Here is a 56,546-nt window from a genome sequence, read left to right on the forward strand (position 1 = left end):
CGGCACGGAGTTCGCGATCGAGGCCTACCGGCTGCTGATGGAGGTGCTCGGCGCGGCCGCCGTCGTCCGCGAAGGCTCGCCGGGCGCGCTGCTGGCCGGCCGGATCGAACGGCTGCACCGCTCGGCGCTCATCCTCACCTTCGGCGGCGGCACCAACGAAATCCAGCGGGACATGATCGCCGCCACCGCACTCGGCCTGCCCGTCACGCGCTAGGAGCGTCCATGGACTTCACCCCTTCCGAGGCGTCGGCCGACCTCGCCGCGCTGAGCCGGCGGATCCTCGCCGGCAAGACCACCCACGACCCGCACGGCACCGGCGGCTTCGACGCTCCACTGTGGACGGCCTTGGGACAGGCGGGCGTGCTCGACGCAGCCCTGCCGTCGTCGCTCGGCGGCGGCGGGTTCGGCCTGCTCGAACAGTGCGCGGTGCTCACCGAAATCGGCCGCGCGGTGGCGGCGGTCCCCTACCTGCCCTCGATCACGATGGCGGCGTCGGCGCTGGCCGAGTTCGGCACGCCCGAGCTGGTGGACCGCTGGGTGCTGCCGGTGCTGCGCGGCGAGCGCGTGCTGGCCGTGGCGCTGTCCGGCTTCACCGCCGTCGGTGGCCGGTTGTCCGGTGCACGGCCGGCCGTGGCTTTCGGCGCGTTCGCCCACGGGTTCCTGGTCGCCGCCGCGGACGAGGTCTTCCTGGTCGACGCGGCCGCGGCCGGGGTGTCGGTGCGGCCGCAGCGCACGACCGACCACGCGGACGCGTGCCTGCTGGAGCTGTCCGACGTCCAGGGGACTTCGCTGGGCGCCATCGCCGAGTGGCTGCGCCTGCGCGGGACGGCCGGCGTGTGCGCGCAGCAGCTCGGCGTCGTCGAGCGGGCCCTGGAGCTGACGGCGGCGTACGCGGGCGAGCGCAAGCAGTTCGACCACGTCATCGGCGGTTTTCAGGCGGTACGCCAGCGGCTCGCGGACGCGTACGTCGACGTCGAAGCGGTCCGCCTGACGACCCTGCAAGCCGCGTGGCGGCTGGCGTCGGACCTCCCCGCGACGGAAGCGGTGGCGACGGCGAAGTTCTGGGCCGCGGAGGCCGGTCATCGCGTGGCCCACACGACGGTCCACGTCCACGGCGGCGTCGGCATCGACGTCGACCACGTGGTGCACCGCTATTTCACGGCGGCGAAGCGGCTGGAGTTCGAGCTGGGTTCGGCGACACCGCAGCTGCTGGCGCTGGGTGACGCACTGGCCGGCTAAACGGCGTACGTCCAGAATTCGCGCATCAGCGGAGTGGGCTCGGGGCTGGTCAGCTCGACCTGGGTGAGCAGCACCGAAACCGTGCCGGTCGAGGGGACGATGTGCCAGGCGGTGCCGGCACCGCCGACCCAGCCGTAGCGGCCGGCCACCTCGCCGGGGTGCGTCGGCTCGACGTCGACCGAACCGCCGTAGCCCCAGCCCTGTCCGTGCAGGAAAACCCGGCCGGCTTCGCGCTGCTCGGGTGTCAGGTGGTCGGTCGTCATCGCGCGAACCGAGTGCGGGGAGAGCCGCCGGCCGGCCGTGCCTTCGGCCAGCAGGAAGCGGCCGAAGGCGAGCAGGTCGTCGACGGTCGAGACGAGCCCGCCCGACCCGGAGGAGAACGACGGCGGGGTGCTCCAGCGGCCTTCGGGCGAGTCGATCAGCCGCAGCCCGTCCTCGCCCCGGCGGTAAGCGCTGGTCAGCCGGCCCAGCGCGGCGGTCGGCACGGTGAACCCGGTATCGGCCATACCGAGCGGCTCGAACAGGTGCTCCGCCAGGAACTCCGGCAGCGGACGGCCGGTGACTCGCGAGATCAGCACGCCTTGGAGATCGGAGGCGGTGTCGTAGAGCCATGCCTCGCCGGGCTGGTGCAGCAGCGGCACTTGCGCGAGCGCGGCCAGCCACTCGTCGGGAGTGAGCCCGCGAGGAGGAGCGGCCGGGTGGCCGAGGACCTGGAGGAGCAGGTCGACGGCGGGCAGCGTCATGTCGGCGGCCAGGCCGTAGCCGCAGCGGAAGGTGAGCAGGTCTTCCACGGTGATCGGGCGGGTGGCGGGGACTACGTCGTCGACTGGGCCTTGTGGGGTGCGGACCACTAGTGGGGAGGCCAGTTCGGGGAGCCACGGCGCGATGGGGTCTTCGAGGGCGAGGTCGCCTTCGTCGACGAGGAGGAGCAGCGCCGCGGCGACGATCGGTTTGGTCAGGGAGGCGATGCGGAAGAGGGAGTCGCGCGCCATGGGGAGGGTGTGCTTGGCGTCGGCCGAGCCGATGGCTGCGGTTTCGACCTGGTCGCCGTGGGCGATGAGGGCTACCGCGCCGGGGAGGTCTGCGGCGTGCCGGGTCAGGAGGTCGGCGAGGGTGGTCGGGCCGGTCGCGGGGGCGCGGTTCGGGCCGGGTGTGGTGGTCGTGCCAGCCGACGCGGCGGAATCCGCCGGCTCGGTCGGGCCAGTCGGGGCGGCGGGATCGGCCTGGCCAGTCGGGGCAGCCGAATCAGGCGGCTCGGCCGGGCCAGCCGGCGCAGCAGACTCAGCCGCCGGGGCGGGGCCAGTCGGCACAGTCGAGGTGGCCGGGCCAGCCGGCGCAGCCGGACCGGGCGAGGTGGCCGAGCCGGGCGGCCCGGCCTGGCCGCCCGGTGCGGCGGAGTCAGCCCGCTCCGCCGGCTCGATCGGTGCAGCCCGGTCGGCCGGAGTGGCCCGGTCGGCCGGCGCAGCCGGACCGGGCGGCCTGACCTGGCCGGTCGATACCGCGGAGTCAGTCCGCTCCGTCGGCTCGATCGGTGCAGCCCGGTCAGCCGGAGTGGCCCGGTCGGCCCGGTCGGCCGGCGCAGCCGGCCCAGGCGACCCGGCCTGGCCACCCGGTGCGGCAGAGTCAGTCCACTCCGCCAGCTCGGTCGGTGCAGCCCGGTCGGCCGGATCGGCCCGGGTGGCCAAATCGGCCGGCGCAGCCGGCTCAGGCGACCCGGCCTGGCCGCCCGGTGCGGCAGAGTCAGCCCGCTCCGCCGGCTCGGTCGATGCAGCCGAGCCAGCCGGAATGGCCCGGGTGGCCGAGGCAGCCGGACCGAGCGAGGTGGCTGAGCCAGCCGGACCGGGCGGCATGGCCTGGCCGCCCGGTGCGGCAGAGTCAGCCCACTCCGCCGGCTCGGTCGATGCAGCCGAGCCAGCCGGAGCGGCCCGGGTGGCCGGGCTAGCCGAGCCGGTCGATCGCGGCGGCCGGTGTCGAAGGGGATCGGTCGGCATGGCCGAGTCAGTCGCGCGAGCCGGGTCGGGCGCCTGGGCCGGGTCGGGCGTTGTGGCCGGGTCAGCCGGGTCGGGTGAGTGTGGGGGCCGGTTGTGGGTGGGGTCTGGCGGCGTGGGCATGCTCAGTCCAGCGGGTTGATCGCGCGCAGGCGGCGGGGGCCCGTGTCGGGGCGGGTTGGGGGCAAGCCCAGGACCAGGCGGGCGTTGGCGACGAATGCGCCGTCCGGGGAGGCCAGGATCGGGTCCAGTACCAGTGAGCGGACCTCGGGGTTGTCCTCCGCCAAGGCTGCCACGCGCAGCACCATGTCCTGCAGCGCCGCCAGGTCGGCCGGCTCGTCGCCGCGGTAGCCCGTCAGCAGGGGGGCCGTTCGGGGCTCGCGCAGCAGCGTTGCCGCGTCGACGTCGGTGAGGGGGACCGCGCGGTAGGCGCGGTCGCCCAGCAGGGTGCTGACCAGGCCGGACAGCCCGAACGAGACCAGCGTGCCGAACGACGGGTCGTCCTGCAGGCCGATCACGCACGACAGGCCCTTCGGTGCCATCCGCTGGACGTACACCTCGTCGTCGCCGGAGATTTCGCGCAGGGTTTCGTACGCCGTGCGCACCGAGTCCGCGGAGGCCAGGTCGAGCCGGACGCCGGCCAGGTCGGGGCGGCCGCGCAGGCGTTCGTCGACCGCTTTGAGCGTCACCGGGAAGCCCAGCTCGGCCGCCGCCGCGATGGCTTCGTCCACTGTGGACACTATGCGGAACGGCACGACGTCGATGCCGTAGCAGCCCAGCAGCCGGACGACGTCGGTGTCGGACAGCAGCGTCGTCTTGCCGCTCTCGGCGTCCAGGAGTTCGCGGACCAGGCCCTGCGCCTGTTCCGTGTGGATCCCCTGCGGCCGCACGAGGGTGCCCTGCGGGCGCTGCCGCCACGCCGCGTAGCGGACGACCCTCGCGAGGGCGTTCACCGCGCGTTCCGGGCTCGGGTAGGACGGGATCGACCCGCGCGTCGGCACGCCGTCGTCGCTGAACACGGCCAGCTCGTCCGGTACGCCTTCCGCGGCGAGGAACGTCGAGACGATCGGCTTGCGCTGCCCCAGCTCGACCACGGTTTCCCGCAGGGCACGCGCGTACGCCGTGCCGGGAATTGCGATCGGCGGTGCGAACACGACGACCAGCGCGTCGGTCTCCGGCGACGTCAGCGCTTCGCCGACCGCCTTCGCGAAGTCCTCCGGGCTCGCCTGCGGGCCGACGTCCACCGGGTCCGAGGCGAGCCGCAGGCCCTGCATCCGCGCGGTGTCCGCGGCCAGCAGGCCGATCGCGCTCGAGTTGCCGACGATGGCGACCCGCGGGCCGGCGGGCAGCGGCTGGTGGGCGAACACGAGCGCCGTGTCGAACAGCTGCGCCAGTGACTCCACCCGCACCACGCCGGCCTGCTCGAACAGCGCCTGGACGCTGGCCTCGTCGATCTCCGTGGACGTCGCCGCGAGCTGCGGGCGGACCGCGTGCCGTCCCGACTTCACCGCGACGATCGGCTTCGTGCGCGCGAGCCGGCGGGCCAGCCGCGCGAACTTGCGCGGGTTGCCGAAGGACTCGAGGTACAGCAGCACGAGGTCGGTGTCCGGGTCGGTTTCCCAGTACTGCAACAGGTCGTTGCCCGAGACGTCGGCGCGGTTGCCCGCCGAGACGAACGTCGACAGCCCGAGGCCGCGCGCCTCAGCGTCGGCGAGGATCGCGGTCCCCAGCGCGCCGGACTGGCAGAAGAAGCCGGTGCGCCCGCGACCGGGCAGGCGCGGCGCGAGCGTGGCGTTCAACCGGATGCCGGGCGTCGTGTTGAGCACGCCGAGCGCGTTCGGGCCGACCACGCGCATGCCGTGCGCGCGTGCCTCGCCGACCAGCCGCAGCTCGGCGTGCAGGCCGTGCGGTCCGGCTTCGGCGAACCCGCTCGACAGGATCAGCAGCGTTTTGACGCCCTTGGCCAGGCAAGCGTCCAAAACGGACTCGACGGCCTCGGCGGGCACCGCGACGACGGCCAGGTCGACCGGGTCCGGGATGTCCAGCACGGACGGATAGGCGCGGACGCCGCGGATCGCGCGGTGCTCCGGGTTGACCGGGTAGACGGTGCCGGTGAACGCGGCGGCCAGCAGGTTCACGAAGGCGACGTGGCCGACCTTGCCCGGCTCGGCCGACGCGCCGATCACCGCGACCGACGACGGGTGCAGCAGGTTGTGCACGCTGCGGGCCTCGGCCGCCTGCTCCCGCGAGCGCGCGACCGCGAGCGACTCCTCGGTCGGGTCGATGTCGAACTCCAGGTGCAGCACGCCTTCCTCGATCTCGCGGCTGACCTGGTAGCCGGCGTCGCGGAAGACGCGCACCATGGCGGCGTTCTCGGCGAGCACCTCGGCGACGAACCGGCGCAGCCCGCATTCGGACGCGGCCGCGGCGAGGTGTTCGAGCAGGATCGAGCCGAGCCCGCGCCCCTGGTGCGCGTCGCTCACGACGAAGGCGACCTCCGCCGACGGCCCGCTGTCGAGCCGTTCGTACCGCCCGACGGCGACGATGTCGTCGCCCAGGAACGCGGCGAACGCGACCCGGTCGTGGTGGTCGACGGTGGAAAAGCGCTTGAGGTCCTTCTCCGGGATCCGCGGGTAGGCGCCGAAGTAGCGGAAGTACCGCGTGCGCTCGGACAGCTTGCCGTGGAAGGCGACCAGCCCGTCGGCGTCGGTGGGCACGATCGGGCGCAGGTGGACGGTGCCGCCGTCGGACAGCACGACGTCGGCTTCCCAGTCGCGGGGGTAGTCGAAGGGGTCCCGGCCGGCCATGATCAGTCCCTCGGATCGTCCGGGTCGAGGCCGTGCAGGGGGAAGACGGCGCGGCGGGTGTCCCGGACGGCGATGTCGACCGGGTCGTCTTCGCCGTCGCCCCACGGCTTGAACTCCGTGTCGCGGTCGTCGGTCATCGTGCTGGGGAGTTCGGCCTGCGGCGCGGCCTTGCCGACGGTGGTTTTCCAGCCGGGCGGCAGCGGCGTCGCCGGGTCGACGTCCCGGTTCAGGACGGTGGCGATCAGGTGCGTCCACGACCGCGGGACCACGCGGATCAGCTGGTAGCCCCCGCCCCCGACGGCGATCCACTTGCCGCCGGCGTAGGTCTCGGCGAGGTCGCGCAGGGTGGTGTAGATGGTGCGGTGCCCGTCGACGGACAGCGAGAGGTCGGCGAGCGGGTCTTCTTCGTGCGAGTCGACGCCGCACTGGGTGAACAGCAGCTGCGGTTCGAAGTCGGCGAGCAGCGACGGGACGACGGCGTTGAACGCCCGCAGCCACCCGGGATCCCGCGTCCGCGGCGGCAACGGGATGTTGACGGCCGTCCCGTCGGCCTTCCCGCGGCCGGTCTCGGCCGAGTAGCCGGTGCCCGGCCAGAGCGTGAAGGGGTGCTGGTGCAGCGAGATCGTGAGGACGCGCGGGTCGTCGTAGAAGGCGGTCTGGACGCCGTCGCCGTGGTGGACGTCGGTGTCGATGTAGGCGATCCGCTCGAAGCCGTGGTCGAGCAGCCAGGAGATGGCGACGGCGCAGTCGTTGTAGACGCAGAACCCGGCCGCCCGGTCGCGCATCGCGTGGTGCAGGCCGCCGGCGATGTTGACCGCGCGAGTGGCTTCGCCTTCGGCGATCTTGCGGGCGGCGAGCAGCGTGGACCCGACGACGAGCGCGGAGGCGTCGTGCATGTCCGGGAAGACGGGGTTGTCCGAGGTGCCGAGCCCGTGCCCGACGTCCCACCCGACGAGCGGTGCGTCCCGCACGGCGGCGAGGTATTCGGGCGCGTGGATCCGGAGGAGTTCTTCGTCGCCGGCGCCGGTCGGGACGAGGAGCGGGACGTCGTCGAGCACGCCGAGTTCGGTGGCCAGCCGGACGGTGAGCTCCAGCCGGACGGGGTTGAACGGGTGATCCGCACCCAGGTCATAACCGAGAAGGGCGGAGTCCCAAACGACGGCCGGCGACATAGTGTCCGACTGTAGTGCCGTTCGGGGGACTGTGTGGACCCGAAAGGGCCGGATGTGGGCCGCGCCGCGGTCGGTGGGTGGCCCGCGGGCAGCCACGTCCCGGCCCGGCCGGGCCGGGACGCGCTCGATCCCGGGTGCTCAGCCGGGCAGGGGGCCGGTCGCCGCGGGGCGGTCGGGGTTGCGGGACCAGTGCGACCACGAGCCCGCGTACAGGCCCGCGCCGGGGTGGCCGGCCAGTTCCAGGGCCAGTACCACCGAACTCGCCGTCACTCCTGAGCCGCAGTACGCGGCCACCGGCTCGCCCGGGCGCAGGCCCAGGTCCGTGAAGCGGGCGGCCAGGTCCGCCGGGGTGTGCCAGCGGCCGTCGGCCGCGATGTGGCCGGCGAACGGGGCGTTCACCGCGCCCGGGATGTGGCCCGCTCGGGGGTCGACCGGTTCCGTCTCGCCGGCGTAGCGCGGGGTGGCGCGGGCGTCGAGGAGGAGGCCGTCGCGGGCCAGGGCCGCTGCCTCGTCCGCGTCGAGGACCGGCATCGCGCCCGGGCGGACCGTGAGGTCGCCCGGTTCCGGGTGTGCCTCTTCGGTACTGACCGGGTGGTCCTCGGCCGACCACGCCGCGTAACCGCCGTCGAGGACCGCCACCTCTTCGTGGCCTGCCCAGCGCAGCAGCCACCACGCACGGGCCGCCACCGAGCCGTCCGCGTCGTCGTAGGCCACCACCGGGTGACCCGCCCGGACGCCGGCCGCGCGCAGGTCGCGCTGCAGGTCGGCGGGGGCCGGCAGCGGGTGGCGGCCGCCTTCGCCCGGCTCGGCGGCGAGGACCCGGTCGAGGTCGACGAACACCGCGCCGGGTACGTGGCCCGCCGCGTAGGACTCGGCGGCCGGCGGGCCGGCGAGGCGCCAGCGGACGTCGAGGACGACGGGCCGCCCGGCGGCCGGGCCCGCCAGCGCGGCGGCGAGGTCGGTGGTGCTGATCAGCGGACGCATGCTCCCATCTTGCAGCGGCCCGGCGCCCGGCCGCGCCGGGGTGCGGACATCTCCCCCAACCGGCGGGGTGGTGCCGATCCGGCCGGAAGCAGTCGGACACGGCCCGCCATCGATCCGCGCGAGCCGACGGTTTCCGCCATGACCGCGTCGGATCGGTAACCGACGGCACCGTATCCACCAGGCCCGCCGCCGCTGTCGGTGCCAACGACTACGATGAGCGACGCGGACGAAGGGGACAGCGTGAACGATCTCATCGACACCACCGAGATGTACTTGCGTACGATCTACGAGCTCGAAGAAGAGGGAGTCGTTCCGCTGCGCGCCCGCATCGCCGAGCGCTTGCAGCAGAGCGGCCCGACCGTCAGCCAGACCGTCGCCCGGATGGAGCGCGACGGGCTGGTCGTGGTCGCCGACGACCGGCACCTCCAGCTGACCGACCACGGCCGTGAACTGGCCATCGCCGTCATGCGCAAGCACCGCCTGGCCGAGCGCCTCCTCGTCGACGTGATCGGGCTCGAGTGGGAGCACGTGCACAACGAGGCGTGCCGGTGGGAGCACGTGATGAGCGAAGCCGTCGAGCGCAAGCTGGTCAAGCTGCTCGACCACCCGACCACCTCCCCCTACGGCAACCCGATCCCGGGCCTGGACAAGCTGGGCGACGGCGACCCCGCGCCGCCCGCGGAGGCCGACCTGGTCCGGCTCGACGAGTTCGCCCGCACCGGCGGCGGCCGCGTCGAGATCCGGCGCATCGCCGAGCACGTCCAGCTGGACGAGTCGCTGATGACCGAGCTCAAGTCCGTCGGCATCGTGCCGGGCGGCACGGTCACCATCGGCAAGACCAACGGCGGCACCATCGAGGTCACCGGCGGGGACACCACCGCCCAGGTCGCGACGTCCGCGCTGCACGCCGTCCTGGCCCAGGCCAGGTGAGCCCCGCTTCGGAGGCCGTGGCGGCGTTCCGCACGGTCCACGGCACCGTACCCACGGGCGTCTGGTCGGCGCCCGGCCGGGTCAACCTGATCGGCGAGCACACCGACTACAACGACGGCTTCGTGCTGCCGTTCGCGCTGCCGCACCGGCTGGCCGCGGCCGCGTCACCCCGGGAAGACGGCGTCCTGTCCGTGGCCACCCTCGGCGACGACGGCCAGATCCAGCGCTCGGGCGAGCTCAAGATCGCCGACCTGGCGCCGGGCACGGTCGACGGGTGGGCCGCGTACCCGGCCGGCGTCGCCTGGGTGCTGCGCGACCAGGGCTTCGCCGCCGGCGCCGACCTGGTCATCGCCGGGGACGTACCGTCCGGGGCGGGGCTGTCCTCCTCCCACGCGCTCGAGTGCGCGGTGTCGCTGGCGTTGCTGGGCCTGGCCGGCCTGGAGCTCGACGGCACCGGTGACGGCATCCCGACGCGGCCCCAGGTCGCGCGCTGGGTCCAGCGTTCGGAAAACGACTTCGTCGGCGCGCCGACCGGCCTGCTCGACCAGACGGCGTCCCTCTGCTGCACCGAGTCGCACGTGCTGTTCCTCGACGTGCGCTCGGGCGAGCAGGAGCAGGTGCCGTTCGGCCTGGCCGAGGCCGGGCTGCAGGTGCTGATCATCGACACCCGCACCAAGCACTCGCACGCCGAAGGCGGCTACGGCGAGCGCCGGCGCGGCACCGAGCGGGCGGCCGGGCTGCTTAGGGTCAAGGCGCTGCGCGACGTCACCGTCGAGGGCCTCGCCGAGGCGCTCGACCGGCTGCCCGACGACCTCGTGCCGCTGGTGCGCCACGTCGTCACCGAAAACCAGCGCGTGCTCGAGACCGTCGAGCTGCTGCGCGCCGGCCGGCTGGCCGAGATCGGGCCGTACCTGGACGCCTCGCACGTCAGCATGCGCGACGACTACCGGATCTCCACGGCCGAGCTGGACCTCGCGGTCGACTCGGCGCGGGAAGCCGGCGCCCTCGGCTCGCGGATGACCGGCGGCGGCTTCGGCGGTTCGGCGATCGCGCTGGTCCGCGACGCCGACCTGGACCGGGTCAAGGCGGCCGTCGAAACGGCGTACGAGAAGGCCGGCTACCGGCGCCCGCGCATGTTCACCGCGGTGCCCTCCCGGGGCGCCGGCCGCGACGAGGTCTGAGGCCGCGCGGGTCCGTCCGGGGCAACCCCCGGACGGACCCGCGCGTCGCCGAGGGGGAAGACTGAAGCGCATCATCACCCTCGGCAGAAAGGCCTGGACGTGTCGGAGCAGAGCAACGCCCTGAAGCTGGTCGTGACGGGCGGAGCGGGGTACGTCGGCAGTGTCTGCGCGGCCCGGCTGGTCGAGGCCGGGCACCAGGTCACCGTGGTCGACGACCTGTCCACCGGGCACGCCGACGCGGTCCACCCGGACGCGCGGTTCATCGAGGGCGACGCCGCCGAGGTGGCGGGCAGCCTGCTGCGCGAGGGCTTCGACGGCGTGCTGCACTTCGCGGCGAAGTCGCTGGTCGGCGAGTCGATGGCGGAGCCGGCGAAGTACTGGGAAGGCAACGTCGTCACGTCGCTGCGGCTGCTCGAGGCCATGCAGGAGCACGGCACGCCCCGGCTGGTGTTCTCCTCGACCGCGGCGACCTACGGCGAGCCGGAGCAGTCGCCGATCCCGGAGTCGGCGCCGACCCGGCCGACCAACACCTACGGCGCCACGAAGCTCGCCATCGACGCCGCGATCACCAGCTTCGCCACCGCGCACGGTCTGGCCGCGGTGAGCCTGCGCTACTTCAACGTCGCCGGCGCGTACGGCGCCTTCGGTGAGCGCCACGCCACGGAAACCCATCTCATCCCCCTCGTCCTGCAGGTCGCCACCGGCGACCGTGAGCACATCTCGATCTTCGGCGACGACTACCCGACGCCGGACCACACCGCGGTGCGCGACTACATCCACGTCGTCGACCTCGCGGACGCGCACCTGCTGGCGCTGAAGCACGCGACCGCCGGCGAGCACCGCATCTACAACCTGGGCAACGGCACCGGGTTCTCCGTCCTCGAGGTGATCGAGGCCTGCCGCGAGGTCACCGGCCACGCGGTGCCGGCCGTGGTGGCCCCGCGCCGCGCGGGCGACCCTTCGGTGCTCGTGGCGGCCAGCGACCGGGCCCGGGAAGAACTCGGGTGGAAGCCGGAACGGATCGAGCTGACCGGGATCGTGCGCGACGCCTGGGAGTTCACCCAGGCCCGGCGCGCCGCACAGGGCTGAGCCGGCCACTGTCCTTTCGCGACAGTCACGCCTCACCCGGGTCGGCTCGGTTCGGCGTCCGGCATGATCAGCCCGAAGCCGGCCGTTCCCCCGGGTCGGCGTGCTCTGCCAGGCCCAGCAGCTGTTCCGGGGGCATGCCGCGGCTCAGGACCCGCAGCAGCAGGTCCGCCAGGACGTGGCCAGGGTCCGCTTCCAGCGCGTTCTCCAGGGCCATGCCCGCGAAGGTGCCGTCGCCGCGCAGGTAGGCCGTGTAACCCAGGAGTGCCGCCGGTTGCGCGCGTTCCGGGGCCGGGAGCTCGCGGACCAGCGTGAGCCACAGGCGCTCCGCTTCCCGCGCCGCCGAGCTCTCGGGCGGCACGGCCATGCCGAGGCACTCGTCGCGGATCTCCGGGATCGTCAGTGCGTTCGCCAGCAGGACGGCTTCCTCGTCGCTCGGCGGTCCTTCGCCCCGGCGCAGGCGGCCGAACGCGGCCCGGATCTCCGACGCCGCGTCGAAGCCGCCGGGCTCGGGCAGCCGGGCCAGCAGCTCCGCGCGGCGGGCGATCGTCTCCGGGCACCGCGGGTCGAGCAGCGCCGCCATCTCGGCGCGGCTGTCGAACACCACCTGGCCGCGCTCGGTGGCGGCGGCCGCGACCACCGTCGCGCGGGGGTCCGGGAGCCGGCCGCCGCAGAGCTCGTCCTCCTCGTAACAGGCCCACCGTGCGTTCGTGGTGATGCCCGTCGTCCACATCGCGTGCAGGATCGGGAGGCCGTACTCGCCCAGCGCTTTCGCCAGGTGCTTGACGAGACCCGCGTGCGGCGGCGGGCTGCCGGATCTTCGCCGACCACCGACGATCGCCACGGTCACGCCGGTGTGGCAGCCCGCCGCGAGCAGCGGTGCGAGCGCCTGGGCTTGGCGGGCGCGGTCTTCCCGGCGCGGGATGCCGGCGCGCAGGATCAGGCCGGCGCGATCGCCCTCGGGGGCGCGGTGGCCGAGCAGGACGACGGACCTCGCGGGGCGGAAGCCGATCAGGTACGGGAGCGCGGCCAGCAGCAGCGCGGGGTCTCGGAGGTCGACCGGCAACCGGCCGGCCGTGGTGGCGGTGGTCATGCCTCCACCGTGGAGCAGGACGGGGCCGCTCGGGGCGCCGGCGGCAAATCTGTGGATGGCCGGGGCCGATGTGGACGGATCGGGCCCGAGGACGGCCGGACGGACCGTTCCTGTCGGTGGGGCGGGCTATGCTGCCCGGCCCCACCGACCGGCACGGGTCATCCGCAGTGCTCGAAGCCGCTTTCGTAGGTGTTGCTGCCGACCGAACCGCCCCACTTCACGCAGGTGGAGCCGGCCGTCTTCTTCACCGGCCCCGCGTAGTAGGTGAAGCTGCCGGAGTCGGTCGTCCGGGCCGAGCCCTGGACCTCGAGGAACGCCGAGACCGGGCTGGCCGTGCCGAGCGACGTCGCCTTCAGCGTCGTCACGCAGTTCGCCTTGGTGGAGGCGTTGTACAGCAGGTACGCCGTGCCCGAGGAGTTCGCCAGACCCTGCTTGTCGATGACCGAAAAGCCCGAGCCGCAGACCTCTTCGGCGGAGTACGGGTTGCCGCCGCAGCCGTTCTTGCTCGTGAAGTCGGTGTGCCCGTAGTACGGCACGGCGACGCCGTTCAGCTTCGCCTTCTGCACCACGCCGTCGAGCCGCTCTTCGAAGTGCAGGTGCGGCCCGGTGACCCCGCCGGTCGCGCCCGCCTTGCCGATCTCCTTGCCGCCGGCGACCGACTGCCCGACCGAGACCTCCTGGGCCGACAGGTGCGCGTACCGGGTCCGCCAGCCGCCGCCGTGGTCCAGCTCGATCCACTTGCCGTAGCTGGTGCTGCCCTCGTCCGCCACGCGCGTCACCGTGCCGCCGACCGACGCGAGCACCGGCATGCCGGTGATGCCCGACTTCTGGAAGTCGACGGAGTACGCCGGGCTGTGGCCGCTGAACGTCGCGGCGGTCACGGTGACCCCGCACTTGAACGGCACCTGGAAGTTCGGCGCGGCCGAGGCGGTCGCCTGGCCGGCGAGGGTGAGGCCGAGCGCGGGCAGCGCCGCGGCGGCGGCGAGCACGGCGAGCCGTCGCAACCTGGACATGGGGGAACCTCCTGACGAACGGGACGTTTGACCGCACCAAGGGAAGCCCGCGTCGGTACATTTTCCGTACAAGCACCCGCGGAGGACACCCGGCATGACGCCCCGACGAGTCACGTTCCCGTCGGCGCAGGGCTGGCTGCGCTGGGCACTCATCGCGGTGCCGATGGTCACCGCGATGCCCCGCGCGGACGCACTCGCCTGGGTGCTGATCGGGATCACCCTCGCCTTGTCGATCCCGATGCCGTGGGTCCAGGACCTCGGCGCCCGGACGCCGTCGGCGGTCCTCGCGCTCGCCGTGATCGCGTCCGCGGGCGCGCTCTGGGTGGTCCTGCCGGGCAGCTGGGCGTCGGTCGCGTTGTTCGGTACGACGTTCTTCGTGGTGCTGCGGCAGGCCCCGGTGCCGATCGTGCTGGCGGTCGTGCTGAACGCCGGGCTGATCACCACGGTCTGGGTGCTCCGCCAGGACCAATGGGAAAGCGCCCTGTCGACGTACGCGGTCCTCGCCGTGATCGTGCTGATGGGGCTGAACCGGCGCACCCGGCTGGCCCGCATCGAGCAGACCGAGCTGGCACTGGCCCGCGCGCAGACGGCCAACGAGGAGCACGCCCGCGCGGCCGCGCTGGCCGAACGCGCCCGCATCGCCCGCGAGCTGCACGACGTCCTCGCGCACTCGCTGGCCGGGCTCTCGCTCAACCTGCAGGGTGCGCGGCTGATGCTGGTGCGCGACGGGGCCAGCCCGGACGCCGTCGCGCAGCTCGAACGGGCCCAGCAGCTGGCGGCGGACGGGCTCGCCGAAGCGCGGCAGGCCGTGGCCGCGCTGCGCGAGGACGCCGTGCCGGTGGAACGCGCGATCGCGGACCTGCTGGCCGCGTACCGGCTGGACAGCGGGGCGCGCGCGGACCTCGAGGTCAGCGGTGAGCCGCGTGAGCTCGACCCGGCGGTCGGCGCCGCGCTGGTGCGCGCGGTGCAGGAGGCGCTGGCCAACACCCGCAAGCACGCCGCGTACGCCGACGTCGAGGTCAAGCTGGACTACGTGGCCGGTTCGGTGCGGCTGACGGTGGCCGACCGGCAGGGCAGGCGGCCGCCGGCCGCGCCCGCGGCAGGCTACGGTTTGCGCGGGATGAGCGAACGGGTCGCGCTGCTCGACGGGCACGTCGAGAGCGGGCCGGGGGAGGACGGATGGCGGATTCACCTGACGGTGCCGGCGTGACGCTGCGCGTCGTGCTGGCCGACGACCAGGCCGTGGTCCGGGAAGGCCTGGTCACGCTGCTCGGGCTGCTGCCCGGCGTCGAGGTGGTCGGCGCCGCCGCCGACGGGCTCGCCGCGCTCGACCTGGTCGCCGAGCACCACCCCGACGTCGTGCTGGTCGACCTGCGGATGCCGCGCTGCGACGGGGTGGAAACCACCGAACGGATCCGCGCCGAGCACCCCGGGACCGAGGTCGTCGTGCTCACCACGTACGCCGACGACGAGTCACTGCTGGCCGCGTTGCGCGCCGGCGCCCGCGGGTTCCTCACCAAGGACGCCGACGCCGAGGCCATCGCCAGGGCCCTGCGTTCGGCGGCCGCCGGGCAGTCCACAGTGGACGGCGAGCTGCAGCGGCGGCTCGTCGAAGCCGCCACTCGCGGTGCACCCCAGCGCGTCAAGGCGGTCGAAGGCCTGACCGCGCGCGAGATCGAGGTGCTGCGGCTGATCGCGGCCGGGCTGTCGAACACCGAGATCGCGCGCACCCTGGTGGTGAGCGAAGCGACCGTGAAGACCCACGTGAACCACTTGTTCGCCAAGGCGGGCCTGCGCGACCGCGCGCAGGCCGTCGCCTTCGCCTACCGGGCCGGGATCGCCGGCTGACTCACGTCGCGGGCGGGATGTTCGCGTTGTGGTGGAACACGTTGCGCGGGTCGTACCGCGCCTTGATCCGGGCGAGCCGCGCGTACTTCGCCGGCCCGTACGACGTCCGGACGCGGTCCTCTTCGTACTCGGCCATGAAGTTGACGTAGCCGGCCGGGTTGGACGAGTGCGGTACGAGCGCCGCCCAGAACTCGCGCACCCATGCGCGGTCCACGGCGAATGGCCCCGGTTCGGCCGCGAGCGAGTCGATGTTGATCAGGATGCTTTCCCGGCGCGGGCCACCGAAGGCGGTCGCGTCGGCGGCGACCTCGGTGAACGCCCCGCGCATCGAGAAGATCGGCATGATCGACATCGGCGACGCCTTGCGCGGCAGGAAGTCCGCGATCACCTCGATGACCTCCTCGGTGAACCCCTCGGCGTAGGCGGCCTTTTCGTAGCCGAGGATGCCCCACGGCGCGGCGTCGTCGAGCATCCGCTGCAGCTCGACGTACGGGATCGGCGAGACGAACTCGAACAGCGGCGCCGGCCCCGACCGCGCCGCCCGGATCGCCTCGGCGTGCTGCTCCTCCCCCGCGAACCCGGCGATCAGCAAGGCGTAGCCGGGGCGGAAGTGGTGGGCCTCGGGGACGAACGGCGCGGGTGGCGCGTTGAGCCCGGCGACTAGCGCGCCCATTTCCCCGGGCAGCGTTTCGAGCACCGCCCGGGCCTGCCGCAGTGCGGCGGTGCCGTCCTCGAGACCCCAGAAGAACAGGCCCAGGTGGACGATCGGGCCCACCGGGTGCAGCCGGAACTCGAACTCGGTGACGACGCCGAAGTTGCCGCCGCCCCCGCGCAGCGCCCAGAACAGGTCCGGGTGCTCGTCGGCGGACGCGCGCAAGACCTCGCCGTCGGCCGTGACGACTTCGGCCGAGAGCAGGTTGTCGCAGGAGAGCCCGTGCTTGCCGGTGAGCCAGCCGAAACCGCCGCCGAGGGTGAGGCCGCCGACACCGGTGTGGCTGATCGTGCCGCCGGGCACCGCGAGCGCGTGCTCCTGCGTCGCGGCGTCGAGCTGCGCCCACGTCGCCCCGCCGCCGACGCGGGCGGTCCGGGCGGCCGGGTCGACGGTGATCGCGTCGAGCGAGCTCAGGTCGAGGCAGAGGCCGCCGTCCACGACCGCGGCTCCCCCGTAGTTGTGCCCGCCGCCGCGCACCGAGACGTCGAGCGCCGCTTCGCCCGCGTACGCGAGCGCCGCCGCCACGTCCGCGGCCCCGGCGGGGCGCACCACGACCGCGGGCCGACGGTCGATCTCGCCGTTCCAGACCGAACGGGCGACGTCGTAGCCGGGTTCACCGTCGGTGAGCACCGTGCCGGACAGGCGGGCGCGCAAGCTCTCCAGGATGGGGTCGGCGGTCGAGGTCATGGCGGCTCCTCTCGCAGGTGCCCTTGAGTCGCCTGACCTGCGATGATCGTTACATTGAGTGATCACCGGGGCGGCGGAGGAGGCGCTGGGTGAACCCGGCTTCGGCCAGCCGGTCGGACGCCCGCTCGACGCCGGCCGGGACGTGCTGCGGGATCGCGAAGCCCCGCACGGCGTACTCGGTGACCCGCTGGGTCTCGCCGACGAGCATGCTGACCACGCGCTCGACGTCCTCTTCCCCGCTCACGTGGTCCTCGAACGAAGCCGCCTTCGACGCGCACACGAAGTCGACGCCCGGCCAGAGCCGCTTCGCCGTCGCGTAGGCCCGGCGCTGCTGGTACGGCCGCGTCACCAGCGTCACGGACCGGATTTCCCGCCCGGCCAGCAGCCGGCGGGTGAACGCGATGTTGTCGCCGGTGTTGCGGGCCTCGGGCTCCACCAGGATCACGTCGTCCGGGACGCCGAGTTCCCGCGCGATGTCGCGGTAGTGCACCGCTTCCCCGCGCGGGAAGCGCTCGATCGTCGTCGGCGCGTTCGCCCCGGTGAACACGACCAGCGGGAACCGGCCGGCGTGGAACAGCTCCGCCGTGTGCACGGCGACGCCGGGGTCCCGGCTGCCGAGCCCGACGCCGACGTCGGAGCGGCGCGGCTCGTGCCGCAGGTCGTGGTACGCCCACAGCGTCGCGACGTCGGCGCGGAGGTGCTCCGGCAGCATCAGCCGAACGCGGCTCGCAGCGCCGGCTTGCCGCCCGTCACCGGGAGCGTCACCGACGTCCTCGTCAGGTCGAGCGCCAGCCCCGCGCCCGGCTTCGGCCGCAGCGTGTAGTCGTGGTCGCTGGAGGCGAGCAGGAACTCGAGCCGGTGGCCGGCGGCGAGGACGTAGTCCTTCGGCATCAGCTCGACGCCGATCCGGTAGGTCTGCCCGGGCGTGATCGGCTCGGTGCGGGAAGGCGACGTGCGGTTCTGCGGGTCGGTCCAGCCGCGGCTGATCACGTGCGACGTGCCGTCGGGGGCGCGGTCGAGCAGGATCGCGGAGACGTTCGCCGCGGTCCGGTCGAAGGCCAGCGCGAGGTCGGCGCGGGCGGTGCCGGAGAGCCGTACGGACTGCTTCGCCGCCGAAGTCGCGTACAGCAGGCGGTTCCCGGACGAAGCCGCGCCGGCCAGCTGCTCGATCGTCTTCGAGGAGTCGTCGGCGAGGATTTCGACGGCCGCCTTGCCCGGCACCGGGTTGCGCGTGTCGATGGCGCCCTTCGACCGGCCGCCCGGCCACGGGTAGACGCGGACGTCGGCGGTGCCCGGCGCCGGCCAGTCGGCTTCGTCGGTCCACGAGAGGTCTTCGCGCTGGATGGTCGCCTTCGGCTCGTCCTGGATGCCGTTGCCGACGCCGTAGAGGTAGTGCGACATCCACTTGTTGAGCGTGGCGAGCCAGACGTCGCGCCGCAGCGAGTACGGGTCGGCGTGGCCGGACTGGTGCAGCCAGATCTTGTGCTCGACGCCGTGCGCCTTGAGCGCTTCGTACCACTCGGCGACCTGGTCGGTCTTGACGTTCCAGTCGTTGAGGCCGTGCACCGCGAGCACCGACGCGTGCACCTTCGCGACGTCGTTGCGGTAGTTGCGGACGTCCCAGAACGGCGTGTAGTCGCCGGTCAGGCGGTCCTGGTCGCGGGTCAGCGCGTCGATCACCGGGCGGCAGACCTGCCGGTCGGCGCGGGTGTGGACGTACTCGGCGAGCACGTCGGCGTCCTCGCCCTGGTAGCCGCCGGCCGCCACGACGGCGCCGTCGTTGCGGTAGTACTGGTACCAGCTGGAGATCGCGGCGATCGGGACGATCGTCTCCAGGCCTTCGACACCGGTGCTCGCGACGGCGTTGGGCAGCGTCCCGTTGTAGGACACGCCCATCATGCCGGTCTTGCCGGTGCTCCAGTCGGCCTTCGCCGCGGCGCCGTTCGCGTCCTTCGCGGCGGTGCGGCCGTTGAGCCAGTCGACGACCGAGCGCGCGCCGATCGTCTCGTTGACGTCGCCGGTGGTCGGGCAGCCGGTCGAGAGGCCGCTGCCGAGCGATTCGCCGTAGACGACGGCGAAGCCGCGCGCGGTGAAGTAGTCCTGGTAGCGCCAGGTGATCGGGGTGGCGGGGCCGACCCCGTGCGCGGCGACGCGCGGGCCTTCCGGACCGCGGGCGTACCCCGGCGCGTACAGCTCGACGTCGACGTTGTGGTTCGCGACGTCGTTGCCGCCGGCGTAGTACGGGCTGGCCTGGTAGACGACGGGGACCTTCATCCCCTGCTGCGTGGCGCGCGGCCGGACGACCTGGGCGTGCACGAGGTCGTCGGCGCCGTCGTGGTCGCTGTCGACCGGCGCGGTGACCCAGACGTCTTCGCGCACGACGTCGGCCGGGTTGAACACCGGTTGCGCCTGGCCGCCGGAGAACACCGGCGCGGGTGGATCGGCGGCTTCCGCGGCGACCGCGGTCAGCGGCAGTGCGAGGACGGCGGCGAGCACGACTGCGGCTTTCACACAAACCCCCAAGCCGGGCGAAGCGGACGAGGTCCGACACTTCCGTCCCGGCCTCCGGGGTGTCAAGAGACTAACGTCGGAGGCATGCCGACCGTGGAAGCTCCGATCGCCGCCGTGACCGTCCACCCGCAGCAGGCCCGCATCACCCGCCGGGGGAAAGCGCCGCTGGACGGCGGGCCGCGCCTGACGTTCGCGGGCCTGCCCCTGGCCCTCGACCCGGCTTCGGTGCGCGTCACCGGCACGGGCCCGGCGCTGATCACCGGGGTGGACGTGCGGACCGAGCGGCACGCGTCGCCGGCCGACGCGGCGTTGCGCGCGCTCGTCGAGCAGCGGCGCGCGGACCAGGCGACGCTCGACGGCGTCGTGGACGACGAAGCGGCCGAAGCGATGAAGGTGGATCTGCTGACTTCGCTGGCGAAGCGGAGCGGAGGCAGCTTCGCGAAGGCGCTGGCGGCCGGGACGGCGGAGCCCGCGCGGGTGGGCGAGGTGACGGACGCGCTGAGCTCGCGGCTGGCCGCGGCGCTGAAGTCCCGGCGGGTGCTGTCGGATCGGATCACCCGCCTGCGCGAGGACCTCGCGGCGTTGGACCGGCGGATCGGCGAGCACAGCGCACAGTCCGAAGAGGACAGTACTTCGGTGGTGGTGGAGCTGGAGATCTCGGATCCGGCCGGATCGGCGGAGCTGGAACTGTCCTATGTGGTCCCCGGGGCGAGCTGGGAGCCGGGGTACGACATCCGGGTGCGCGGGACCGGCGTGACCGTGGTGTCGTACGGGCTGGTCAGCCAGTACACGGGCGAGGACTGGCCGGAGTGCGAACTCGCTTTGTCGACCGCGCGGCCCGCGGTTTCGGTGGTGGTACCGGAGCTTTCGCCGTGGTACCTGGATCGGGTGCACCCGGCTCCGGCGGCTCCGGCGGCGGCGTACGGGGGTTCGGGCGGCGGGATTCCGGAAGGCGCGCGGATGGCCCGGTTCGCGATGGCTGCTCCCGCGATGGCACCGAAGCTGGCTTCGGTCGAGCAGGGGACGACGGCGGTGACGTACCGGCCTTCGCGTCCGGTGGCGGTGCCTTCGGGGGCCCAGGGGCACCGGACGACGTTAGCTTCGCTTTCGCTCACGGCCGTTTTGGGTTACGTGACCGCGCCGGTGCTGGCGGAGGAGGCTTATCTGCGGGCTGTGGTGGTCAATTCCTCTTCGCTTGCCCTGCGGCCCGGACGGGCTTCGGTGTTTCACGAGGCGGAGTTCGTGGGGACGACTGTGCTGGAACCGTGGGCTCCCGGGGAGGAGCTGGAATTGGCGCTGGGGGTCGACGACCGGATCCGGGTCGAACGGGAACTGGTGCGGCGTTCCGCGTCGAAGGCGGTCATGGGCGGGCAGAAGCGGCGTGAGGTGGAGTACCGGATTTCGGTGGGGAACCACGGGCCTCGGGAGGCCGTGGTGACGGTGCTGGACCAGGCACCGGTTTCCCGGGACGACGCGGTGACGGTGAAGGACGTGAAGACTTCGCCGGAGCCGGTGGAGACTTCGGCGCTGGGTGAGTTCACGTGGAAGCTGACGCTGGCGGCTGGGGAGACCGGTGAGGTGAAGCTGGCTTACCGGGTGGATGTGGCGAAGGGGGTGGAGTTGTCGGGGTGGCGGGAATGAACGTCCGAGTCGACTACGCACTCGAAAGGCAGATCGAGCAGACCGAACAACAAGCTCGGGGCGAAGACGTCAAAGCCGCGATTGCGGCCGCGCTGGGCTACCTGCGAAGTGGCAAACGAGGCAATCGACGCGGCGGGCAAAGACTGGTTCATCTGCTGGAAGTCGCTCGCCTTCGCGCAACAGAGGACGACGAGTGGCAGGTCGTCCGCCTTCTACAGGACGCATTGGACTACTGCGAAGGCCGGTCGTCCAAGCCGGAGTTCGAAGAACGCTTCCTCCTCTTCCAGGACGGTGCGCGCAAGAAGAGCAATCTGAACTTGTTCCGGGGCGTCATGCGGGCGACCTCCCAGTACGTGGAAGGATGCGGACGCGAAATCCTGGAAGGCCGGCCGGATATCACCGCGGACGAACTCCTCCGCGAACTCGTCTCCTTGGCCGCCGACGGTGCATTCGCCGAAGCTCCCGATGACCGGCCGGGCCGTTACCGGGTCGTCCGAGGGCGGGCCGAAATGGCGCTCTGGCTCGAGCAGGTGTTCCGCAACCGGATCGATGTCGAAGATCCGGCCGAAGCCGCACGGGCAGTGGCGACCTCGCCGGATGCCCTGGCCGTGCTCGCGGACGAGGATCACGCGCAGATGATTCTCCGTGCCGCGGAATTGAAGCGGCAAGCCGCCGGTCTCGACGAACTGCGCAGGATCGCCGAGGACCCCGCTGCCTCCGAAGCAGACTTGCACCTCCTCTTGCGGCAAAACATCTGGATCTTCGGCGGCCGATTCCTCGGCGAAGCCGCTGAACGCCGCCTGACCGCGGGCAACGAACTCGATATTCCCCTGATCAGGGCGGACGGTGCGCTTCATGTCGTCGAGCTGAAGCGTTCGATGCAAGTGCGTGCACTGGTGAAGCGCCACCGCAATGCGTGGGTTCCGACCGCGGAAGTACACGACGCCGTCGGTCAGGCGATCAACTACCTCGTGTCCCTCGACGAGGAACGGCACGAAATCCGGCGGAGGTTCGGGATCGAGACTCGTCGTGCCGACGCGCTGGTGCTGATCGGACACCCGAAGGTGCAGCCGGATGTCTCCGAAGAAGACATCAACGACACGCTGCGGACGCTGAACTCACACACCAACCGGGTCGAGGTTCTCACCTACAAAGACCTGATCGACAGCGCCGAGCGAGCACTGCTGGGCATGAAGTGAGCCGGCTCGCCCGCACGGGGCGAGCCGGACACCGACGTCAGCCCTGGGCGATGTAGTTCTGTAGCTGTTCCTGGCTCTGCTCCAGCTGCTCCATCCGGTTCTTCACCACGTCCCCGATGGACACGATCCCCGCCAGGTGGCCGTCCGCCAGGACCGGTACGTGGCGGATGCGGCGCTCCGTCATCAGGACCGACAGCTGGTCCACCGAGTCGTCCGGGGAGCAGCTCGCCACCAGCTTCGTCATGATCTCCGAAACCTGGCCGTCCAGCAGAGCCGGGCCTCGCTCGTTCAGGCGGCGGACCACGTCGCGCTCCGAGACGATGCCCGCGATCGAGCCGTCGGGGGCGACGACCACCATCGCGCCGACGTTGTGTTCGGCCAGGGCGGTCAGCAGTGTGGTCACCGTGGTTTCCGGGGTGACCGTCGCGACCGCGGTCCCCTTCGTGCGCAGCAGATCCGCAATCCGCATGGCGATCCTTCCCGTCGGTGAGCTGGATCACCACAGGGTAGGTGCCACCGGCACCGGGCGAAAGTCCGGCAAACGGGGCGTGTTCGTGGTATTCGAACCGATTCAGCCGAGGCGTTCGGCCAGGCCGTCCAGTGCCGAGCGGATTCCGGCCGCGTAATCGTCGTCGCAGAGGGCGTCGAGGCGGGCCCGGGCCAGGGCCAGCTGCTCGCGGGCGGCCGCGAGGTCACCCAGTTTGCGGTAGTCCTCGCCCAGGTTGAGGTGCAGCGACGGGTAGAACCCGCGCACCGCCAGGGACGCGTGGTACTCCTGGGCCCGCGAGTCGGTCAGGGAATCCGCCGCCGCCAGTGCGCGCAGGTCCCACTCGAGCTCTTCGGCCGGGTCGTCGCAGACGTCGGCCATGTGGTGCGCCAGTGCGACGCGGTGCAGCGGGTCGCCGTCCGGGCCGATCGAGTCCCACAACGCCGTGAACGTCGCGTACGCGCCCGCGCGGTCGCCGCCGATGTGCTGACGCAGACCGGCGTCGATCGCCACCATCACGTCGTCGGTCATGCCGCTCCCCCGTCCGCCAGTGCCCGCAGCCGGGCCAGTCCCGGCTCGATCCGCTCGGCCGCGACCGCACCGTAACCGAACACCAGCCCGTGCCGCCGCTCCCCCACCCCGAAGTCCCCCAACGAGTACAGCCGTACGCCGTGCCGCCGGGCCGCGCGGACCAGCGGACCGCAATCCGACGGCGCCACCGCGCTCAGGTGCAGGCCCGCCGACGACGGCAACGGCGTCAGGAAGTCCGCGAACGAAGCCAGCGACCGGGACAGCAGCTCGTGCCGCTCCCGGTACACCTTCCGCATCCGCCGGACGTGCCGGGCGAAGCCGCCTTCGGCCATGAACGCCGCCAGCGCCGCCTGTTCGACGTTCGGCGCGTGCCAGTCGGTCAGGTACCGGGCCTTGACCAACGCGGGCACGAGCGACGGCGGCGCGATGAGGAAACCCAGCCGCAGCGCGGGCGAAAGCACCTTCGAGAACGAGCCGACGTACACGACCCGGCCGCGGGAATCGAGGCTGTGCAACGGTTCCAGCGGCCGCCCGGTGTAGCGGAACTCGGTGTCGTAGTCGTCCTCGACGAGCACCGCGTCGTTCCGCTCGGCCCAGTCGAGCAGCTCGAGCCGCCGGTCCAGCGACATCGACAGCCCCAGCGGGTACTGGTGCGACGGCGTCACGTACACCAGCCGCGTCCCGGCCGGGATCGCGCCGACGACTATGCCGGACGCGTCCACCGGCACCGGCGCGACCCGGATCCCCCGCGCGGCGAGCACCAGCCGCGGCGGCGGGTAACCGGGGTCCTCGACGGCGGCGAGGTCACCGGTGCGCAGCAGCACGCGCGCGACCAGGTCGGTCGTCTGCTGCGCGCCCGCGGTCACGACGACCTGCGCCGCGCTCGCCCGTACGTCCCGCGACACCGCCACGTGCCGCGCGATCTCGGTGCGCAGCGACGCCAGCCCCTGCGGGTCGCCGTAGGTCATCAGGTCAGCTTGCCCGGCGCGCAGCCGCTGCGTGACCAGGCGGCGCCAGGTGTCGAACGGGAACCGGGTCAGGTCGGGGACGCCGGGCCGGAAGTCGAACTCCGGCGCCGGGGCGAACGGCGCCGGGGGCGGCGGAACGGCGTCCCACTCCGGCAGCGGCCGTACGCCGGACACCGGTGAGGGCTCCGGGCGCGCCGACGCGGACGCCGTGACGAACGTGCCGGCGCCGACGCGGCCGGCCAGGAAGCCCTCGGCGGTGAGCCGGTCGTAGGCCGCGCTGACCGTCGTCCGGGAGACCGCCAGCCGCTGAGCGAGCTCACGAGTCGGCGGCAGCGCCTCCCCCGGCCGGATCCGGCCGGCCAGGATCGCCGCGCGGAGCTGCCGGTAGATCGCGTCGCGGTGCCCGCGCGTGCCGGTCAGGTCGATGTGGATCTCCACCGGCGCCAGTCTAGATTGGCCCACCACAAGTGCCATGGATTTGGCACTGTCCGTGGTCCGCTGGCCCGCCTAGCGTGCGAGGCATGGATCTCCGCGAACTCGACCGCCGCGCCCTGCTCGTCCTCGACAAGATCGTCGCGACCGTGACGCCCGCCGACCTCGCCCGCGCCACGCCGTGCGCGGGCTGGACGCTGGCCGACCTGCTCCGCCACCAGGTCAGCGAGAACCACGCCTTCGCGACGGCCGCCCGCGAGGGCTCGGCGCCGGACTGGGATGCCGGCGAGCTCGGCGACGACGCCCAAGGCGCGTACGCGGCCTCCGTCGACGACTTCCTCGACGCCTTCGCCGACGACGCCGTGCTGGAGCGGCAGCTCACCATCAACCACTTCGGCACGTTCCCCGGCCCGGTCGCCGCCCACATGCACCTGGTCGACACCGTCGCGCACGGCTGGGACCTGGCCCGCACGCTCGGCCTGCCCTACGAGCCGGACGCCGAAGCCGTACACCTCGCCCTCGAGCTGGCCGAGCGGATCCCCGACGAAGGCCGCGAGAAGAACAACTCGTTCGCCCACAGCGTCGAGGTTCCCGCCGGCGCGAGCGAGCTCGACCGGTTCCTGGCCCTGCTCGGCCGCGATCCCGCGTGGGCGGTCAGCTGACCTCGGCGACCGGGGCGCTCCAGGTGTCGCACGCCTTCGTCGTCTTGCCGTCGTAACCCGCCTTCGCCCAGGAGAGCTGGTGCTTGCGGGAGCCGTGGGTGTCGCTGTCGTCGGCCCGGCCGTAGTCGGCGACGGCGGCGTTCGCCAGCGAGCGGCTGAGCGAGCCGGTACCGGCGACGGCCGCCAGGAAGAGCGCGCCGAAGCAGTTGGCCTGCAGCTCGATCCGGCGCACGACCTCCTTGTCGGCCGCGCTGTCCTCGTTCGGCGACGTCATCTTGTCCGCCGCCGCCGACAGGATGCCGCTCTCGCGCTGCACGTGGTGGCCGTACTCGTGGGCGATCGTCGCGATGTGCCGGGCCTTGTTGAGCCCGGCGTCCGAGAGCATCCAGTCGGTCGGCGCGTAGATCGTGGTGTCGCCGCCGCAGTAGTAGGCGACGGCTTCGTTCTCCGTCGGCGCGTCGCCGCACGCGCTGTGCTCGGGCAGCTTCACCGAGACCGTGACGATCAGCCTCGGCTCGTTCGCCTTCTCCAGGGCCGGGCGCCAGGACTCCGCCAGGCAGTCGGCAAGCCTGCCGTAGTACGCCTCGAGCTGGTCGGCGGACCGGCCGAGGTCAGGCAGCGCGCACGTCGCCGGCCCGGGCGTGATGCCGTCGGACAGCAGCGGGTTGCGGGCCAACTCCGGCACGGACTTCACCGTCGAGCCGGTGCCGCCGAAGGCCCGGCCGGTGCCGGCGCCCTGCGCGGCGAAGGCACGCCCGTCCACGCGCCGCGGGATGGTGGCCGCGACCAGGGAGATCGTCAGCACGACGATCAGGACCCCGGCGACGGCGCCCCAGAGCCGGTTGGGTGGCGGGGCGATGGGGACGGGCGGCGCGGCGGCCCAGTTCGGGGCCCACGGATTCGGCTCGGGCGCCCACGCGGGCTCGGCCGGCGGGGCCGTCCCCGGCGGTGACGGCTCGGCGTCGTTCACGATCTCCCCCTGCTCGGTGGCACCAGCATACGGACCACCCGGGAGGCGGGGATCACGAAACGAAAACGCCACCCGGTGGCCACCAGGCCCGCCCTCGGGCAAGACTGGGGGCATGAGTGTCGAGGACCCGTACCTGTGGCTGGAAGACGTGACCGGCGACGACGCGCTGGACTGGGTGCGCGCCCGCAACGGTGAGGCGCTGGCCGAGCTGACCACCGGAGCGCGTTTCGCCGAAGTGCGCGACGAGCTGCGCGAAGTGCTCGACGCCGACGACCGGATCCCGTACGTGCGCCGCCGCGGCGAGCTGCTCTACAACTTCTGGCAGGACGCGAGCCACCCGCGTGGCCTGTGGCGGCGGACGACGCTGGAGTCCTACCGGCGGGCCGAGTCCGAGTGGGAGCTGCTGCTCGACGTCGACGCGCTCGCCGAAGCCGAGGGCGAGAACTGGGTCTGGCAGGGCGCCACCGTGCTGCGCCCGGGCTACCGGCGCGGCCTGGTCGAGCTGTCCCGCGGCGGCGCGGACGCCACCGTCGTGCGCGAGTTCGACCTCGACGCGCACGAGTTCGTCGAGGACGGCTTCACCGTCCCCGAGGCCAAGACGCGGATCGGCTGGATCGACGAGGACCGCGTCTACCTGGGAACGGACTTCGGCCCGGGCACGCTGACCAGCTCCGGCTACCCGCGGCTGGCGAAGGAGTGGCGGCGCGGCACGCCGCTCGAAGCCGCGACCCTGGTCTACGAGGGCAAGCCCGACGACGTCTCGATCGGCGCGTCCCACGACCCGACCGAGGGCTTCGAACGCGACTTCGTCAGCCGCGCGATCGACTTCTACCGCTCAGAGCTGTACCTGCGGACGGACGGCGCGCTCGTCAAGATCGACGTGCCCGACGACGCGAGCGCGTCCGTGCACCGCGAATGGCTGCTGGTCCGGCCGCGCACGGCGTGGACGGTCGAGGGCACCGAGCACCCGGCCGGCTCGCTGATCGGCATCCGCTTCGCCGACTTCATGGCCGGTGACCGCACCTTCGCCACGCTGTTCACGCCGGACGAGCACACGTCGCTCGACTACTGGGCCTGGACGCGCAACCACCTGCTGCTGGGCACGCTGCGCGACGTCCGCACCGAGCTGCGCACGCTCACCCCGGGCCCGGACGGCTGGACCGAGGAGCCCCTTTCCGGCGGGCCCGAGTTCGGCAGCGCGGACATCTTCGACACCGATCCCGACGTCAGCGACGAGTACCTGATCAACTCCAGCGGCTTCCTGCAGCCGTCGACGCTGAGCTACGGCCACGTCGGCGAAGAGGTCGAAGTGCTGAAGCAGGCTCCGGAGTTCTTCGACGCTTCGGGCATGGGCGTGGCTCAGTACTTCGCGACGTCGGAGGACGGCACGAAGATCCCGTACTTCGTCGTCCGGCCGTCCGGCGCCGAGGGTGGCCCGACGCTGCTGACCGGTTACGGCGGCTTCGAGGTTTCGCTGACGCCGTCCTACAGCGGGATGATCGGCCGCGGCTGGCTTTCGCGCGGCGGCACGTACGTCGTCGCGAACATCCGCGGCGGCGGCGAGTACGGGCCCGGCTGGCACACGCAGGCGATCAAGGCCGAGCGCCACCGCGTCTACGAGGACTTCGCCGCGGTGGCCGCGGACCTGGTCGAGCGCGGCATCACGACGCCGGCGAAGCTCGGCATCCAGGGCGGCAGCAACGGCGGGCTGCTGATGGGCGTGATGCTGACGCGCTACCCGGAGCGGTTCGGCGCGATCGTCAGCCAGGTGCCGCTGCTCGACATGCGCCGCTACCACCTGCTGCTGGCCGGCGCGTCCTGGATGGCCGAGTACGGCGACCCGGACGAGGCCGCGGAATGGGAGTACATCGCGCAGTACTCGCCGTACCAGAACGTCCACAGTGGACGTTCGTACCCGCCTTCGCTGTTCGTGACGTCGACGCGCGACGACCGCGTGCACCCCGCCCACGCCCGCAAGATGGTGGCGCGGATGCGTGAGCAGGGGCACGACGTCCGGTATCACGAAAACATCGAAGGCGGCCACGGTGCCGCGGCGGACAACGAGCAGCTGGCGTTCAAGTGGGCGCTGGTGTTCGAGTTCCTGTGGGAGCAGCTCACGAAGTGACGCGCGCGAGCACGACGCCGCCGACGACGAGGGCCAGCGCGGCCACCCGGCCGACGCTCAGCGGATCCTTGTTGACGACGACGCCGAGCGCGATCGCCCCGACGGCACCGATCCCGGTGAACACGGCGTAGGCCGTGCCCACCGGGACGGTGTCCATCGCACGCGAGAGCAGGTAGACGGCGGCCGCGCCGAGCACGAAGCACAGCAGCGTCGGCCACGGCCGGGTGAAGTTCTCCGTCGGTTTGATGCTCTGCGACCAGGCGATCTCGACGAACCCGGCGAAGACGAGCGTCACCCAGCCCATCAGAGCGCCCTGAACGCGGCTTCGCGCGAAGCGACGCGCTCGTCTTCACGCGCGGCCAGGTGCGGGTCGACCAGGGCGTTGGTGAGCTCGGCGTGCACGAAGCGGACGTCGTCGACGTCGTAGTGTCCGGCGATGAAGTCGCGCAGGTAGCGCTCGTGGTGGTCGAAGGGGGCTCGCGGGGTGCCGGGCGCGTAGGTTCCGCCGCGGGCGCCGGCGATGACGAACGCTTTGCCCCTGAGGGACATCCGCGGGAACGTCACCTGGTCGATCCAGGTCTTGAGGGCGGCCGGGATGGCGAAGTTGTACATCGGCGCGCCGATCAGGACGACGTCGGCTTCGAGCAGTTCGGCCAGGAGCGGCTCGACGACAGCCCAGGCGCGCTTTTGTGCGGGTGTTTCGACGACCTCGGCGTAGCGCGCGGGGTCGGTGATCCCCTTCGTGAGCAGGGCGTCGCAGATTTCGGTCCAGGCCTCGCCGATCACCGGCACGGGGTCGGCGGCGAGGTCACGGTAGGTGCGGGTGCCGTCCCAGGCTCGGGCGTAGTGAGCGGACAGCTCGCGGGAGAACGACCGGCGGCGGGCGCTGGAGTCGAGATGCAGCAGGTGGGTCACGGTTCCTCCTCAAGTGGACGCCTTGTCCACTTCTGTTCAACTGGACACCGCGTCCGGTTATTCCCTAGGCTCGCGGCCATGCCCGAACGCGCCGACGCGGCCCGCAACCGCGCCAAGATCCTGGCCGCGGCCGAGCAGCTGTTCACCGCCCGCGGCGCGGCCGAGGTGACGATGGAGGACATCGCCCGCGCGGCCGGCGTCGGCCGCGGAACGCTGTACCGCCGCTACCCGGACCGCGCGGCGATCGCGGTGGCGCTGCTGGACGAGCACGAGCGCCGCCTGCAGGAGTCCCTGCTGCGCGGCGAGCCCCCGCTGGGCCCGGGCGCTCCCCCGGCGGAGCGCTTGGCGGCGTTCTACGTGGCGATGGTGGAGTTGCTGGAGCGGCACGCGCACCTGGTGCTGGGCGCGGAGGTCGGCCACTCGCGGTTCACGACGGGCGCGTACGGGTTCTGGCGCACGCACGTACGGGTCCTCGCGGAGGCGGCGGAGGTCGCGGATCCCGACGTGCTGGCGGATGTCCTCCTGGCACCGTTGGCACCGGAGCTGTTCCTGCACCAGACGTCGCGGGGTGTGCCGGTGGAGCGGATCACGGCATCGCTTCGGGAGCTGGCCGGGTTACTAGAGCCTCGCGAGGGCGGCATCGAAGGCTGCTAGGACGTCGACGGCGAACTCCCGCCGCCCGACGCCGAGCTGCCGTAAGGCGCGGCCGTGGTCGAGCGCGACGGTGATCGTGACGCCGAGCAGCAGGACCCGCCAAGTCCCTAACACGAGGGCACGCACGGCTTTCGGGAACTCGCCGCGCAGCCGGTGGCAGTGGAAGGGCACGTGCCGCTCTTCGTCGGCGAGGATCCGGGCGGCGACTTCGGTGAGGAGCGGATCGCCGCCGCCGTCACGCAGGGCGCGGTAGTACCGCAGCGCGACGACTTCGGCGATGAGCAGCACCATGAGTTCCAGCCGCAGCCCGAGCGCCCGCCGCAACCGGACGAACACGGTGTCGGACCAGTGCGCCCCGATGGTCGGCACCCCGGCGGCGGCCAGCAGCTCGGCGAGCATCCGCGCGTGGTTCTGCTCCTCGGCGACGAAGAGCTTCACGGCGGCGAGGTAGTCGCCGCTGCCGGCTTTCGCGATGAGGTTGGCCCCGTCGCCGGCTTCGCCGACCTGGAACCGCTGGATGCTCTTCGCGACGTCGGGATGCAGGCGCGCACCCCGCGCCCAGTGCGGATCTTCGCGCTGTTCACGGCGTTCGGCTTCGATTTCGAAGTCCTGGAGCCACTGTGCGTAAGTCATCGCGTCGATGATGCCGCGCGCGTAAACTGCTCGGCATTCGACGTACGAGGTGGGGGGGTCCGATGTCGATCGAAGACGGCTACACGGTCGAACCGGCCGCGCTGGGGGAAATCGCCGCCGCCGCGAGGCGGGTCGCGCACGACACCGCGCAAGCGGGTGACGCCGTCGCGGACGCTTCCCGCTGAGACTGCCCGAGGGGGACTGGGCGGTCGGCGACGAAGTCCGCGCGATGATCGCGCCCTGGGAAGGCTCGTTGCACGCGCTCGCCGAGAACATCCGCGATCTCGGCCGGAACATCGACAAAGCGTCGAAACTCTACGCCGGCGCGGAAAAGACGCACAGCGAGAAGCTGCGAGCGATCTTGGGCTAGGGGGCCATGCGAGCGGATTACCGGGCACTCAAGGATTTCCCGATCGGCCGGCTCAACCAGTGCGCGGAAGGCTGGCGCTCGCTCGCCGACGCCCTGAGCGGCCAGGTCGCCGACTTCGACCGGACGGTGGTGCGGCCCGTCGACAATCCGGCGTGGCGGGGCAGCGGAGGCGACGCCGCGCGCGCCGCCATGCACCAGGCCGGCGACCGCCTGGGTGCCACGCAGAAGTACGTCGACGCCAACGCCGTGCTGCTCGAGGCGGCGCACCACGGGATCTGGCAGGCGGGGCTCCCCGAGCCGGAGATGTGGGCGACCGTGCACGACGACGGCGGCGTTTCGTTCGACCACGAGCCGGACCTGTTCCCGTGGGACCGCCCGCCGATCGTGCGGATGATGAACGCACAGGGCACCGTCCACAAGCTGCTCCACCTGGCTGACGTCGTCGACCGGAAGACGGCGTCGCTGCTGTGGCACCCGCCGTCGCCTTCGGTGGAGCGCATCCCGTCGGTCGCCGACGCGGACGAGCACCTGCGGCAGGCCAAGATCGCCGCGCAGGAGGTCGTCGACGAGGCCAACCGCTTCCAGCCGGTCGAGGAGGCCCACACCGACACGGCCGAGCAGTCGCGGGGCGACCTGACCGCCACGAAGGACGACGAAGGCCTGCGGGTCGTGCTGGCCGACGCCGCCGGGATCCTGAGCGTCACGGGCCGGCCGCACGGCGGCGACCACCTCCGCCACTGGCTGCGGAGCTCCGGGACCACGAAGTACGTCAGCCCGGCGGAAATCCGTCGCGACCTCCCGCTGTTCGAAGCGATCGTCCAGAACGCCCTGCGCTCGGCGCCGGACGAGGGCTACTTCGACACCGGCTGGCAGAACACCGACGTCCAGGACGACGGCAGCGGCGCCACGCAGAGCGAAGACTGGTGGTACGCGATGAACGACTTCCGCTACCGCGTCCTGGGCCGCGCGACCCGGGCCGACGGACGGCGGCGCACGCACTACACGATCGGGGTGCTCAAGCCGTACGTCTTCGGGCCGCCCCGCGGGCCGATCAAGGTCCCGTGGACATCGAGTTCGACCAAGCGCTTGCACACGTCGGGCTGGCGCGCAACTTCATCATCCAGGGCCTGTCCCACGGAGTGGAGTAGCCGGCACGCCGATCAGCACCGCCGGGGTCCAGAAGAAGACCTTCGGGTCGCTGAGGCCGGACGCCGTGAGCCAGCGGGCCGCCTCGACGGCGGCGGCTTCATCCTCGATCAGGCCGTCGCGGGCACGAATGCCGGTGGCGTGGCGGACGTCGTCGACCAGACCGCCGAGGCAGCCCCAGGAGTGGCAGAGACCGCAGTCGAAGCCCACCGGCTCGAAGCCCAGCAGCTTTCCGTCGCCGAAGTGGTGCGGCGGTTCGGCGCGGGCCAGGCGGTCCGGCAGGCCGCCCGCGCCGGCGGCCGCGAACTCCGCCAGCAGCACCGGTACGTCCTTCGCCGGGAAGCCGATCTCGTAGACCGCGTGGCCGGTGCGAGCGGCCGCGGCGGCGTCGGGGAACCAGTCGTCCCAGTCCGGCTCGGCGGGGACCAGGTCGGCCAGGCAGGCGCTCACCGAGACGGTGCTCGATCGGGGAAGCGCCGCGTAGCCGGCCAGGACGTACTCCACCCGTCCAGTATTCGCGCGGGGTCAACGCGTTTGCCCGCCGGGCCGAGCCGGGTGACGGGACGCGCGCGTCCCGTCACCCGGGCCGTCAGCTACAACCCGAAGTCGCGCCGCAGCCCTCGCAGGCGTAGCACGAGCCTGCCGGGCGCATCTTCGTTCCGCACGTCATGCACAGCGGGGCGTCCGCGGCCTTGCCGAGGCGGAGCTCCATCAGCTCCGTCGTCGTCTGGGCTTCGCGGTGGGGGTGGCCCGTTTCCTCCGCGTGCGGCTCCGGCGAGGAGTCCACTGTGGACTGCAGGGCCTCGAGGTCGACGTTCGACGGCGTGCCGTAGTTCGCCTCGACCTCCGCCGAGCGCTCGTCCGCCGACAGGATGCCCAGCTGCGTGCGCTTTTCGTGCGGCAGGTAGTCCAGGGCCAGGCGGCGGAAGAGGTAGTCCATCACGCTCGTCGCGATGCGGATGTCCGGGTCGTCGGTCATGCCGGCCGGCTCGAAGCGCAGGTTCGAGAACTTCGAGACGTAGAACTCGAGCGGGATGCCGTGCTGGAGGCCGACCGAAATGGACATCGAGAACGCGTCCATCACGCCCGCCAGGGTCGAACCCTGCTTGCCCAGCTTGACGAAGATCTCGCCGAGGCCGTCGTCCGGGTACGAACCCGCCGTCAGGTAGCCCTCCGCGCCGCCGACCGTGAACGACACCGTCTGGCTCGGGCGCTTCTTCGGCAGGCGCTTGCGGACCGGGCGGTACTCGACGACCTTCTCCGGCTCCGCCACGGCCTTGTCCTTCTTGGCCGTCGACAGCGGCTGGCCGACCTTGCAGTTGTCGCGGTAGATCGCGAGGGCCTTGAGGCCGAGCTTCCAGCCCTGGAAGTAGATCTCCTCGACCTCTTCGACCGTCGCCGACTCCGGCATGTTGACCGTCTTCGAGATGGCGCCCGACAGGAACGGCTGCACCGCGGCCATCATCCGGACGTGGCCCATCGGCGCGATCGAGCGCTCGCCGACCGCGCAGTCGAACACCTCGTAGTGCTCGGGACGCAGGCCCGGCGCGTCGACGACGTGGCCGTTCTGCGCGACGAACTCGACGATCGCCTCGACCTGCTCGGCCTGGTAACCCAGCGCTTCGAGCGCGCGCGGCACCGTCTGGTTGACGATCTGCATCGAGCCGCCGCCGACGAGCTTCTTGAACTTGACCAGCGAGAAGTCCGGCTCGATGCCGGTCGTGTCGCAGTCCATCATGAAGCCGATGGTGCCGGTGGGCGCGAGCACGGACGCCTGCGCGTTGCGCCAGCCGTGCTTCGTGCCGATGTCGATGCCCTTCTTCCACTCTTGCGTCGCCAGCGCGCGGACCGCGGCGTCGTTCGAGTGGTAGGTGCGGACGAGCTCGTTCGCCGCCGCGTGCTTGCGCATCACGCGCTGGTGCGATTCGGCGTTGCGCGCGTAGCCCTCGTACGCGCCGACCGCCTGGGCCATTTCGGCCGAGCGGCGGTAGGAAACACCCGTCATCAGCGACGTGATCGACGCCGCGAGCGCGCGGCCGCCGTCGGAGTCGTACGCGTGGCCCAGCGCCATCAGCAGCGCGCCGAGGTTCGCGTAGCCGATGCCGAGCTGGCGGAACTTCCGCGTGGTGTCGGCGATCGGCTCGGTCGGGAAGTCCGCGAAGCAGATCGAGACGTCCATCGCGGTGATGACGAACTCGACCGCGCGGGCGAACAGCGGCGCGTCGAACGTGCCCTCGGGCGTGACGAACTTGAGCAGGTTGAGCGACGCGAGGTTGCAACTCGAGTTGTCGAGGTGCATGTACTCGCTGCACGGGTTCGACGCGGTGATCCGGCCCGACTCCGGGCAGGTGTGCCAGTCGTTGATCGTGCCGTCGTACTGGATGCCGGGGTCGGCGCACTCCCACGCGGCCTGCGCGACGCCGCGGAACAGCTTCTTCGCGTCGGTCCGGTCGATCACCTCGCCGGTGAGCCGGGCGCGCAGGCCGAAGTCGGTGCCGTTCTCGACCGCCTGCATGAACTCGTCGGACACGCGGACCGAGTTGTTCGCGTTCTGGTACTGCACCGAGGAGATGTCCGCGCCGGAGAGGTCCATGTCGAACCCGGCGTCGCGGAGGACCTTGATCTTCTCCTCTTCGCGGGCCTTCGTCCGGACGAACTCTTCGATGTCCGGGTGGTCGATGTCGAGCACGACCATCTTCGCCGCGCGCCGGGTGGCGCCGCCGGACTTGATGGTGCCCGCGGACGCGTCGGCGCCGCGCATGAACGAGACCGGGCCCGACGCGGTGCCGCCGGAGGTGAGCAGTTCCTTCGAGGACCGGATGCGGGAGAGGTTCAGGCCCGCGCCGGAGCCGCCCTTGAAGATCAGGCCCTCTTCGCGGTACCAGTTGAGGATCGACTCTATCGTGTCGTCGACGGCGAGGATGAAACAGTTGTGGACCCGGAGGTTCCCGGAAAGGTATTCGCCGGATTCCGTCTGGATGTCGTAGACCGGCAGCTCGCCACGGGTTTCGATCGCGGCGATCTCCAGCCGCTTCCGCTCGTGGGCGGCCAGGCCGGGCTTTTCGAACGACGCCTCCAGCTTCGCGGTCTTCACCGGATCGACGAAGCCGATCTCGTCCGCGAAGATCCGCCGGTCACCGGCGTTCTGGATCCGGATGCCCCAGAGGTCGTGCCGATCCGGCCGGCTCTCCTTCTTACGGCCCACCCGGGCGAAGATGCCGAACCGGGCCAGCAGCTGCTGGAGACCACGGACCAGGTCTTCACCGATCATGTCCAGCGCGACCAAGGTGGACCGCTCCCGCGCGGAAACGTAGCCCTCCGCCTGGAAGAGGCTCCGCAGGTACGCGGCCACGACCGGAAGCGGCGCCGTGTACAGGAACTCCGGCACCACCATGTCGACGCCGCGAGCACGCAAGCCCCAGGCCTCGACGAAGTTCTCGAGGACGTTGCCGTAGAGCCGGGTTCGGCGGCAGTCGAGTGTCTCGTCCTGGGTTTCGACGGCACGTTCGTGGCGGTGGACGTCCGGGAAGACGCGGTCGAGCGCGTTGCGCACCCAGCTCAGCTCGGCGTCGTTCACGGTCATCGCTTCGATGGTGAGCGAGCGGTTCGTGCCTTCGTACTGCCCGACGAAACCGTCCGACTGCAACCAGCCCGCCAGCGCGGCTTCGGCGATGTCGGTTTCCCTGATCTCCTCTTCACCGAAAGCGGCGCGGCGGTGCCATTCGAGCTGGTCCCCGACCCGCAGCTCGCCGGCGGGCACGAACTTCCCGCCGCCCGCACTCGCACGCCACACGAGGTGATCGGCCGTGACGTCCAGGACGTGCCCCGACTTCGTCGTGACTCGCAGGACTTCCTTGATCCCGTTCGCCTTGGTGGCGACGACCTTGGTCAGCCCGTGCGCGTCGTAGACCTTGGCACCCACGGCGTCCAGCTCGACGAAGCGGCCGATCGGTACCGCGCCGCCGGGGGTGCTCACCAGGGCGTCGTACGGCTGACACGCGCTGACCTGCTGCTTCGACGCCGTGCCGACGTTGAACCAGACCGGGGAGTTGAAGCTGAAGACCTGGTGCAGCAGCATCCAGGTGAGCTCGTGCTCGAAGATTTCGAGGTCCTGCGGCGAGGTGAAGTAGCCGTGGTCGCTCGCGGCCTTGACGTAGGTCTTCACGACCCGGTCGATGAGCTGCTTGAGGCTGCGCTCGCGCTGCGGGCTGCCGACGGCGCCGCGGAAGTACTTGCTGGTGACGATGTTGGTGGCGTTGACCGACCAGAAGTCGGGGAACTCCACGCCGCGCTGCTCGAAGTTGACCGAGCCGTCGCGCCAGTTCGTCATCACGACGTCGCGCTGTTCCCAGGTCACCTGGTCGTAGGGGTGCTGCCCTTCGGTGGTGAAGACGCGCTTCACGCTCAGCCCGCCGGCTGCCTTGCTCTTCTTGCCGGCGGCCGCGCCGGTCCCGGTTCCCACGGTTTCGGTCATCGGTCGAACCCTCACTCCCGCAGCGGGACGACTCAATCGCCGTCTTCGCGCTGATCGCTCTCCTCCGGAGCAGCAGAACCCGCCATGGCCTCACGCAGATCGGCGATCTCCTTCTCGAAGTCCTCGACGGACGAGAAGGAGCGGTAGACGCTGGCGAACCGGAGGTAGGCGACCCCGTCGAGCTCACGCAGCGGGCCCAGGATGGCCAGGCCGACCTCGTGACTCGGGATCTCCGCCAGACCGGCGGAGCGGATCGACTCCTCCACGCGCTGCGCGAGCTGCTGCAGCGCGTCGTCGTCGACCGGCCTGCCCTGGCAGGCGCGGCGGACGCCGCTCACCACCTTGTCCCGGCTGAACTGTTCGGTGACCCCGGACCGCTTGACGACGGCGAGCACCATCGTCTCCGACGTCGTGAACCGCCGTCCGCACGACGCGCACGAGCGCCGCCTGCGGATCGCCTGGCCTTCATCCACCTCTCGGGAGTCGACGACCCGGGAGTCCGCATGCCGGCAGAACGGGCACCTCATCCGCCGATCACCTTCCCCTCATCGCCGCCCGCCCCGGTCGACGTCCCCCGGCCACCACGCGTGGCCGTGCCGCGACCGCCCGGTACCCCTGCACCTGGTGATCGACTTGTGGACATCCGGTGGGTGAAAGACGGCCAGCTGTGGACAACTGCTACCCAGTTTACCCCAACCTGTGGACCAACTACAGCGGTGTAACTACTACATATAGCGGGCGACAGTAGAACTCGGCGCGAGCTCGCGCAAGCTGCGACGGCGTGTCGGACCCGGCCGGGTGAGACCTCCCGCGGGAGGGGGCGCTAACGCCGTCCCGGCGGCTCCCGTCGCGAATGGACCGGAGCGGCCCGAGCCGGTTTCGCCGACGCGGCAAGCCGTCGCGGCGGCACTCCGTCGGACCGGCTGGTGATTTCACCGGGCCGAGTGAATCTTGGCCGGCGCCGTCGAACGTGCCCACCCAGGCCGGTAACGCCGTTTCGCGGCGAGCCGGATTCGGCATCCCCGGAGAAGGGAGACGGCTCAGGGTGCGTCGGCGACCGGGACTGTGAGGGGCAGCCCGGGTACGAGGACGGCTTGGTCCAGGCGGTTGAGCTCCTTGATCCGGGCGACGACCGCACCCGGCTCGCTCTCCGGCGCGAAGCGCGCGGCCAGCGAAGAGAGCGTGTCGCCCTGCTCGACCGACACCGTCGCGGTCCGCGCGGGCACCGGGGCACCCGGGGTGCCGCCGCCCAGCAGGCCGAGACCGGCGACCACCAGGCAGCTCGCGACGCCGAGCGCGGCGAGCCACGGCCACCGCACCGGCACCCGGCGGGGCGCCGCGCAGGGCGAGCCGGCCGGGCGGCGGCCCGCCACGACCCGGGCGCGGGTCGGCGGGCGCTGCACTTCGCCGCGGCGGCCGCGCAGCACGTGCACGGGGCGGGGCTGCGCCGGGACCGGAGTCGCCGGGCGCATCGGCCCGCGTTCGGCCAGAATGGACATCCGAACCTCCTCGAAACCCTGGTGTCCGCCTGTTTCCGCGGGCCGGGGCCGGTCGGCGGATCAAGGTCGAACAGGCGTTCTATCGAACGCCCGTGCGAAGGTCTACCACCTACCACCGACAAAATCGAGCGGACACGGCGTGTCGATCGAACAGATGTTTGAAATCGCCGTGCCCGGGGGCTAACGTCGGTGACCAGGGCATCTGCCGGGCAGATGCCGCCCGGCGAGGCTGCCCGCACCCGGCGGGCGGCGGCCGGCGCGCAGATACGTGCAGCGAACGTCTGGGAGGCGACGCAGTGGCGAAGGAGAACAAGGCGGGCAGGACCAGTGGGTCCCCCGGTGGCTCGGGCAAGGTGCACGCCATGCCCGAGGTGTACGACGTGGACGAGACCCTCACCGTCCGCCAGCAGCAGGTCCTCGACGTGATCCGCTCGTGGGTGAGCCGCTTCGGCTACCCGCCGAGCGTCCGTGAAATCGGTGAAGCGGTCGGGCTGACGTCGACGTCGTCGGTCTCCCACCAGCTGCGCGCCCTGCAGCGCAAGGGTTACCTGCGCCGGGACGCGAACCGCCCGCGCGCGGTCGGGGTGCTCTCGGCGACCGACGACAACCCCATGGGCATCGAGATGGACCAGCAGCCGGTCATGCCGAAGGCGGCGTACGTGCCGCTGGTCGGCCGGATCGCCGCCGGTGGCCCGGTGCTGGCCGAGCAGGCCATCGAGGACGTCTTCCCGCTGCCGCGGGAGATCGTCGGCGAGGGCGAGCTGTTCCTGCTCAAGGTCACCGGCGACTCGATGATCGACGCGGCCATCACCGACGGCGACTGGGTCGTGGTCCGGCAGCAGCCGGACGCGGACAACGGCGAGATCGTCGCGGCGATGATCGACGGCGAGGCCACGGTCAAGACGTTCAAGCGCAAGAACGGCCACATCTGGCTGATGCCGCACAACGAGGCGTACGAGCCGATCCCCGGCGACGACGCGACGGTGCTCGGCAAGGTCGTGGCCGTGCTCCGCAGGCTTTAAAAAAGGTGCTCCCGGGCTTTCGCACGGCCCGGGAGGTTCACCGGATCGGATGATCTTCGGCCGTGGGGAGCCGGAGGTCAGCGGCGAGAACGGCGACGCAGTCTGCTGAAGCCGAACCAGCCGACACCGACCACCGCCAGCGTGATCCCGGCAGCGGGCAGGACGGGGAGCCCGGCCCCGTCCCCCGAGCCGGACGAAGCGCCGGCGCCGGTCGAGGTCGTCCCCTCCGCCGGTGCGCCGGACTGCGCGGCCAGAGCCGCCGCGCCCCGCACCGCGCGGAGGGGCTGGCCCACCCCTTCGCTACCGGAAATCAACGTGCCGTCGGGGTCGAACGCGATCGCTTCGCCCTGCTTCTCCCCCGGCAACGGGATCCGGACGGGGTTGCGTTGCAAGGCGGCCAGGAGGTCGCCGTCCGGAACCGAGTAGACGTAGGCGTCGGTGTACGTCCGCAGCGCGACGACACTGCCGTCCGCCATCGAAGCGGCGCCGGTGACCAGCACCGAACCGATCGACCCGACCGGCCCGCCCTGGGTGTCCGTCGTCTCGATCTTCAGCGAGCCGACCTTCTCCAGGTTCGTCGGGCCCGGGCTGGCCAGCGGCCCGGAAGGCCGGTAGACGCGGGCCTCGCCCAGGACGTCCTTGGTGATCAGGTACGGCGTCCCCGACTTGTCCATCAGCAGCGCTTCGGTGTCGTGCTGGCCGTCGGGGTAGGTGAGGCGGTGCAGCGTGACCTTGCCGGCCGGGCTCATTTCCAGCAGGGCGACCGTCAGCCGCCCCTTCAGGTTGTCGCCGGTGTCCGACAGCCACAGCGTCCCGTCGGGCGTGCGGGCCAGGTCCTCGACGTCGAACGGGTCGGTCTTGTCGCTGAGGACCTTCTGCACCTTGCAGTCGCGCCCGAGCACGAACACCTGGGCCTTGGTGCCGCCGTCGTTGATCGCGTAGAGCTTCGAGCCGTCGGAAACCAGACCGGACAGCTCGCCGATCCGCGAGTCCTTCATCGTGCACAGCGGCTCCGGAGCCGGAGCCGCCCAAGCCGGGACGGGCCCGCTCAGCAAAGCCAGCGAAACCGCCGCGAAAGCGACCACCCAGCGCACCCAGCCACCTCCGTAGTGTGCGACCCCAGTGGATCGCACACTACGGAGACGTCTCAGGCCCTGGTCGAGTTGGTCTCGAACTCGCGCAAAGCCGCGGCGAGGTCCGGGCGGACCCGCACCAGCAGGCGCGTGCCGTCCTCGGCGTGTTCCTCTTCGAGGACTTCGCCGTCCGCGTGCGCCCGCGCGACCAGCTCGCCGCGCGTGTAGGGCACGAGGACCTCGACGGTGACCTCCGGCCGCGGCAGGCGGTCGGCGAGCACGTCGACGAGCTCCGGGATCCCCGCCCCGGTCCGCGCCGAGACCTGGACCGAGCCGGCCAGCGCGTGCCGCAGCCGGGCGAGGCTGACCTCGTCGGACGCGTCGATCTTGTTGATCACCAGCAGCTCCGGCGGGAGCGGCTCCTTGCGCTTGCGGGTGATCTCGCCGAGCACCTCGCGCACGGCGCTGACCTGCTCCTCCGGTGCCGGGTCGGCCCCGTCCACCACGTGCAGCAGCAGGTCCGCGTCCGCGGCCTCCTCCAGCGTCGAGCGGAACGCGTCCACCAGCTGGTGCGGCAGGTGCCGCACGAACCCGACGGTGTCGGTCAGCGTGTAGCCGCGCCCGTCCGTGGTCTGCGCGCGCCGCGTGGTCGGGTCGAGGGTGGCGAACAGCGCGTCCTCCACCAGCACCCCGGCCCCGGTCAGCGCGTTGAGCAGGCTCGACTTGCCGGCGTTGGTGTAGCCGACGATCGCCACGCTGGGCACCTCGTTGGCCAGCCGCCGCCCGCGCTTGGTCTCGCGGATGGTGTCCATCGCGGCGATCTCGCGGCGCAGCTTCGCCACGCGCTTGTTGATCCGCCGCCGGTCGGTCTCGAGCTTGGTCTCACCGGGACCGCGCAGGCCCACGCCGCCGTTCGCGCCACCGGCGCGGCCACCGGCCTGCCGGGACAGCGACGCACCCCAGCCGCGCAGCCGCGGGATCAGGTACTGCAGCTGGGCCAGCTCGACCTGCGCCTTGCCCTCCTTGGACCGGGCGTGCTGGGCGAAGATGTCGAGGATCAGGGCGGTCCGGTCGATGACCTTGACCTTGACCTTCTCCTCGAGCTGCCGCAGCTGGCCCGGCGAGAGCTCGCCGTCGCAGATCACGGTGTCGGCGCCGGTGGAGCCGACGATGTCCCGCAGCTCCTTGACCTTGCCCGAGCCGATGTAGGTGGCCGGGTCCGGCTTCGGCCGCCGCTGGATGAGGCCTTCGAGGACCTCCGAGCCCGCCGTCTCGGCCAGGCGCGCCAGCTCGGCCAGCGACGCCTCGGACTGCAGGGCCGTGCCCTCGGTCCACACGCCGACCAGCACGACGCGTTCGAGCCGCAGTTGCCGGTACTCGACCTCGGTGACGTCCTCGAGCTCCGTGGACAGTCCCCTGACCCGGCGCAGCGACGCCCGGTCCTCGAGCTCCATCTCACCCGTCGACGGGTCACCGTCGTACAGGTCGTCGTCGTGGTCTTCGGTGTGTGTCAGATCTGTCATCGTGCCTCCATGTTCCCACGTTTCGCCGCGGGAACCGAACTTTTACGTGCTGGGATAGGTGGCGAGGTAGACCGCGGTGCGCTCGGCGCCGGGACGGCGGGGGCGCGCGCGGAACTCCTCGAGCAGGGCGTTGAGCCGGGTTTCCAGCTCCGCCCGCTCCTCGGGGGCCACCTGGACGACCAGGCGCGTCTGGTGCACGCCCTCGAATCCGGTGTCGGCGATCTCGGCCAGATAGGCCTCGAGTACCGCCTGCTCCACGTCCTTGTCACCGCATGAGTCGAGTGTCCACGAAAGGCCCGTCGAAAGATACGGGATTTCCCGGGCGCCCCGGGTCCCGCGGCGCGGGGGCTGCGCGGCGAGGAAGCCGGTGTCGACGAGCCTGCGCACGTGGTGCAGCGTCGTCGCCGGGTCCCGGCCCAGCCGCTGCGCCAGCTCCTTGTTCGTCAACGCCTCCGAGAAGGTCAACCGGATGATGCGCAGCCGTATTCCGGAGGCCAGCGCGGCGGCCTCGGCTTCGGTGGCGGTGCGTCGTTTCTCGGGTGGCACCGGCACAGCCTAGAGCGAACAGTGATTGACACTTTCCAATCACTCGCGGCACACTCGTCGCCATGCGCAGGGGGTCACTGTTCTTCCACGCCGATTTCCGGCGGCTCTGGGCCGGCGACACGGCCAGCCAGTTCGGCACCGCGGTCGGCTACACGGCGGTTCCGTTGCTCGCAGCGGTGACGCTGGCCGCGACACCGTTCGAGATGGGACTGCTCACCGCGGCCGAGACGGTCGCGTTCCTGCTGATCGGGCTGCCCGCCGGGGTCTGGGTGGACCGGCTGCGCCGCCGCCGGGTCATGCTCACGGCCGACTTCGTCCGCTTCGCGCTGCTGCTAAGCGTGCCACTGGCCTGGTGGGCGGGCGTGCTGACGCTCGCGCAGCTGGTCGTCGTCATGCTGGTCGTCGGCGTGGCGACGGTGTTCTTCGACGTCGCCTACCAGTCGTACCTGCCCTCGCTCGTGGGACGGGAGCACCTCCTCGAAGGCAACGCGAAGCTGCAGGCGGTCCAGTCGGTCGCGCAGGTCGCCGGGCCGAGCGGCGCGGGCGTGCTGGTCCAGCTGATCAGCGCGGCCAGCACGGTGCTGGTCACCGCCTTCGGCTACCTGACGTCGGCGCTGTGCCTGCTGCGGATCCGCGCGGCCGAGCCGGCGCCGGAACCCACCGGGCACACGCGCCTGGGGCAGCAGATCGCGGAAGGGCTGCGGTTCGTCTTCTCCGACAAGCCGTTGCGGTCGAGCGTGGCGTGCACGGCGACGGCGAACCTCTTCGGCGGCGCGTTCGTGGCGGTCCAGGTGCTGTTCTTCACGCGCACCGTCGGGCTTTCCCCCGCGCTGGTCGGCGTGATGCTCGCCGTCGGCGGCGCGGGCGGCATCCTCGGGGCGATCTTCTCCGGCGCGCTGACCCGCCGGATCGGGCACGCCCGCACGATCTGGCTGGTCCCGCTGCTGTCCTGGCCCGCGCACCTGCTGCTCCCCTGGACCGGCGCGGACTGGCGGCTCGTGCTCGCCGCGTTCGGCGAGGTCGTCTACGGGTTCGGGGTGATCGTCTACAACGTCGCCCAGGTTTCCTACCGCCAGGCGATCTGCCCGGACCGGCTGCTGGGCCGGATGAACGCGAGCGTCCGGTTCCTCGTCTGGGGCACGCTGCCGCTCGGCGGTCTGCTGGGCGGCGCGCTCGGCGAAGGTCTCGGGCTGCGCGGGGCGATCTGGGTCGCGGCGGCCGGGGAGGCGGCCGCCGCGCTGTGGGTCGTCTGCTCGCCGCTGCGGACGATGCGCGACCTGCCGACCGCGGCGAAAAGCGGTTCTCCGGCCGCCTAGAGTTGCTTCATGAGCAACCCACACGAGCGCCCGCGAGTCCCGGACAAGGTCGGTGTCGACGGTCTGGAGGCCAAGTGGGTACCCGTATGGGAGTCCACCGGCGCCTACCGCTTCGACCGAACGAAGACCCGCGAAGAGGTCTACTCGATCGACACTCCCCCGCCGACGGTCAGCGGGTCGCTGCACATCGGGCACGTCTTCTCCTACACCCACACCGACGTGCTGGCGCGGTTCAAGCGGATGCGCGGGCTCGAGGTGTTCTACCCGATGGGGTGGGACGACAACGGCCTGCCGACCGAACGCCGGGTGCAGAACCACTTCGGCGTCCGCTGCGAGCCGTCGCTGCCCTACGACCCGGACTTCCGGCCGCCGGAGAAGCCGGGCAAGAACGTCGTGGCCGTGTCACGGCGGAACTTCGTCGAGCTGTGCGAAACGCTGACCGAGACCGACGAGAAGGTGTTCGAGCAGCTGTGGCGGCAGCTCGGGCTGTCGGTCGACTGGACGATGACCTACCAGACGATCGGGCACGACTCGCGGCTGATCTCGCAGCGCGCGTTCCTGCGCAACCTCGAGCGCGGCGAGGCCTACCAGGCCGAAGCGCCGACGCTCTGGGACGTGTCGTTCCGCACCGCCGTCGCGCAGGCCGAGCTGGAGGACCGCGAACGCCCGGGCGCCTTCCACGACCTCGCGTTCGACGGACCGGACGGCGACGTCGTGATCGCGACGACCCGGCCGGAGCTGCTGCCCGCGTGCGTCGCGCTGGTGGCGCACCCGGACGACGAGCGGTTCAAGCCGCTGTTCGGGAAGTCCGTGCGGACGCCGGTGTTCGGCGTCGAGGTGCCCGTGGTGGCGCACCACCTCGCGGATCCCGGGAAGGGCCGCGGCATCGCGATGGTGTGCACGTTCGGCGACACCACGGACGTCACGTGGTGGCGCGAGCTGCGGCTGGCGACGCGGGTGGTGCTGGGCCGCGACGGCCGGTTCCTGCCCGACGCGCCCGCCGGCGTGCCCGCGGAGGCGTACGCGCCGCTGGTCGGCAAGACCGTCCACACGGGACGCGAGATCCTGGTCGGCCTGCTGCGCGAAGCCGGCGCCCTGCGCGGTGAGCCCCGGCCGATCACGCATGCGGTGAAGTTCTACGAAAAGGGCGACAAGCCGCTGGAAATCGTCGCGAGCCGGCAGTGGTACCTGCGCAACGGCGGCACCGACCCGGCGTTCCGGGAGAAGATGCTGGCCCGGGGCGAGGAACTGAACTGGGTGCCGAAGCACATGCGCGTCCGGTACTCGTCGTGGGTGGAGAACCTCGCCGGCGACTGGCTGGTCAGCCGCCAGCGGTTCTTCGGCGTGCCGATCCCGCTGTGGTACCGGCTCGACGCGCACGGCGAGCCGGACTACGACGCCCGCCTGCTGCCCGAAGACCTGCCGGTCGACCCGAGCAGCGACGTCCCACCGGGCTTCACCGCCGAGCAACGCGGCGTGCCCGGCGGGTTCGTCGCCGACGCCGACGTGATGGACACGTGGGCGACGTCGTCGCTGACGCCGCAGATCGTCGGCCGGTGGACCCTCGACGACGACCTCTTTTCCCGCGTGTTCCCGATGGACCTGCGGCCGCAGGCGCACGAGATCATCCGCACCTGGTTGTTTTCGACGGCGGTGCGCGCGGAGCTGGAGCACGGCGTGCTGCCGTGGCGGGAGACGTCGATCGCGGGCTGGGTGCTCGACCCCGACCGCAAGAAGATGTCGAAGTCCATCGGCAACGTGATCACGCCGGTGGACCTGCTGGAGCGCTTCGGCTCCGACGCGGTCCGCTACTGGGCGGCGAGCGCGCGCCCGGGCGTCGACACGGCGGTGGACGAAGGGCAGATGAAGGTCGGCCGCCGCCTGGCGACGAAACTGCTCAACGCGAGCCGGTTCGTGCTGGGCCTGGGCGTGCCGTCCGCTTCCGCGGTGGTGGGGGACCCCCTCGACCGGGCGCTGCTGGCGTCGCTGGACGCCGTCGTGTCCTCGGCGACCGCGGCGTTGGAGGCGCTGGACTACGCGCGGGCGCTGCAGGTGACGGAGACGTTCTTCTGGACGTTCTGCGACGACTACGTCGAGCTGGTGAAGGGCCGCGCGTACGGCGACCTCGGCCCGGCGGCGGCTTCGTCGGCGCAGGCGGCGCTGGTGACGGCGTTGTCGGCGGTGCTGCGGCTGTTCGCGCCGTACCTGCCGTTCGCGACCGAAGAGGTCTGGTCGTGGTGGCAGGAGGGCTCGGTGCACCGGGCCGGGTGGCCCACGGCGGCGTCGTCCGACGGCGACCCGGAGCTGCTTTCCCTGGCCGGCGCGGTGATCGCGGCGGTCCGGCGGGCCAAGACGGACGCGAAGGTGTCGATGCGGACCGCCGTCGAGACGCTGACCGTCACCGGCCCGGCCGATCTGCTGGCCCGGTTCGCGGACATCCAGGCGGACATCCGCGTCGCGGGCGCGATCACTTCGGTGGAGACGCGCGAAGGCGAGTTCGCGGTGGAAGCGAAGATCTGAGGCGAGGGGCCGCCGTCACGAACCGGCGGCGGCCCACCAGCTTTCGTCGATCTCGCCGCGGGCCACGATCTCCGCCGGGCCCGACAACGTCGACGCGCCCCGCGACACCGTGACCTCGACCCGGCCGCCCGGGATGTCCACAGTGGACGAGCCGGTGTCCGTGCCCGCCAGGTGGAACGCGGCCGCCACCGCGGCGACCGTGCCGGTGCCGCACGCCCGGGTCTCCCCCACCCCGCGTTCGTGGACGCGCATCCGCAGCGCGCCCTCGCCGAGGCGGTTGACGAACTCGAGGTTCACGCCGTGCGGGAAGACGTCGTGGTCGAAGTCGGGCTGGTCGCGCAGGTCGAGGCCGGCGACGTCGTCGTCGAGCACCGACACCAGGTGCGGGTTGCCGACGTTCACCGCGACGCCCGAGAACGGGCGGCCGGCCACCACCGTGACCGACGTGCCGGTGATCGTCGCCGGGCCCATCTGCACCGTCACCGACCGGTCCGGGTGCACCACCAGCGGGCGGTCGCCCGCGCGGGTGCCGATGACGAACTCGCCCTCGGTCGCCAGGCCCGCTTCGACGAGGTAGCGGGCGAACACGCGCGTGCCGTTGCCGCACATCTCCGCGATCGACCCGTCGGCGTTGCGGTAGTCCATGAACCACTCGCCCGCGGACGGCTCGTCGAGCGCGGCGGCGCGGACGACGCGCAGCACGCCGTCGGCCCCGAGGCCGCGGCGGCGGTCGCACAGCGCGGCGACCCTGGCCGCAGTCAGCTCGAGGCGGCCCGCCGGATCGGGGAGCAGCACGAAGTCGTTCTGCGTGCCGTGCCCCTTGAGGAACTCGATTCCGCCCATAGGGGCAAGATTACCGGCCCAGGGTATCCAGGACGCGCCCGGCCAGCCCCGGATCGGCGCCGCCGAACCAGTGGATCCGCTGGTCGCGCCGGAACCAGGAACGTTGCTTCCGGACGAAGCGCCGCGTCGCCTGCGCGGTCGCCGCGGCGGCCGCTTCGAAGTCGCCGCCGCCGTCCAGCTCGGCGAGCACCTGCTGGTAGCCGAGCGCCCGCGACGCCGTCTTGCCTTCGCGCAGTCCCCGCTTCTCGAGTTCGCGCACCTCGTCGACGAGCCCGGCCGCGAACATGCGCCGGACGCGTTCGTCGACGCGCTCGTCGAGCTCCGCGGGCTCCCGGTCGACGCCGACCACGACCGTGCCGTAGCGGGCGGGCCCGGGCTTGGGGAGGTTCGCCGAGAACGGCTCGCCGGTGATCTCGATGACTTCGAGGGCCCGCACGATCCGCCGGGTGTTCGTCGGCAGGATCGCCGCCGCCGCGGCCGGATCACGTTCACCCAGCCGGGTGTACAACGCGGGCGTGCCGAGCTGGACGGCCTCCTCGTCCAGCCGGGCCCGGATCGCCGGGTCGGTGCCGGGGAACCGCAGGTCGTCGAGCACCGCCTGGACGTACAGGCCGGACCCGCCGGTGAGCACCGGCACCCGGCCGGCGGCCAGGAGCCGCTCGATCTCGGCGCGCGCGTGGCGCTGGTAGGCGGCGACCGACGCCGTCTCGGTCACGTCCAGCACGTCGAGCAGGTGGTGCGGCACGCCGCGGCGCTCCGCTTCGGTGGCTTTCGCGGTGCCGATGTCCATGCCGCGGTAGAGCTGCAGCGCGTCGGCGTTGACGACTTCGCCGCCGAGTTCGAGGGCCAGCTCCACGGCCAGCGCGGTCTTGCCGGTGGCTGTCGGCCCGACCACGGCGACCGGGGCGACGAGGCTGTTCACGGCGGCTGACGATACCGGCGGGCCGACACGGAGCGTCCACCGGAAGTAGGATCACGAGCTTCGAGTGGCTCATCCAGTACCACGGTGCGCGCTGAGCTGCTTGAATGCCGCGTGGGGGCCGTAGCATCCGAGCACGGCCCGTGACGACCGCATTACCCGGCCCCGCTTCCGCGGCGGGGCGCCCGCGCCAGCGGGCGTACAGGCGATAAGGAGCCTGCGATGGCCCAGGAGAACACTTCCACCGGTACCCCGGCCCCGCACCCGGTGCCGCACGCGCTGCACGCCGGGCACGCCGCCCCGCCCGTGCCGCCCGCCGAGCCCACCCCGTCCACCTGGGGCCGGATCGACGAAGAGGGAACCGTCTACGTCGTCACCGCCGAGGGCGAACGCGCGGTCGGCGTCTGGCAGGCCGGCAGCCCCGACGAGGGTCTCGTGCACTACGCCCGCCGCTTCGACGACCTGCGCACCGAGGTCGAGCTGCTGGAGACGCGGCTGGCCTCCGGGGCCGGCGACCCGAAGCACGCGCTGTCGAGCGCCACCCAGATCCGGGACGGGCTGGCCGAGTCCGCCGTGGTGGGTGACCTGGCCGCGCTCGCCGCACGCCTCGAGTACGTCATCGCGCACGCCGAGAAGGCGCTGGCCAGCGCGAAGGCGGAGCGTGAAGAGGCCCGTGCCGCCGCGGTCGCGCGCAAGCAGGAGCTGGCCGAGGAGGCCGAGAAGATCGCCGCCGACTCCACCCAGTGGAAGGCGGCGGGCGACCGGCTGCGCTCGATCCTGGACGAGTGGAAGACGGTCAAGGGCGTCGACCGGAAGACCGACGACGAGCTGTGGAAGCGGTTTTCGAAGGCCCGGGAGGGTTTCAACCGCCGTCGCGGGTCGCACTTCGCGGAGCTCGACAAGCAGCGCGCGTCGGCCAAGCAGCGCAAGGAAGAGCTCATCGCCGAGGCCGAGGCCATCAGCGAGTCCGAGGACTGGGGCGACACCGCGGGCCGCTACAAGGACCTGATGACCGAGTGGAAGGCCGCCGGCCGGGCCCCGAAGGACAGCGACGAGGCGCTGTGGCAGCGCTTCCGCGCGGCGCAGGACAAGTTCTTCGCCCGCCGCTCCGCGGTGTTCTCCGAGCGCGACGCCGAGTTCACCCAGAACGCGGCCCGCAAGGAAGAACTCCTGATCGAGGCCGAGAAGATCGACGCGGCGGCCAACCTGGAGGCGGCGAAGGGCGCGCTGCGCAAGATCCAGGAGCAGTGGGACGAGATCGGCAAGGTCCCGCGCGAGCGCATCCGCGAGCTCGACGGCCGGCTGAAGGCGGTCCAGGACGCGGTGAAGTCGGCGGAGGACAACCGCTGGCGCCGCACGGACCCCGAGGCCCAGGCCCGCGCGGCGCAGTTCCGCGAGCGCGTCGAGCAGTTCGAATCGCAGGCCGCCAAGGCCCGCGCGGCGGGCGACGAGCGCCGGGCGAAGAAGGCCGACGAGCAGGCCGCGCAGTGGCGCGAGTGGCTGCACGCCGCGGAGGCGGCGGTCGCGGACCGCTGAGGTCGGGTTCGTGAAGGCCGCCTTGAGGAACTTGGGGTTCCGCAAGGCGGCCTCTCGCACTTGAGGTCAGCCGCGGTGGGACCGGATCGCTGCCGCTCGCGGTTCCCAGCGCCCGCGCAAGGCCTGGTCCCGAGCGCGGCCGTCTCGGGTGGCTGGCTCAGCAGCGGTCTTCGAAGCGAGCTCGGACCGCCGCCGAGCAGGCGCCGACCGCCGCGGCCTGGGTTTCGGCAAGCGGACGGTTAACGCGTCACCCGAAGCGGTGTGACGGGCTGCACGGCCGGGGGTCACCGGGCGCTTTCCCGGCCCCGCGGTGCTGCACTTCGATCATGAGCAAGCCATCGAACTTCGTGTCCGCACTGGTCGTCGCCTGCACCGTCGCGCTCGCCGCCCCGGCCGTCGCGCTGGCGGCCGCCGGGCCCGTGCCCGCCGCGGTGCAGGGGAAGAAGCACAAGGCCAAGGTCGAGGCCCAGGCCGACAAGAAGAGCGTCAAGGTCGGCGAGACGGCGAAGATCAAGGGCTCGTTCGCCGACCTCGGCGGGCAGGAGAGCATCGCCGGCGGTGAGCCGGTGATCGTCCAGCAGCTGCGGGCCGGCGTCTGGGTCGACCTCAGCACCGGCACCTGCCGGCCGAACGGGAACTTCGTGTTCAGCCTGAGCTTCAGCGTCCGCGCCAGCCTGACGCTGCGCGTCTACCACCCGGAAACCGAGCTCTACGTCAGCGCGGTCTCCAGCGTGATCGGTCTCGTGGTGCGCTAGGAGCGCGAGAACGCCGTGCGCATCCACTGCACGGCGAGGCAGATCATCGCGATCCAGGCGATGATCAGGCCGAAGCCGGGTCCGCCGCCCGCGGCGCCGCTGGCGTGCGACGACTGCTGCGACCAGATGGCCAGCAGCCCGTCCACCGAAGCGAACCAGCCGCCGGCGGCGCACACCCAGGCCAGCCACCAGCGGCGCGTCACCAGCGCCAGCGCGGACGCGAGGATGCCGACGCCGGTCGACGTCGCCGCGAACAGCTGCGGGATGCCGCCGCCCTCGCCGGCCAGCACCTGCCAGCCCGCGTGGTCGCCGACCCACGGCAGGATCAGGCAGATCAGCAGCACGAACGAGAACACGGCGATGGTGAACCCGCGCCGGCCCAGCTCCACCGTCCGGGACGCGTGGACGCCCGCTTCGTCGATCTCGGCGGCCAGTTCGGCCAGGTCACCGTTGCCCTGGGGCTCGGTCACAGCGCACACCCACTCACCGGTTCGGGCTGGGCCGCCGGAGCTCCGAAGCCCGGCAGGCCCAGCGTGACACCGCTCGTCTTCGGCCGCAGCCCGGCCTCCGCGTTGTCGCCGGCGCGCGTCCGCCGGTGGGACAGCAGGTCGCCGTCGGCGACCAGGTGGTGCGGCGCGCCGTAGGTGACGACCGCCTCGACGACGTCACCCGGCCGCACCGCGCGGTCGACGTGGTCACCGGCCGGCGTGAAGTGCACGAGCCGCCCGTCGCGGGCGCGCCCGCTCATCCGGTGCGTCTCGGCGTCCTTGCGCCCCTCGCCCGCGGCGACGAGCAGCTCGACCCGGCGGCCGACGATTTTCTTGTTCTCTTCCCAGGAGATCGCGTTCTGCAGCTCGACCAGCCGCTCGTAGCGCTCCTGGACGACGGCCTTGGGCAGCTGGTCCGGCATCGTCGCGGCCGGCGTGCCGGGGCGGATCGAGTACTGGAAGGTGAAGGCGCTGGAGAACCGCGCCTGCTCGACGACGTCCAGCGTCGCCTGGAAGTCCGCTTCGGTCTCCCCGGGGAAGCCGACGATGATGTCGGTGGTGATCGCGGCGTCCGGCATGGCCGCGCGGACCTCGTCGAGGATCTTCAGGAAGCGCGCCGAGCGGTAGGACCGCTTCATCTCGCGCAGGACCCGGTCCGAGCCGGACTGCAGCGGCATGTGCAGCTGGTGGCAGACGTTCGGGGTCTCGGCCATGGCGTCGATCACGTCCGAGGTGAACGCGGCCGGGTGCGGCGAGGTGAACCGCACGCGCTCGAGCCCGTCGATCCCCCCGGCGGCGCGCAGCAGCTTCCCGAAGGCGAGCCGGTCGCCGAACTCGACACCGTAGGAGTTGACGTTCTGCCCGAGCAGCGTGACTTCGAGCACGCCTTCGGCAACGAGCGCCTCGACCTCGGCGAGGATCTCGCCGGGCCGCCGGTCGCGTTCCTTCCCGCGCAGGGCCGGGACGATGCAGAAGGTGCAGGTGTTGTTGCACCCGACCGAAACGGACACCCAGCTCGCGTACGACGACTCGCGGCGCGCGGGCAGCGTGGAGGGAAAGGTCTCGAGCGATTCGAGGATCTCGACCTCGGCCTCGGCGTTGTGCCGCGCCCGCTCGAGCAGGGTCGGCAGCGACCCGATGTTGTGCGTCCCGAAGACGACGTCCACCCAGGGAGCGCGCTTGACGATCTCCCCGCGGTCCTTCTGCGCGAGACACCCCCCGACGGCGATCTGCAGGTCGGGGTTGGCGACCTTGTCGGGACGCAGGTGCCCGAGGGTGCCGTAGAGCTTGTTGTCCGCGTTCTCCCGGACGGCGCAGGTGTTGAACACGATGAGGTCGGGCTTGCCCCCGTGGTCGACGGGGACGTACCCGGCGTCTTCGAGCTGCCCGGCGAGCCGCTCGGAGTCGTGCACGTTCATCTGGCAGCCGAAGGTGCGGATCTGGTACGCCCTGGGTGCCTGTGTCTCGGTCATCGGCTTCCAGGGTAGACCCGCCCCCACCTGCGCCTCGGCGTCCCCTCCCGGGCCGGGCACGCGGGCCGGGTGCGGTGGGCCCGGGCCGGGCCGGGCCCACCGGTGGCGTCAGCAGTGCCCGACCGCCGGCTGCTGGGAAACGACGCCGGAGCTGAGGTAGCCCACCTGCGAGTAGTAGGTGGCCTTGAACCAGCGGTTCGACCCGAAGCCGTTGTCCCCGCCGTCGAGCCAGCAGTTGATGTCCACCCACTGGTTGTAGATCGTCACCTTGATGCCGGCGCCGAGGTTCGGGTCCTGCCGCAGGTTGCCCTGGGTCACGTACCCGCGGGCCGCCTGGACGGAGTCTCCGCGCGCCGGTGCCGCCGACGCGGTCGCCACGCCACCCGCGGCAGCCGTCGCCGCGATCGCCGTCACGGCCAGTGCTCTGGTCACGATGTTCATCGTTCCTCCTCGTATTCCACGGTCGAGGATTCACGCTAGAACGGAAACCCCGCGAAACCGGCTTCGTTGCGGACATGAATCGCCGTGCAACGCGACGTCAGGCAATTCCGTGGACACTTCTTGTCCCATTATTGTCTACGCGGCCGCGACGAACACCGTGCTACCAAGTAATGGTGGTCTCTTTCGGGCAAAGCGAGAGCAACCGCCGGCTGGGCTGGTTGTTGCGCACCAGCCGTGGTTCGCTCGGCCTGCGGGAGTTCGCGGCCGCGCTCGGTGGGGGAATCGCGCCGAGCACCCTGAGCCGCTGGGAGCGGGGAAGCGCCGGCATCGGCCATTTCGCCGTCCGCGGCTACGCGAAAGCCTTGGACCGACCGGAATTGGTGACGATCGCCGACAACATGGCCCGCTACTACGGAAACCGGCTGGGACCGGGGCCGGCTCTCGCGCGCCCACCGCTCGACCCCACATCGGTGTCCACCCGGCTCGACCGGCTGATCGACCGTGCGACCGGCGGCGACCTGTTTTCCGGGCGGGACTGGGACGCACTGACCGATCTCCTGTCCCGGGGCCTCGTGGTGGTGAGTCCCCGTTCGACGTGGGCGCGGCTGGCGGAACGGCTGCTCGCGGAGATGGCCATCGCCGACGGGGCGCACTGGCTGTGGCGTGCGGAAGCACTGCACCGCCTCCTGGCTCACCCGGTCGGCGGGGAGATCGCCGTGGCCACCGCGGCGGCCGCGGCAGCCGATCGGGCGACCCAGAGCCTCATCGGCACGATCTCCGTTCTCGACGCCACTTCGTCCGGTCCCGCGGCCTCGGTCGTCATGCGGCAGCTGACGAACCCGACTTCACACCGGTCCTTCTCGGGCGCGTTGCTGTCCTGCCACCGCAAGGTCCGGCTGGGGCACTTCACCCGCGGCCAGCTCGTGCACATCGGCGGTGTCCTGGCCGAGCTGCGCGACCAGCCGCTCGCCGCGGCGATCGCCGCCTGCCTGCCCGCGCAGCTGCGCAAGCGGTTCGGCCTGCTCACGAAGACCGACCGGGACGGTGCCCGCGACCACCGGACCTTGATCGAGTCGGTCACCGCTTCCGTCGGCGGCACCGTCCACCCGGCCGACCAGGACGTGCTGAACGACCTTTTGGCCGAAGCCCTCGGTGCCGACGTCTTCGACGAACGCATGCACGCGCTGTTCCTCCTCCACGCCGGCCCCTACCGGGTGCCGATCGCGCGGGAACTGGGGCGCGTCATGGCCGGGCGCCATCGCGAGCCGGAGTCGGCGATCGTGGCGGAAGCCCTGCGCAAGCTGGGTGGCCGGCGCGAACGTGCCCTTGTCGAACAACTGGTGCTCGCCGCCAGGACCCGAGCGGACGTACGCGAGGCGGCGGCGTTCGCCCTCGGCCACATCGGCGGGGAAAGCGACGAGAACTTCCGGCGCGCCGCACTCGCGATCACCCGCCGGTGGCGGCCGGGCAGCACCACGACGTCCACGATCGACCGCCTCGTCTACGCCGCCGGCCGCACCGAAAAGAGGAACTTCCTCCACCGGGTCCTGGCCACCGCGGACCTGCCGCGAGTCGCGCGCGTCTCGGCACGCTGGTGGCTGGAGATACCAGCGCACATCCGGCTCAGTGTCACGGTCTGATCCGGGAGAGCTGCTTTCCTACGCTTCCGCCTGAGCCAGCAGGGCGACCATGCTGTGCGGCGCGTCCGCACCGAACATGACTTCGTAGATGTCTTCGTCCGCGGCTTCGGCGGCCGCGCGCTCGAACATGCGCTGCTCGTACGCCCCGAGCGCGCTCTCGACGTCATCCCGGTGCGCGGCAAGGGCTTCCCCGAGTTCGGCGCCGTCCAGCATGGCCAGGTTGGCGCCTTCGCCGTTCGGGGGCATGAGGTGCGCTGCGTCGCCGAGCAGGGTCACCCCCGGCACGCGGTCCCAGCGGTGCCCGGCGGGGAGCGTGTGGAGGCGGCGGAGCACCGGCGGGGTGTCGCTCGCGGTGATCAGGGCGGTGAGTTCCGGGGCCCAGCCGTCGAACTCGGCGGCGGCCCGCGTGGTCACCTCGGCGGGGTCGAGGCCGGCGAGCCAGTCCTCGGGCTTGCGCAGCTGCGCGTACGTGTGCAGGGTTCCGCCGCTTTCCCGGTGGGCGAGGATGCCGTGGCCCGGCGCGAGCGCGAACAGCGATCCGGCGCCGACCGCTTCCGCCGCGGCCGGGTGGCGGGTGTCGCAGTCGAAGAGGAACGTCTCGACGACCGAGACGCCGACGTACTCGGGTGTGGCGCCGGAGAGCAGCGGGCGCACCCGCGACCACGCGCCGTCCGCGCCGACCAGCAGGTTCGTGCGCACGCTGGTGCCGTTCGCGAAGTCCACTTCATGGCGGCCGTCGCCGAGCGCCCGCACGGCGACGGCCTTGTGGCCCCAGCGGACGACGCCGGGCGGCAGCGCGTCGAGCAGCAGCTGCCGCAGTTCGCCGCGCTGCACCTCGGGCCGCTCGCCCGTGCCGTCGTCCGGCCGGTCGAGCAGCACGGTTCCCGTCCGGTCGAGGACCCGGTAGGACTCGCGGCCGGGCAGGACGAGCTCGCGGAACCCCTCGGTCAGGCCGGCCGCCTCGAGCGCGGGCCGGCCGTTCCACGGGTGGATGTCGAGCATCCCACCCTGGCGGCGCGCGGCCGGCGAGGGCTCGGCTTCGTGGACGGTGACCGGGATGCCGTGCCGGTACAGGACGCGGGCCAGCACGAGCCCGCCCAGGCCGGCTCCGATGATCGTGGCTTCTTCGCTCATGGCGCTCCTTCGATTGGATCGTCGATCCAAACCAAGCTAACACGACTTTGGAGCGCCGATCCAAACGTGCGATGATGAGCCCATGGCGAAGCGGCGCACGGACGGCTTGTCCCGGGAAGTGATCGTCGAGGCGGCGACCGGCCTCCTCGACGAAGGCGGCGAGGCCGCGCTGACCTTCCGGGCGCTCACCGGGCGTCTGAGCACCGGCTACGGGGCGATCTACCACCACATCGCGAACAAGAGCGACCTGCTCGCGGCGGCGACCGACGACGTCATCGCCGGGGTCGTGACCGGCGTCGTCGTCGGCGCGGAGCCGCGGGAAGCCCTGCGCACGGTCGCGCTGGGCCTGTTCGACGCGATCGACGCCCACCCGTGGGTCGGCGCCCAGCTGTCCCGCGAGCCGTGGCGCCCCGCGCTCCTCGAGGTCTACGAGCGCATCGGTGGGCTGCTCGACGCGCTCGACGTCCCCGGGGAAGCGCTGTTCGACGCCGCGGGCGCGCTGGTGAACTACGTGCTCGGGGTGGCGAGCCAGAACGCGGCGAACGCCCGGCTCCTCGCCGGCGACGTCGACCGCTCGGCGTTCCTGTCCGGCGTCGCCGCCCAGTGGGCCGCGCTCGACCCGGCCCGGTACCCGTTCGTGCACAAGGCGGCGGCCCGGCTGGGCGAGCACGACGACCGCGAGCAGTTCCTGGCCGGCGTCGACATCTTCCTGGCCGGCATCGCGACCCTCGGCTAGGAGCCGCGTCCGAGGTCCGTCGACCGCGGCGCTAGACGGATTCCAGCTCGGGCTCGGGCGCCGTGACGCGCGGGCGGGCCAGGAGGCCGACCAGCGCGACGACCAGACCCGCCACGGTGAACCCGGTCACCACGACCAGCGCCGGCACCCAGCCGCGCAGCAGCGCGGCGGTCGAAGACGCGCCGTCGCCGGCCGCGGTCAGCACCGCGGTCACGACCGCGAGGCCGATCGCGCCGCCGACCTGCAGCGAGGTGTTGACCAGGCCGCCGGCCAGGCCCTGCTCGCCGTCCGGGATGCCGGCCGTGGCCTGGATGTTGAACGACGGGAAGGCCAGCGCGAAGCCGAGCCCGAGCAGGATCATGCTGGGCAGCACCGAGCCGACGTAGCCCGAGTGCTCGTCGACGCGCAGGAACAGCGCGTAGGAGAGCACGTGCGCGACCACCCCGGCGAAGATTGCGCGGGCGGTGCCGACGCGCTCGATCAGCGGGTCGACGCGCGGGCAGCCGAACGCCACGATCATCGCCGCCGGCAGGAAGCCCAGCGCCGTCTGCAGCGGCGACCAGCCGAGCACGCGCTGGAAGTAGAGCATCACGACGAACTGGACGCTGATGAAGGAGGCGAAGAA

50 protein-coding genes (2 of these 50 only partly in view) are annotated in these 56,546 nt (G+C 72.0%); 19 read left to right on the forward strand and 31 right to left on the reverse strand.

Translation table 11 applies throughout. The features are described from left to right. On the forward strand, positions 1–214 hold the final stretch of the coding sequence (locus MUY14_RS24355; protein WP_247012166.1) for an acyl-CoA dehydrogenase family protein. The gene continues 950 nt to the left of window position 1, outside the view; the window shows 214 of its 1,164 coding nt (coding positions 951–1,164); its start codon lies off the left edge, out of view; it ends in the stop codon at positions 212–214. An 8-nt stretch (positions 215–222) separates the two neighbouring features. Further along, on the forward strand, positions 223–1,239 hold the full coding sequence (locus MUY14_RS24360; protein WP_247012168.1) for an acyl-CoA dehydrogenase family protein: 1,017 nt from the start codon (positions 223–225) through the stop codon (positions 1,237–1,239). On the opposite strand, the gene MUY14_RS24365 is transcribed toward MUY14_RS24360, so the two are convergent. From MUY14_RS24365 to MUY14_RS24380, 4 genes are all read right to left on the reverse strand, one after another. Next, positions 1,236–2,339: a serine hydrolase gene (locus tag MUY14_RS24365; protein WP_247025222.1), complete on the reverse strand. Its 1,104-nt coding sequence runs from the start codon at positions 2,337–2,339 to the stop codon at positions 1,236–1,238. The two genes, MUY14_RS24360 and MUY14_RS24365, sit on opposite strands and share 4 nt — an antisense overlap. Positions 2,340–3,352: 1,013 nt before the next feature. Further along, a complete protein-coding gene (locus MUY14_RS24370) occupies positions 3,353–6,034 on the reverse strand; it encodes a bifunctional GNAT family N-acetyltransferase/acetate--CoA ligase family protein (protein WP_247012170.1) in 2,682 nt (893 codons plus the stop codon). A gap of 2 nt (positions 6,035–6,036) precedes the next feature. Continuing rightward, positions 6,037–7,206 carry an acetoin utilization protein AcuC gene (locus MUY14_RS24375; RefSeq protein WP_247012172.1) on the reverse strand — a complete coding sequence of 390 codons (1,170 nt, stop codon included), beginning with the start codon at positions 7,204–7,206 and terminating at the stop codon, positions 6,037–6,039. Between the two features lie 138 nt (positions 7,207–7,344). Continuing rightward, positions 7,345–8,190, reverse strand: coding sequence for a sulfurtransferase (locus MUY14_RS24380; RefSeq protein ID WP_247012174.1), 846 nt, complete (start codon positions 8,188–8,190; stop codon positions 7,345–7,347). 213 nt (positions 8,191–8,403) lie between these two features. Here MUY14_RS24380 and MUY14_RS24385 point away from each other — a divergent pair, with 213 nt between their 5' ends. From MUY14_RS24385 to galE, 3 genes are all read left to right on the forward strand, one after another. Continuing rightward, a complete protein-coding gene (locus tag MUY14_RS24385) occupies positions 8,404–9,120 on the forward strand; it encodes a metal-dependent transcriptional regulator (RefSeq protein ID WP_281506176.1) in 717 nt (238 codons plus the stop codon). Continuing rightward, on the forward strand, positions 9,117–10,301 hold the full coding sequence (gene galK, locus MUY14_RS24390; protein ID WP_247012178.1) for a galactokinase: 1,185 nt from the start codon (positions 9,117–9,119) through the stop codon (positions 10,299–10,301). The genes MUY14_RS24385 and galK overlap by 4 nt, the downstream gene beginning before the upstream one ends. Before the next feature lie 99 nt (positions 10,302–10,400). Continuing rightward, positions 10,401–11,390: a UDP-glucose 4-epimerase GalE gene (gene galE, locus MUY14_RS24395; RefSeq protein WP_247012180.1), complete on the forward strand. Its 990-nt coding sequence runs from the start codon at positions 10,401–10,403 to the stop codon at positions 11,388–11,390. Between the two features lie 67 nt (positions 11,391–11,457). Here galE and MUY14_RS24400 read toward each other — a convergent pair whose 3' ends face one another. Continuing rightward, on the reverse strand, positions 11,458–12,480 hold the full coding sequence (locus MUY14_RS24400) for a DUF4192 domain-containing protein (protein ID WP_247012182.1): 1,023 nt from the start codon (positions 12,478–12,480) through the stop codon (positions 11,458–11,460). A gap of 158 nt (positions 12,481–12,638) precedes the next feature. Then, positions 12,639–13,493 (reverse strand): M23 family metallopeptidase, encoded by an 855-nt coding sequence (locus tag MUY14_RS24405; RefSeq protein ID WP_247012184.1) that lies wholly within the window; start codon positions 13,491–13,493, stop codon positions 12,639–12,641. 94 nt (positions 13,494–13,587) lie between these two features. Between MUY14_RS24405 and MUY14_RS24410 the strand changes: the two genes are divergently transcribed. Both MUY14_RS24410 and MUY14_RS24415 read left to right on the forward strand, forming a co-directional pair. Continuing rightward, positions 13,588–14,703, forward strand: a complete 1,116-nt coding sequence (locus tag MUY14_RS24410) for a sensor histidine kinase (RefSeq protein ID WP_247012186.1) — start codon at positions 13,588–13,590, stop codon at positions 14,701–14,703. Further along, a complete protein-coding gene (locus tag MUY14_RS24415; RefSeq protein ID WP_247025223.1) occupies positions 14,700–15,341 on the forward strand; it encodes a response regulator transcription factor in 642 nt (213 codons plus the stop codon). Before MUY14_RS24410 ends, MUY14_RS24415 begins: the two co-directional genes overlap by 4 nt. 1 nt (position 15,342) lies before the next feature. Here MUY14_RS24415 and MUY14_RS24420 read toward each other — a convergent pair whose 3' ends face one another. From MUY14_RS24420 to MUY14_RS24430, 3 genes are read right to left on the reverse strand one after another with little or no spacing between them, the layout of a single operon-like run. Then, positions 15,343–16,740 carry an FAD-binding oxidoreductase gene (locus tag MUY14_RS24420; protein WP_247012188.1) on the reverse strand — a complete coding sequence of 466 codons (1,398 nt, stop codon included), beginning with the start codon at positions 16,738–16,740 and terminating at the stop codon, positions 15,343–15,345. Between the two features lie 49 nt (positions 16,741–16,789). Continuing rightward, positions 16,790–17,452 (reverse strand): YdcF family protein, encoded by a 663-nt coding sequence (locus tag MUY14_RS24425; protein WP_247012190.1) that lies wholly within the window; start codon positions 17,450–17,452, stop codon positions 16,790–16,792. After that, positions 17,452–19,251 carry a Xaa-Pro dipeptidyl-peptidase gene (locus MUY14_RS24430; RefSeq protein ID WP_247012191.1) on the reverse strand — a complete coding sequence of 600 codons (1,800 nt, stop codon included), beginning with the start codon at positions 19,249–19,251 and terminating at the stop codon, positions 17,452–17,454. The genes MUY14_RS24425 and MUY14_RS24430 overlap by 1 nt, the downstream gene beginning before the upstream one ends. 84 nt (positions 19,252–19,335) lie before the next feature. Between MUY14_RS24430 and MUY14_RS24435 the strand changes: the two genes are divergently transcribed. Together MUY14_RS24435 and MUY14_RS24440 are read left to right on the forward strand one after the other, a co-directional pair. Beyond that, positions 19,336–20,892, forward strand: a complete 1,557-nt coding sequence (locus MUY14_RS24435; protein ID WP_247012193.1) for a DUF4139 domain-containing protein — start codon at positions 19,336–19,338, stop codon at positions 20,890–20,892. After that, positions 20,889–22,091 (forward strand): Shedu anti-phage system protein SduA domain-containing protein, encoded by a 1,203-nt coding sequence (locus MUY14_RS24440; RefSeq protein ID WP_247012195.1) that lies wholly within the window; start codon positions 20,889–20,891, stop codon positions 22,089–22,091. The genes MUY14_RS24435 and MUY14_RS24440 overlap by 4 nt, the downstream gene beginning before the upstream one ends. A 37-nt stretch (positions 22,092–22,128) precedes the next feature. On the opposite strand, the gene MUY14_RS24445 is transcribed toward MUY14_RS24440, so the two are convergent. From MUY14_RS24445 to MUY14_RS24455, 3 genes are all read right to left on the reverse strand, one after another. Beyond that, complete coding sequence (locus tag MUY14_RS24445) at positions 22,129–22,560, reverse strand: CBS domain-containing protein (RefSeq protein ID WP_247012197.1); 432 nt, start codon at positions 22,558–22,560, stop codon at positions 22,129–22,131. A gap of 102 nt (positions 22,561–22,662) precedes the next feature. Further along, positions 22,663–23,109 (reverse strand): hypothetical protein, encoded by a 447-nt coding sequence (locus MUY14_RS24450; RefSeq protein WP_086857934.1) that lies wholly within the window; start codon positions 23,107–23,109, stop codon positions 22,663–22,665. Then, positions 23,106–24,515: a PLP-dependent aminotransferase family protein gene (locus MUY14_RS24455; protein WP_247012199.1), complete on the reverse strand. Its 1,410-nt coding sequence runs from the start codon at positions 24,513–24,515 to the stop codon at positions 23,106–23,108. The genes MUY14_RS24450 and MUY14_RS24455 overlap by 4 nt, the downstream gene beginning before the upstream one ends. An 83-nt stretch (positions 24,516–24,598) precedes the next feature. Here MUY14_RS24455 and MUY14_RS24460 point away from each other — a divergent pair, with 83 nt between their 5' ends. Further along, positions 24,599–25,171 (forward strand): TIGR03086 family metal-binding protein, encoded by a 573-nt coding sequence (locus tag MUY14_RS24460; RefSeq protein ID WP_247012202.1) that lies wholly within the window; start codon positions 24,599–24,601, stop codon positions 25,169–25,171. On the opposite strand, the gene MUY14_RS24465 is transcribed toward MUY14_RS24460, so the two are convergent. Beyond that, positions 25,164–26,141 (reverse strand): neutral zinc metallopeptidase, encoded by a 978-nt coding sequence (locus MUY14_RS24465; protein WP_247012203.1) that lies wholly within the window; start codon positions 26,139–26,141, stop codon positions 25,164–25,166. The two genes, MUY14_RS24460 and MUY14_RS24465, sit on opposite strands and share 8 nt — an antisense overlap. A 112-nt stretch (positions 26,142–26,253) precedes the next feature. Between MUY14_RS24465 and MUY14_RS24470 the strand changes: the two genes are divergently transcribed. Continuing rightward, on the forward strand, positions 26,254–28,266 hold the full coding sequence (locus tag MUY14_RS24470) for a prolyl oligopeptidase family protein (protein ID WP_247012205.1): 2,013 nt from the start codon (positions 26,254–26,256) through the stop codon (positions 28,264–28,266). Here MUY14_RS24470 and MUY14_RS24475 read toward each other — a convergent pair. Further along, positions 28,256–28,570 (reverse strand): multidrug efflux SMR transporter, encoded by a 315-nt coding sequence (locus MUY14_RS24475; RefSeq protein WP_247012207.1) that lies wholly within the window; start codon positions 28,568–28,570, stop codon positions 28,256–28,258. The genes MUY14_RS24470 and MUY14_RS24475 overlap by 11 nt on opposite strands. After that, positions 28,570–29,181, reverse strand: coding sequence for an FMN-dependent NADH-azoreductase (locus MUY14_RS24480; protein WP_247012209.1), 612 nt, complete (start codon positions 29,179–29,181; stop codon positions 28,570–28,572). Before MUY14_RS24480 ends, MUY14_RS24475 begins: the two co-directional genes overlap by 1 nt. A 78-nt stretch (positions 29,182–29,259) precedes the next feature. Here MUY14_RS24480 and MUY14_RS24485 point away from each other — a divergent pair, with 78 nt between their 5' ends. Beyond that, entirely contained in the window at positions 29,260–29,835 is a 576-nt protein-coding gene (locus tag MUY14_RS24485; RefSeq protein WP_247012211.1) for a TetR/AcrR family transcriptional regulator, read from the forward strand. Here the strand turns inward: MUY14_RS24485 and MUY14_RS24490 are convergent. From MUY14_RS24490 to MUY14_RS24515, 6 genes are all read right to left on the reverse strand, one after another. Then, positions 29,800–30,468: a ferritin-like domain-containing protein gene (locus tag MUY14_RS24490; RefSeq protein WP_247012213.1), complete on the reverse strand. Its 669-nt coding sequence runs from the start codon at positions 30,466–30,468 to the stop codon at positions 29,800–29,802. The genes MUY14_RS24485 and MUY14_RS24490 overlap by 36 nt on opposite strands. 79 nt (positions 30,469–30,547) lie before the next feature. Beyond that, positions 30,548–31,576, reverse strand: coding sequence for a hypothetical protein (locus MUY14_RS24495; RefSeq protein WP_247012215.1), 1,029 nt, complete (start codon positions 31,574–31,576; stop codon positions 30,548–30,550). Between the two features lie 378 nt (positions 31,577–31,954). Beyond that, positions 31,955–32,488 (reverse strand): hypothetical protein, encoded by a 534-nt coding sequence (locus MUY14_RS24500; RefSeq protein WP_247012217.1) that lies wholly within the window; start codon positions 32,486–32,488, stop codon positions 31,955–31,957. Positions 32,489–32,573: 85 nt separating this feature from the next. Continuing rightward, positions 32,574–36,458, reverse strand: a complete 3,885-nt coding sequence (locus tag MUY14_RS24505) for a vitamin B12-dependent ribonucleotide reductase (RefSeq protein ID WP_247012219.1) — start codon at positions 36,456–36,458, stop codon at positions 32,574–32,576. A 32-nt stretch (positions 36,459–36,490) separates the two neighbouring features. Beyond that, positions 36,491–36,985: a transcriptional regulator NrdR gene (gene nrdR, locus MUY14_RS24510; RefSeq protein WP_086676168.1), complete on the reverse strand. Its 495-nt coding sequence runs from the start codon at positions 36,983–36,985 to the stop codon at positions 36,491–36,493. Positions 36,986–37,498: 513 nt separating this feature from the next. Continuing rightward, positions 37,499–37,957: a LysM peptidoglycan-binding domain-containing protein gene (locus tag MUY14_RS24515; protein WP_247012222.1), complete on the reverse strand. Its 459-nt coding sequence runs from the start codon at positions 37,955–37,957 to the stop codon at positions 37,499–37,501. A 362-nt stretch (positions 37,958–38,319) separates the two neighbouring features. Between MUY14_RS24515 and lexA the strand changes: the two genes are divergently transcribed. Next, on the forward strand, positions 38,320–38,979 hold the full coding sequence (gene lexA, locus MUY14_RS24520) for a transcriptional repressor LexA (RefSeq protein ID WP_169735242.1): 660 nt from the start codon (positions 38,320–38,322) through the stop codon (positions 38,977–38,979). 77 nt (positions 38,980–39,056) lie between these two features. Here lexA and MUY14_RS24525 read toward each other — a convergent pair whose 3' ends face one another. Genes MUY14_RS24525 through MUY14_RS24535 form a run of 3 tightly spaced genes read right to left on the reverse strand, consistent with a single transcriptional unit; the run spans position 39,057 to position 42,121 of the window. Further along, positions 39,057–40,073 (reverse strand): esterase-like activity of phytase family protein, encoded by a 1,017-nt coding sequence (locus tag MUY14_RS24525; RefSeq protein ID WP_247012224.1) that lies wholly within the window; start codon positions 40,071–40,073, stop codon positions 39,057–39,059. A gap of 53 nt (positions 40,074–40,126) precedes the next feature. Beyond that, positions 40,127–41,575 carry a GTPase HflX gene (gene hflX, locus MUY14_RS24530; protein WP_247012226.1) on the reverse strand — a complete coding sequence of 483 codons (1,449 nt, stop codon included), beginning with the start codon at positions 41,573–41,575 and terminating at the stop codon, positions 40,127–40,129. A 42-nt stretch (positions 41,576–41,617) separates the two neighbouring features. Continuing rightward, a complete protein-coding gene (locus MUY14_RS24535) occupies positions 41,618–42,121 on the reverse strand; it encodes a transcriptional regulator (protein WP_247012228.1) in 504 nt (167 codons plus the stop codon). Between the two features lie 62 nt (positions 42,122–42,183). Here MUY14_RS24535 and MUY14_RS24540 point away from each other — a divergent pair, with 62 nt between their 5' ends. Further along, on the forward strand, positions 42,184–43,437 hold the full coding sequence (locus MUY14_RS24540) for an MFS transporter (RefSeq protein WP_247012230.1): 1,254 nt from the start codon (positions 42,184–42,186) through the stop codon (positions 43,435–43,437). A gap of 9 nt (positions 43,438–43,446) precedes the next feature. Continuing rightward, a complete protein-coding gene (gene valS / locus MUY14_RS24545; protein ID WP_247012232.1) occupies positions 43,447–45,957 on the forward strand; it encodes a valine--tRNA ligase in 2,511 nt (836 codons plus the stop codon). Positions 45,958–45,972: 15 nt separating this feature from the next. Here valS and dapF read toward each other — a convergent pair whose 3' ends face one another. Continuing rightward, on the reverse strand, positions 45,973–46,800 hold the full coding sequence (gene dapF, locus MUY14_RS24550) for a diaminopimelate epimerase (RefSeq protein ID WP_247012234.1): 828 nt from the start codon (positions 46,798–46,800) through the stop codon (positions 45,973–45,975). 10 nt (positions 46,801–46,810) lie between these two features. Then, positions 46,811–47,722 (reverse strand): tRNA (adenosine(37)-N6)-dimethylallyltransferase MiaA, encoded by a 912-nt coding sequence (gene miaA, locus MUY14_RS24555; protein WP_247012236.1) that lies wholly within the window; start codon positions 47,720–47,722, stop codon positions 46,811–46,813. A 219-nt stretch (positions 47,723–47,941) separates the two neighbouring features. Here miaA and MUY14_RS24560 point away from each other — a divergent pair, with 219 nt between their 5' ends. Next, entirely contained in the window at positions 47,942–49,255 is a 1,314-nt protein-coding gene (locus MUY14_RS24560) for a DUF349 domain-containing protein (protein WP_247012238.1), read from the forward strand. Between the two features lie 326 nt (positions 49,256–49,581). After that, complete coding sequence (locus MUY14_RS24565; RefSeq protein WP_247012239.1) at positions 49,582–50,010, forward strand: hypothetical protein; 429 nt, start codon at positions 49,582–49,584, stop codon at positions 50,008–50,010. On the opposite strand, the gene MUY14_RS24570 is transcribed toward MUY14_RS24565, so the two are convergent. From MUY14_RS24570 to MUY14_RS24580, 3 genes are all read right to left on the reverse strand, one after another. After that, positions 50,007–50,480 (reverse strand): hypothetical protein, encoded by a 474-nt coding sequence (locus MUY14_RS24570; protein WP_247012241.1) that lies wholly within the window; start codon positions 50,478–50,480, stop codon positions 50,007–50,009. The genes MUY14_RS24565 and MUY14_RS24570 overlap by 4 nt on opposite strands. Continuing rightward, entirely contained in the window at positions 50,477–51,970 is a 1,494-nt protein-coding gene (gene miaB, locus MUY14_RS24575) for a tRNA (N6-isopentenyl adenosine(37)-C2)-methylthiotransferase MiaB (protein WP_247012243.1), read from the reverse strand. The genes MUY14_RS24570 and miaB overlap by 4 nt, the downstream gene beginning before the upstream one ends. 108 nt (positions 51,971–52,078) lie before the next feature. Beyond that, positions 52,079–52,411: a hypothetical protein gene (locus tag MUY14_RS24580; protein WP_247012245.1), complete on the reverse strand. Its 333-nt coding sequence runs from the start codon at positions 52,409–52,411 to the stop codon at positions 52,079–52,081. Between the two features lie 170 nt (positions 52,412–52,581). On the opposite strand from MUY14_RS24580, the gene MUY14_RS24585 reads away from it, so the two are divergent. Further along, the gene (locus MUY14_RS24585; protein WP_247012247.1) at positions 52,582–54,051 is read left to right on the forward strand and encodes a helix-turn-helix domain-containing protein; all 1,470 of its coding nucleotides are present in this window, start codon (positions 52,582–52,584) and stop codon (positions 54,049–54,051) included. A gap of 18 nt (positions 54,052–54,069) precedes the next feature. Here the strand turns inward: MUY14_RS24585 and MUY14_RS24590 are convergent, their stop codons facing one another. Beyond that, positions 54,070–55,185, reverse strand: a complete 1,116-nt coding sequence (locus tag MUY14_RS24590; protein WP_247012248.1) for an NAD(P)/FAD-dependent oxidoreductase — start codon at positions 55,183–55,185, stop codon at positions 54,070–54,072. Positions 55,186–55,267: 82 nt separating this feature from the next. Here MUY14_RS24590 and MUY14_RS24595 point away from each other — a divergent pair, with 82 nt between their 5' ends. Further along, on the forward strand, positions 55,268–55,921 hold the full coding sequence (locus MUY14_RS24595; protein WP_247012251.1) for a TetR/AcrR family transcriptional regulator: 654 nt from the start codon (positions 55,268–55,270) through the stop codon (positions 55,919–55,921). A 31-nt stretch (positions 55,922–55,952) separates the two neighbouring features. On the opposite strand, the gene MUY14_RS24600 is transcribed toward MUY14_RS24595, so the two are convergent. Continuing rightward, on the reverse strand, positions 55,953–56,546 hold the 3' end of the coding sequence (locus MUY14_RS24600) for an MFS transporter (RefSeq protein WP_247012252.1). It continues 849 nt past the right edge of the window; only the last 594 of its 1,443 coding nucleotides appear in the window; its start codon lies off the right edge, out of view; it ends in the stop codon at positions 55,953–55,955.

The organism is Amycolatopsis sp. FBCC-B4732 (assembly GCF_023008405.1).
GTDB lineage: Bacteria > Actinomycetota > Actinomycetes > Mycobacteriales > Pseudonocardiaceae > Amycolatopsis > Amycolatopsis pretoriensis_A.

Bases quoted from the DNA above. Each gene is read 5' to 3' on its own strand.
- MUY14_RS24360 (WP_247012168.1), top strand. From the start codon at position 223: ATGGACTTCACCCCTTCCGAGGCGTCGGCCGACCTCGCCGCGCTGAGC.
- MUY14_RS24370 (WP_247012170.1), bottom strand. From the start codon at position 6,034: ATGGCCGGCCGGGACCCCTTCGACTACCCCCGCGACTGGGAAGCCGAC.
- MUY14_RS24375 (WP_247012172.1), bottom strand. From the start codon at position 7,206: ATGTCGCCGGCCGTCGTTTGGGACTCCGCCCTTCTCGGTTATGACCTG.
- MUY14_RS24380 (WP_247012174.1), bottom strand. From the start codon at position 8,190: ATGCGTCCGCTGATCAGCACCACCGACCTCGCCGCCGCGCTGGCGGGC.
- MUY14_RS24385 (WP_281506176.1), top strand. From the start codon at position 8,404: ATGAGCGACGCGGACGAAGGGGACAGCGTGAACGATCTCATCGACACC.
- MUY14_RS24400 (WP_247012182.1), bottom strand. From the start codon at position 12,480: ATGACCACCGCCACCACGGCCGGCCGGTTGCCGGTCGACCTCCGAGAC.
- MUY14_RS24405 (WP_247012184.1), bottom strand. From the start codon at position 13,493: ATGTCCAGGTTGCGACGGCTCGCCGTGCTCGCCGCCGCCGCGGCGCTG.
- MUY14_RS24410 (WP_247012186.1), top strand. From the start codon at position 13,588: ATGACGCCCCGACGAGTCACGTTCCCGTCGGCGCAGGGCTGGCTGCGC.
- MUY14_RS24420 (WP_247012188.1), bottom strand. From the start codon at position 16,740: ATGACCTCGACCGCCGACCCCATCCTGGAGAGCTTGCGCGCCCGCCTG.
- MUY14_RS24425 (WP_247012190.1), bottom strand. From the start codon at position 17,452: ATGCTGCCGGAGCACCTCCGCGCCGACGTCGCGACGCTGTGGGCGTAC.
- MUY14_RS24435 (WP_247012193.1), top strand. From the start codon at position 19,336: ATGCCGACCGTGGAAGCTCCGATCGCCGCCGTGACCGTCCACCCGCAG.
- MUY14_RS24440 (WP_247012195.1), top strand. From the start codon at position 20,889: ATGAACGTCCGAGTCGACTACGCACTCGAAAGGCAGATCGAGCAGACC.
- MUY14_RS24445 (WP_247012197.1), bottom strand. From the start codon at position 22,560: ATGCGGATTGCGGATCTGCTGCGCACGAAGGGGACCGCGGTCGCGACG.
- MUY14_RS24450 (WP_086857934.1), bottom strand. From the start codon at position 23,109: ATGACCGACGACGTGATGGTGGCGATCGACGCCGGTCTGCGTCAGCAC.
- MUY14_RS24460 (WP_247012202.1), top strand. From the start codon at position 24,599: ATGGATCTCCGCGAACTCGACCGCCGCGCCCTGCTCGTCCTCGACAAG.
- MUY14_RS24470 (WP_247012205.1), top strand. From the start codon at position 26,254: ATGAGTGTCGAGGACCCGTACCTGTGGCTGGAAGACGTGACCGGCGAC.
- MUY14_RS24475 (WP_247012207.1), bottom strand. From the start codon at position 28,570: ATGGGCTGGGTGACGCTCGTCTTCGCCGGGTTCGTCGAGATCGCCTGG.
- MUY14_RS24485 (WP_247012211.1), top strand. From the start codon at position 29,260: ATGCCCGAACGCGCCGACGCGGCCCGCAACCGCGCCAAGATCCTGGCC.
- MUY14_RS24490 (WP_247012213.1), bottom strand. From the start codon at position 30,468: ATGACTTACGCACAGTGGCTCCAGGACTTCGAAATCGAAGCCGAACGC.
- MUY14_RS24505 (WP_247012219.1), bottom strand. From the start codon at position 36,458: ATGACCGAAACCGTGGGAACCGGGACCGGCGCGGCCGCCGGCAAGAAG.
- nrdR (WP_086676168.1), bottom strand. From the start codon at position 36,985: ATGAGGTGCCCGTTCTGCCGGCATGCGGACTCCCGGGTCGTCGACTCC.
- MUY14_RS24515 (WP_247012222.1), bottom strand. From the start codon at position 37,957: ATGTCCATTCTGGCCGAACGCGGGCCGATGCGCCCGGCGACTCCGGTC.
- lexA (WP_169735242.1), top strand. From the start codon at position 38,320: ATGCCCGAGGTGTACGACGTGGACGAGACCCTCACCGTCCGCCAGCAG.
- hflX (WP_247012226.1), bottom strand. From the start codon at position 41,575: ATGACAGATCTGACACACACCGAAGACCACGACGACGACCTGTACGAC.
- MUY14_RS24540 (WP_247012230.1), top strand. From the start codon at position 42,184: ATGCGCAGGGGGTCACTGTTCTTCCACGCCGATTTCCGGCGGCTCTGG.
- valS (WP_247012232.1), top strand. From the start codon at position 43,447: ATGAGCAACCCACACGAGCGCCCGCGAGTCCCGGACAAGGTCGGTGTC.
- dapF (WP_247012234.1), bottom strand. From the start codon at position 46,800: ATGGGCGGAATCGAGTTCCTCAAGGGGCACGGCACGCAGAACGACTTC.
- MUY14_RS24560 (WP_247012238.1), top strand. From the start codon at position 47,942: ATGGCCCAGGAGAACACTTCCACCGGTACCCCGGCCCCGCACCCGGTG.
- MUY14_RS24565 (WP_247012239.1), top strand. From the start codon at position 49,582: ATGAGCAAGCCATCGAACTTCGTGTCCGCACTGGTCGTCGCCTGCACC.
- miaB (WP_247012243.1), bottom strand. From the start codon at position 51,970: ATGACCGAGACACAGGCACCCAGGGCGTACCAGATCCGCACCTTCGGC.
- MUY14_RS24580 (WP_247012245.1), bottom strand. From the start codon at position 52,411: ATGAACATCGTGACCAGAGCACTGGCCGTGACGGCGATCGCGGCGACG.
- MUY14_RS24585 (WP_247012247.1), top strand. From the start codon at position 52,582: ATGGTGGTCTCTTTCGGGCAAAGCGAGAGCAACCGCCGGCTGGGCTGG.
- MUY14_RS24590 (WP_247012248.1), bottom strand. From the start codon at position 55,185: ATGAGCGAAGAAGCCACGATCATCGGAGCCGGCCTGGGCGGGCTCGTG.
- MUY14_RS24595 (WP_247012251.1), top strand. From the start codon at position 55,268: ATGGCGAAGCGGCGCACGGACGGCTTGTCCCGGGAAGTGATCGTCGAG.